Origin of the sequence: Paenibacillus sp. FSL H7-0918 (genome assembly GCF_038007025.1) — a bacterium.
In the GTDB taxonomy this organism is placed as follows: domain Bacteria; phylum Bacillota; class Bacilli; order Paenibacillales; family Paenibacillaceae; genus Paenibacillus_AQ; species Paenibacillus_AQ odorifer.
Window position 1 is genome coordinate 1 of record NZ_JBBOWJ010000001.1, and the last position, 53,266, is coordinate 53,266.

78 protein-coding genes (1 of these 78 cut by a window edge) are annotated in these 53,266 nt (G+C 43.7%); 10 read left to right on the forward strand and 68 right to left on the reverse strand.

Annotation, left to right across the window (positions count from 1 at the left end; all coding sequences use genetic code 11):
- Positions 1-129 precede the first annotated feature (129 nt).
- From MHI15_RS00005 to MHI15_RS00030, 6 genes are read right to left on the reverse strand one after another with little or no spacing between them, the layout of a single operon-like run.
- Entirely contained in the window at positions 130-342 is a 213-nt protein-coding gene (locus tag MHI15_RS00005) for a hypothetical protein (protein WP_076277319.1), read from the reverse strand.
- Positions 343-380: 38 nt separating this feature from the next.
- On the reverse strand, positions 381-851 hold the full coding sequence (locus MHI15_RS00010; protein ID WP_076277318.1) for an ArpU family phage packaging/lysis transcriptional regulator: 471 nt from the start codon (positions 849-851) through the stop codon (positions 381-383).
- Between the two features lie 56 nt (positions 852-907).
- On the reverse strand, positions 908-1,435 hold the full coding sequence (locus tag MHI15_RS00015; RefSeq protein ID WP_341163945.1) for a hypothetical protein: 528 nt from the start codon (positions 1,433-1,435) through the stop codon (positions 908-910).
- Positions 1,436-1,481: 46 nt separating this feature from the next.
- A complete protein-coding gene (locus tag MHI15_RS00020; protein ID WP_341163946.1) occupies positions 1,482-1,694 on the reverse strand; it encodes a hypothetical protein in 213 nt (70 codons plus the stop codon).
- Positions 1,691-1,954: a hypothetical protein gene (locus tag MHI15_RS00025; protein WP_341163947.1), complete on the reverse strand. Its 264-nt coding sequence runs from the start codon at positions 1,952-1,954 to the stop codon at positions 1,691-1,693. Before MHI15_RS00025 ends, MHI15_RS00020 begins: the two co-directional genes overlap by 4 nt.
- Entirely contained in the window at positions 1,951-2,316 is a 366-nt protein-coding gene (locus MHI15_RS00030) for a DUF7448 domain-containing protein (RefSeq protein WP_341163948.1), read from the reverse strand. Before MHI15_RS00030 ends, MHI15_RS00025 begins: the two co-directional genes overlap by 4 nt.
- A 269-nt stretch (positions 2,317-2,585) precedes the next feature.
- Here MHI15_RS00030 and MHI15_RS00035 point away from each other — a divergent pair, with 269 nt between their 5' ends.
- Complete coding sequence (locus MHI15_RS00035) at positions 2,586-3,398, forward strand: nucleotidyltransferase domain-containing protein (protein ID WP_076277314.1); 813 nt, start codon at positions 2,586-2,588, stop codon at positions 3,396-3,398.
- A 206-nt stretch (positions 3,399-3,604) separates the two neighbouring features.
- Here the strand turns inward: MHI15_RS00035 and MHI15_RS00040 are convergent, their stop codons facing one another.
- The 4 genes from MHI15_RS00040 to MHI15_RS00055 all read right to left on the reverse strand — a co-directional run bounded on the left by MHI15_RS00040 (position 3,605) and on the right by MHI15_RS00055 (position 5,144).
- The gene (locus MHI15_RS00040) at positions 3,605-3,772 is read right to left on the reverse strand and encodes a hypothetical protein (protein WP_179088780.1); all 168 of its coding nucleotides are present in this window, start codon (positions 3,770-3,772) and stop codon (positions 3,605-3,607) included.
- Positions 3,750-4,163, reverse strand: a complete 414-nt coding sequence (locus MHI15_RS00045; protein ID WP_341163949.1) for a hypothetical protein — start codon at positions 4,161-4,163, stop codon at positions 3,750-3,752. The genes MHI15_RS00040 and MHI15_RS00045 overlap by 23 nt, the downstream gene beginning before the upstream one ends.
- A complete protein-coding gene (locus MHI15_RS00050) occupies positions 4,160-4,768 on the reverse strand; it encodes a hypothetical protein (protein WP_341163950.1) in 609 nt (202 codons plus the stop codon). The genes MHI15_RS00045 and MHI15_RS00050 overlap by 4 nt, the downstream gene beginning before the upstream one ends.
- Positions 4,769-4,931: 163 nt before the next feature.
- Positions 4,932-5,144, reverse strand: a complete 213-nt coding sequence (locus MHI15_RS00055; RefSeq protein ID WP_341163951.1) for a hypothetical protein — start codon at positions 5,142-5,144, stop codon at positions 4,932-4,934.
- Between the two features lie 130 nt (positions 5,145-5,274).
- Between MHI15_RS00055 and MHI15_RS00060 the strand changes: the two genes are divergently transcribed.
- Positions 5,275-5,625 (forward strand): DUF3888 domain-containing protein, encoded by a 351-nt coding sequence (locus MHI15_RS00060; protein WP_341164500.1) that lies wholly within the window; start codon positions 5,275-5,277, stop codon positions 5,623-5,625.
- 52 nt (positions 5,626-5,677) lie between these two features.
- Here MHI15_RS00060 and MHI15_RS00065 read toward each other — a convergent pair whose 3' ends face one another.
- From MHI15_RS00065 to MHI15_RS00165, 22 genes are all read right to left on the reverse strand, one after another.
- A complete protein-coding gene (locus MHI15_RS00065) occupies positions 5,678-7,450 on the reverse strand; it encodes a DNA cytosine methyltransferase (protein ID WP_341163952.1) in 1,773 nt (590 codons plus the stop codon).
- The gene (locus MHI15_RS00070; RefSeq protein ID WP_179086920.1) at positions 7,447-7,611 is read right to left on the reverse strand and encodes a hypothetical protein; all 165 of its coding nucleotides are present in this window, start codon (positions 7,609-7,611) and stop codon (positions 7,447-7,449) included. The genes MHI15_RS00065 and MHI15_RS00070 overlap by 4 nt, the downstream gene beginning before the upstream one ends.
- Positions 7,612-7,622: 11 nt before the next feature.
- Positions 7,623-8,306 (reverse strand): hypothetical protein, encoded by a 684-nt coding sequence (locus MHI15_RS00075; RefSeq protein WP_076218633.1) that lies wholly within the window; start codon positions 8,304-8,306, stop codon positions 7,623-7,625.
- 208 nt (positions 8,307-8,514) lie between these two features.
- Complete coding sequence (locus tag MHI15_RS00080; RefSeq protein WP_076316016.1) at positions 8,515-8,763, reverse strand: hypothetical protein; 249 nt, start codon at positions 8,761-8,763, stop codon at positions 8,515-8,517.
- Entirely contained in the window at positions 8,735-10,087 is a 1,353-nt protein-coding gene (locus MHI15_RS00085; protein WP_341163953.1) for a replicative DNA helicase, read from the reverse strand. The genes MHI15_RS00080 and MHI15_RS00085 overlap by 29 nt, the downstream gene beginning before the upstream one ends.
- Entirely contained in the window at positions 10,077-10,463 is a 387-nt protein-coding gene (locus MHI15_RS00090) for a replicative helicase loader/inhibitor (RefSeq protein ID WP_081389398.1), read from the reverse strand. The genes MHI15_RS00085 and MHI15_RS00090 overlap by 11 nt, the downstream gene beginning before the upstream one ends.
- Complete coding sequence (locus MHI15_RS00095) at positions 10,396-11,319, reverse strand: replication protein (RefSeq protein ID WP_340976848.1); 924 nt, start codon at positions 11,317-11,319, stop codon at positions 10,396-10,398. Before MHI15_RS00095 ends, MHI15_RS00090 begins: the two co-directional genes overlap by 68 nt.
- An 18-nt stretch (positions 11,320-11,337) precedes the next feature.
- Positions 11,338-11,958: a hypothetical protein gene (locus MHI15_RS00100; protein WP_340976849.1), complete on the reverse strand. Its 621-nt coding sequence runs from the start codon at positions 11,956-11,958 to the stop codon at positions 11,338-11,340.
- 16 nt (positions 11,959-11,974) lie between these two features.
- Positions 11,975-12,163 carry a TraR/DksA C4-type zinc finger protein gene (locus MHI15_RS30735; RefSeq protein ID WP_445667992.1) on the reverse strand — a complete coding sequence of 63 codons (189 nt, stop codon included), beginning with the start codon at positions 12,161-12,163 and terminating at the stop codon, positions 11,975-11,977.
- The gene (locus MHI15_RS00105; RefSeq protein WP_076218639.1) at positions 12,153-12,482 is read right to left on the reverse strand and encodes a hypothetical protein; all 330 of its coding nucleotides are present in this window, start codon (positions 12,480-12,482) and stop codon (positions 12,153-12,155) included. Before MHI15_RS00105 ends, MHI15_RS30735 begins: the two co-directional genes overlap by 11 nt.
- Positions 12,482-13,300, reverse strand: coding sequence for a PD-(D/E)XK nuclease-like domain-containing protein (locus MHI15_RS00110; RefSeq protein WP_341163954.1), 819 nt, complete (start codon positions 13,298-13,300; stop codon positions 12,482-12,484). Before MHI15_RS00110 ends, MHI15_RS00105 begins: the two co-directional genes overlap by 1 nt.
- A complete protein-coding gene (locus tag MHI15_RS00115; protein ID WP_341163955.1) occupies positions 13,287-14,063 on the reverse strand; it encodes a RecT family recombinase in 777 nt (258 codons plus the stop codon). The genes MHI15_RS00110 and MHI15_RS00115 overlap by 14 nt, the downstream gene beginning before the upstream one ends.
- A gap of 3 nt (positions 14,064-14,066) precedes the next feature.
- Positions 14,067-15,698 carry an AAA family ATPase gene (locus tag MHI15_RS00120; protein ID WP_076277299.1) on the reverse strand — a complete coding sequence of 544 codons (1,632 nt, stop codon included), beginning with the start codon at positions 15,696-15,698 and terminating at the stop codon, positions 14,067-14,069.
- 87 nt (positions 15,699-15,785) lie between these two features.
- Positions 15,786-15,998 (reverse strand): hypothetical protein, encoded by a 213-nt coding sequence (locus MHI15_RS00125; RefSeq protein WP_076316024.1) that lies wholly within the window; start codon positions 15,996-15,998, stop codon positions 15,786-15,788.
- Positions 15,999-16,013: 15 nt separating this feature from the next.
- Positions 16,014-16,286 carry a hypothetical protein gene (locus MHI15_RS00130; RefSeq protein WP_076218644.1) on the reverse strand — a complete coding sequence of 91 codons (273 nt, stop codon included), beginning with the start codon at positions 16,284-16,286 and terminating at the stop codon, positions 16,014-16,016.
- A 108-nt stretch (positions 16,287-16,394) separates the two neighbouring features.
- Complete coding sequence (locus tag MHI15_RS00135; protein ID WP_341163956.1) at positions 16,395-16,670, reverse strand: hypothetical protein; 276 nt, start codon at positions 16,668-16,670, stop codon at positions 16,395-16,397.
- Positions 16,667-16,858 carry a hypothetical protein gene (locus MHI15_RS00140; RefSeq protein WP_076275493.1) on the reverse strand — a complete coding sequence of 64 codons (192 nt, stop codon included), beginning with the start codon at positions 16,856-16,858 and terminating at the stop codon, positions 16,667-16,669. The genes MHI15_RS00135 and MHI15_RS00140 overlap by 4 nt, the downstream gene beginning before the upstream one ends.
- A 163-nt stretch (positions 16,859-17,021) precedes the next feature.
- Positions 17,022-17,276 (reverse strand): DUF7667 family protein, encoded by a 255-nt coding sequence (locus tag MHI15_RS00145; protein ID WP_036687892.1) that lies wholly within the window; start codon positions 17,274-17,276, stop codon positions 17,022-17,024.
- Positions 17,277-17,297: 21 nt separating this feature from the next.
- Positions 17,298-17,825, reverse strand: a complete 528-nt coding sequence (locus MHI15_RS00150) for a sigma-70 family RNA polymerase sigma factor (RefSeq protein ID WP_341163957.1) — start codon at positions 17,823-17,825, stop codon at positions 17,298-17,300.
- Complete coding sequence (locus tag MHI15_RS00155; RefSeq protein WP_341163958.1) at positions 17,803-18,258, reverse strand: hypothetical protein; 456 nt, start codon at positions 18,256-18,258, stop codon at positions 17,803-17,805. Before MHI15_RS00155 ends, MHI15_RS00150 begins: the two co-directional genes overlap by 23 nt.
- Entirely contained in the window at positions 18,251-19,204 is a 954-nt protein-coding gene (locus tag MHI15_RS00160) for a ParB N-terminal domain-containing protein (RefSeq protein ID WP_341163959.1), read from the reverse strand. The genes MHI15_RS00155 and MHI15_RS00160 overlap by 8 nt, the downstream gene beginning before the upstream one ends.
- Positions 19,205-19,280: 76 nt before the next feature.
- Complete coding sequence (locus MHI15_RS00165) at positions 19,281-19,535, reverse strand: helix-turn-helix transcriptional regulator (protein WP_341163960.1); 255 nt, start codon at positions 19,533-19,535, stop codon at positions 19,281-19,283.
- Between the two features lie 168 nt (positions 19,536-19,703).
- Here MHI15_RS00165 and MHI15_RS00170 point away from each other — a divergent pair, with 168 nt between their 5' ends.
- Positions 19,704-20,351, forward strand: a complete 648-nt coding sequence (locus tag MHI15_RS00170; RefSeq protein ID WP_341163961.1) for a LexA family protein — start codon at positions 19,704-19,706, stop codon at positions 20,349-20,351.
- 287 nt (positions 20,352-20,638) lie between these two features.
- On the opposite strand, the gene MHI15_RS00175 is transcribed toward MHI15_RS00170, so the two are convergent.
- From MHI15_RS00175 to MHI15_RS00185, 3 genes are all read right to left on the reverse strand, one after another.
- Positions 20,639-21,334, reverse strand: coding sequence for a hypothetical protein (locus tag MHI15_RS00175; protein WP_341163962.1), 696 nt, complete (start codon positions 21,332-21,334; stop codon positions 20,639-20,641).
- Between the two features lie 97 nt (positions 21,335-21,431).
- Positions 21,432-21,656: a hypothetical protein gene (locus tag MHI15_RS00180; protein WP_341163963.1), complete on the reverse strand. Its 225-nt coding sequence runs from the start codon at positions 21,654-21,656 to the stop codon at positions 21,432-21,434.
- A 25-nt stretch (positions 21,657-21,681) separates the two neighbouring features.
- A complete protein-coding gene (locus tag MHI15_RS00185) occupies positions 21,682-22,353 on the reverse strand; it encodes a hypothetical protein (protein WP_341163964.1) in 672 nt (223 codons plus the stop codon).
- A gap of 256 nt (positions 22,354-22,609) precedes the next feature.
- Here MHI15_RS00185 and MHI15_RS00190 point away from each other — a divergent pair, with 256 nt between their 5' ends.
- From MHI15_RS00190 to MHI15_RS00200, 3 genes are all read left to right on the forward strand, one after another.
- Positions 22,610-22,798, forward strand: coding sequence for a type II toxin-antitoxin system HicA family toxin (locus tag MHI15_RS00190; protein ID WP_341163965.1), 189 nt, complete (start codon positions 22,610-22,612; stop codon positions 22,796-22,798).
- Positions 22,799-22,835: 37 nt separating this feature from the next.
- Positions 22,836-23,258, forward strand: a complete 423-nt coding sequence (locus MHI15_RS00195; protein WP_341163966.1) for a type II toxin-antitoxin system HicB family antitoxin — start codon at positions 22,836-22,838, stop codon at positions 23,256-23,258.
- 258 nt (positions 23,259-23,516) lie between these two features.
- A complete protein-coding gene (locus MHI15_RS00200; RefSeq protein ID WP_341163967.1) occupies positions 23,517-24,110 on the forward strand; it encodes an Ltp family lipoprotein in 594 nt (197 codons plus the stop codon).
- Between the two features lie 62 nt (positions 24,111-24,172).
- Here MHI15_RS00200 and MHI15_RS00205 read toward each other — a convergent pair whose 3' ends face one another.
- The 3 genes from MHI15_RS00205 to MHI15_RS00215 are packed head-to-tail and all read right to left on the reverse strand — an operon-like array spanning position 24,173 to position 24,937.
- On the reverse strand, positions 24,173-24,517 hold the full coding sequence (locus tag MHI15_RS00205; protein ID WP_341163968.1) for a YolD-like family protein: 345 nt from the start codon (positions 24,515-24,517) through the stop codon (positions 24,173-24,175).
- Positions 24,498-24,743 carry a LexA family protein gene (locus tag MHI15_RS00210; protein ID WP_341163969.1) on the reverse strand — a complete coding sequence of 82 codons (246 nt, stop codon included), beginning with the start codon at positions 24,741-24,743 and terminating at the stop codon, positions 24,498-24,500. The genes MHI15_RS00205 and MHI15_RS00210 overlap by 20 nt, the downstream gene beginning before the upstream one ends.
- Positions 24,740-24,937, reverse strand: coding sequence for a hypothetical protein (locus MHI15_RS00215; RefSeq protein WP_341163970.1), 198 nt, complete (start codon positions 24,935-24,937; stop codon positions 24,740-24,742). Before MHI15_RS00215 ends, MHI15_RS00210 begins: the two co-directional genes overlap by 4 nt.
- 230 nt (positions 24,938-25,167) lie before the next feature.
- On the opposite strand from MHI15_RS00215, the gene MHI15_RS00220 reads away from it, so the two are divergent.
- The 3 genes from MHI15_RS00220 (at position 25,168) to MHI15_RS00230 (ending at position 27,551) form a co-directional block, all read left to right on the forward strand.
- Positions 25,168-25,947: a hypothetical protein gene (locus MHI15_RS00220; protein ID WP_341163971.1), complete on the forward strand. Its 780-nt coding sequence runs from the start codon at positions 25,168-25,170 to the stop codon at positions 25,945-25,947.
- A 68-nt stretch (positions 25,948-26,015) separates the two neighbouring features.
- On the forward strand, positions 26,016-26,879 hold the full coding sequence (locus tag MHI15_RS00225) for an ATP-dependent DNA ligase (RefSeq protein WP_341163972.1): 864 nt from the start codon (positions 26,016-26,018) through the stop codon (positions 26,877-26,879).
- 318 nt (positions 26,880-27,197) lie between these two features.
- On the forward strand, positions 27,198-27,551 hold the full coding sequence (locus MHI15_RS00230) for a hypothetical protein (protein ID WP_341163973.1): 354 nt from the start codon (positions 27,198-27,200) through the stop codon (positions 27,549-27,551).
- Positions 27,552-27,598: 47 nt separating this feature from the next.
- Here the strand turns inward: MHI15_RS00230 and MHI15_RS00235 are convergent, their stop codons facing one another.
- Both MHI15_RS00235 and MHI15_RS00240 read right to left on the reverse strand, forming a co-directional pair.
- Entirely contained in the window at positions 27,599-27,832 is a 234-nt protein-coding gene (locus tag MHI15_RS00235; protein WP_341163974.1) for a hypothetical protein, read from the reverse strand.
- A 101-nt stretch (positions 27,833-27,933) separates the two neighbouring features.
- Entirely contained in the window at positions 27,934-28,974 is a 1,041-nt protein-coding gene (locus MHI15_RS00240; RefSeq protein ID WP_341163975.1) for a fibronectin type III domain-containing protein, read from the reverse strand.
- 283 nt (positions 28,975-29,257) lie between these two features.
- On the opposite strand from MHI15_RS00240, the gene MHI15_RS00245 reads away from it, so the two are divergent.
- Entirely contained in the window at positions 29,258-29,776 is a 519-nt protein-coding gene (locus MHI15_RS00245; RefSeq protein WP_341163976.1) for a stalk domain-containing protein, read from the forward strand.
- Here the strand turns inward: MHI15_RS00245 and MHI15_RS00250 are convergent.
- The 28 genes from MHI15_RS00250 to MHI15_RS00385 all read right to left on the reverse strand — a co-directional run.
- Complete coding sequence (locus tag MHI15_RS00250; protein ID WP_341163977.1) at positions 29,770-31,797, reverse strand: phage tail spike protein; 2,028 nt, start codon at positions 31,795-31,797, stop codon at positions 29,770-29,772. The genes MHI15_RS00245 and MHI15_RS00250 overlap by 7 nt on opposite strands.
- Positions 31,798-31,808: 11 nt before the next feature.
- Complete coding sequence (locus MHI15_RS00255; protein ID WP_341163978.1) at positions 31,809-32,327, reverse strand: phage distal tail protein; 519 nt, start codon at positions 32,325-32,327, stop codon at positions 31,809-31,811.
- Positions 32,328-32,397: 70 nt separating this feature from the next.
- Positions 32,398-32,673, reverse strand: coding sequence for a holin (locus tag MHI15_RS00260; protein ID WP_341163979.1), 276 nt, complete (start codon positions 32,671-32,673; stop codon positions 32,398-32,400).
- The gene (locus tag MHI15_RS00265; protein WP_341163980.1) at positions 32,673-33,563 is read right to left on the reverse strand and encodes a M15 family metallopeptidase; all 891 of its coding nucleotides are present in this window, start codon (positions 33,561-33,563) and stop codon (positions 32,673-32,675) included. The genes MHI15_RS00260 and MHI15_RS00265 overlap by 1 nt, the downstream gene beginning before the upstream one ends.
- On the reverse strand, positions 33,535-33,981 hold the full coding sequence (locus tag MHI15_RS00270; protein ID WP_076316032.1) for a phage holin family protein: 447 nt from the start codon (positions 33,979-33,981) through the stop codon (positions 33,535-33,537). Before MHI15_RS00270 ends, MHI15_RS00265 begins: the two co-directional genes overlap by 29 nt.
- A 146-nt stretch (positions 33,982-34,127) precedes the next feature.
- The gene (locus tag MHI15_RS00275) at positions 34,128-34,391 is read right to left on the reverse strand and encodes a hypothetical protein (RefSeq protein ID WP_341163981.1); all 264 of its coding nucleotides are present in this window, start codon (positions 34,389-34,391) and stop codon (positions 34,128-34,130) included.
- 69 nt (positions 34,392-34,460) lie between these two features.
- The gene (locus MHI15_RS00280) at positions 34,461-34,595 is read right to left on the reverse strand and encodes a hypothetical protein (RefSeq protein WP_256720307.1); all 135 of its coding nucleotides are present in this window, start codon (positions 34,593-34,595) and stop codon (positions 34,461-34,463) included.
- 47 nt (positions 34,596-34,642) lie between these two features.
- The gene (locus tag MHI15_RS00285; RefSeq protein ID WP_341163982.1) at positions 34,643-35,221 is read right to left on the reverse strand and encodes a hypothetical protein; all 579 of its coding nucleotides are present in this window, start codon (positions 35,219-35,221) and stop codon (positions 34,643-34,645) included.
- Between the two features lie 12 nt (positions 35,222-35,233).
- A complete protein-coding gene (locus MHI15_RS00290) occupies positions 35,234-38,011 on the reverse strand; it encodes a hypothetical protein (protein WP_341163983.1) in 2,778 nt (925 codons plus the stop codon).
- A gap of 13 nt (positions 38,012-38,024) precedes the next feature.
- Complete coding sequence (locus MHI15_RS00295) at positions 38,025-38,420, reverse strand: phage tail fiber protein (RefSeq protein ID WP_341163984.1); 396 nt, start codon at positions 38,418-38,420, stop codon at positions 38,025-38,027.
- A 12-nt stretch (positions 38,421-38,432) separates the two neighbouring features.
- Positions 38,433-39,026, reverse strand: coding sequence for a phage tail domain-containing protein (locus MHI15_RS00300; RefSeq protein WP_076277283.1), 594 nt, complete (start codon positions 39,024-39,026; stop codon positions 38,433-38,435).
- Complete coding sequence (locus MHI15_RS00305; RefSeq protein ID WP_341163985.1) at positions 39,023-43,507, reverse strand: phage tail tape measure protein; 4,485 nt, start codon at positions 43,505-43,507, stop codon at positions 39,023-39,025. Before MHI15_RS00305 ends, MHI15_RS00300 begins: the two co-directional genes overlap by 4 nt.
- Positions 43,504-43,776 carry a hypothetical protein gene (locus tag MHI15_RS00310; protein ID WP_076275385.1) on the reverse strand — a complete coding sequence of 91 codons (273 nt, stop codon included), beginning with the start codon at positions 43,774-43,776 and terminating at the stop codon, positions 43,504-43,506. Before MHI15_RS00310 ends, MHI15_RS00305 begins: the two co-directional genes overlap by 4 nt.
- Before the next feature lie 23 nt (positions 43,777-43,799).
- Positions 43,800-44,147 (reverse strand): hypothetical protein, encoded by a 348-nt coding sequence (locus tag MHI15_RS00315; protein ID WP_341163986.1) that lies wholly within the window; start codon positions 44,145-44,147, stop codon positions 43,800-43,802.
- A 5-nt stretch (positions 44,148-44,152) separates the two neighbouring features.
- Positions 44,153-44,947 (reverse strand): hypothetical protein, encoded by a 795-nt coding sequence (locus MHI15_RS00320; protein ID WP_341163987.1) that lies wholly within the window; start codon positions 44,945-44,947, stop codon positions 44,153-44,155.
- 5 nt (positions 44,948-44,952) lie between these two features.
- A complete protein-coding gene (gp17, locus tag MHI15_RS00325; RefSeq protein WP_341163988.1) occupies positions 44,953-45,333 on the reverse strand; it encodes a tail completion protein gp17 in 381 nt (126 codons plus the stop codon).
- Complete coding sequence (locus MHI15_RS00330; protein ID WP_076275390.1) at positions 45,333-45,758, reverse strand: HK97-gp10 family putative phage morphogenesis protein; 426 nt, start codon at positions 45,756-45,758, stop codon at positions 45,333-45,335. Before MHI15_RS00330 ends, gp17 begins: the two co-directional genes overlap by 1 nt.
- Entirely contained in the window at positions 45,758-46,087 is a 330-nt protein-coding gene (locus tag MHI15_RS00335; protein WP_341163989.1) for a phage head closure protein, read from the reverse strand. The genes MHI15_RS00330 and MHI15_RS00335 overlap by 1 nt, the downstream gene beginning before the upstream one ends.
- Positions 46,084-46,296: a hypothetical protein gene (locus tag MHI15_RS00340; RefSeq protein ID WP_076219189.1), complete on the reverse strand. Its 213-nt coding sequence runs from the start codon at positions 46,294-46,296 to the stop codon at positions 46,084-46,086. The genes MHI15_RS00335 and MHI15_RS00340 overlap by 4 nt, the downstream gene beginning before the upstream one ends.
- Positions 46,297-46,302: 6 nt before the next feature.
- On the reverse strand, positions 46,303-46,569 hold the full coding sequence (locus MHI15_RS00345) for a head-tail connector protein (protein WP_076219188.1): 267 nt from the start codon (positions 46,567-46,569) through the stop codon (positions 46,303-46,305).
- Between the two features lie 18 nt (positions 46,570-46,587).
- Positions 46,588-46,812, reverse strand: a complete 225-nt coding sequence (locus MHI15_RS00350; protein ID WP_341163990.1) for a hypothetical protein — start codon at positions 46,810-46,812, stop codon at positions 46,588-46,590.
- Between the two features lie 53 nt (positions 46,813-46,865).
- Positions 46,866-48,005 carry a phage major capsid protein gene (locus tag MHI15_RS00355; protein ID WP_341163991.1) on the reverse strand — a complete coding sequence of 380 codons (1,140 nt, stop codon included), beginning with the start codon at positions 48,003-48,005 and terminating at the stop codon, positions 46,866-46,868.
- A complete protein-coding gene (locus tag MHI15_RS00360; RefSeq protein ID WP_341163992.1) occupies positions 47,998-48,744 on the reverse strand; it encodes a head maturation protease, ClpP-related in 747 nt (248 codons plus the stop codon). The genes MHI15_RS00355 and MHI15_RS00360 overlap by 8 nt, the downstream gene beginning before the upstream one ends.
- Positions 48,737-49,954 carry a phage portal protein gene (locus MHI15_RS00365; RefSeq protein ID WP_341163993.1) on the reverse strand — a complete coding sequence of 406 codons (1,218 nt, stop codon included), beginning with the start codon at positions 49,952-49,954 and terminating at the stop codon, positions 48,737-48,739. The genes MHI15_RS00360 and MHI15_RS00365 overlap by 8 nt, the downstream gene beginning before the upstream one ends.
- Before the next feature lie 9 nt (positions 49,955-49,963).
- Positions 49,964-51,670: a terminase large subunit gene (locus MHI15_RS00370; RefSeq protein ID WP_445667993.1), complete on the reverse strand. Its 1,707-nt coding sequence runs from the start codon at positions 51,668-51,670 to the stop codon at positions 49,964-49,966.
- Complete coding sequence (locus MHI15_RS00375; RefSeq protein WP_076148440.1) at positions 51,648-52,022, reverse strand: P27 family phage terminase small subunit; 375 nt, start codon at positions 52,020-52,022, stop codon at positions 51,648-51,650. Before MHI15_RS00375 ends, MHI15_RS00370 begins: the two co-directional genes overlap by 23 nt.
- Positions 52,023-52,316: 294 nt before the next feature.
- Positions 52,317-52,676, reverse strand: a complete 360-nt coding sequence (locus MHI15_RS00380; RefSeq protein ID WP_341163994.1) for an HNH endonuclease — start codon at positions 52,674-52,676, stop codon at positions 52,317-52,319.
- A gap of 101 nt (positions 52,677-52,777) precedes the next feature.
- Positions 52,778-53,266, reverse strand: partial view of a hypothetical protein gene (locus MHI15_RS00385; protein WP_341163995.1) — the 3' portion only. 330 nt of this gene lie beyond the right edge of the window; the window shows 489 of its 819 coding nt (coding positions 331-819); its start codon lies beyond the right edge, outside the window — the gene reads right to left on this strand; its stop codon occupies positions 52,778-52,780.

Below are 53,266 nucleotides of genomic sequence, written 5' to 3' on the forward strand. Positions count from 1 at the left end.
AACGTTGATGTGCGGCTGTAATGCCGCATTACATAAGGTATTTCTAAAATTACTTTTGGCTGGGGTAAGGTATATTTAGAAATACCATATCAACGAAAGAAAGACCACCTGTTGAAGGTGGTCTTAAATCTATAAGGCCCTGTGTTTTTTTCCAGTAGTTGCCCACATTATACGAGCGAGAAGTTTGTTTCGTTCAGGCTGACTTAATTTGGTGAATGCTTCCTCCATGCTATTGAAAACGACATTCCCTTCATCATCAACAAACCTCATTGTAACAGTCAATTTTTTCTCTTCTTTTATTTTATTCACAGGCACCACCTTCCTATTAAAGGCTATGCTCAAATGGATGTCCCCCTTTACCAACAATTAAGTGTACTTGGTCATGTTTCATCATTCCTGAGTTCAATTTCCTTTTCCACAATCAAGTTTAAATGAAGAGCTAGTTTATAAAACGCCTTCCAACGAAGTTTGCCATAGGTTCTCGAACTGATCGGCGGAGCGAATTCGAGAGTGTAAACCTTCTCGTGAGTGATATAGTCATGATCGTTACTCATATATTTTGTCTCTATCAGAAACTTTTCCATCCGTGGAAGCCTATTTACAATACTTTCAATTCTCTTACAGTACTCCTTACGTGCTGCTAAGCTGTCTACGTTGTGTATTGCTATACTCGCCGTCTGATCTGATGTAGTACCTGTATCACTTCGGGGAGTTGCTGACCAAGCTGCTGTTGTAGTTGCTTCGCGTTCTTCGAAAGTAAGGAACTTATTAATGCGGTATCGTTCGAACGCCGCCTCTACAGCAGCCTGTGTCTGTTCCCGGTCTATCTCTGGTAAAAAGCTCTGTTGCACTGGGCAATCACCCCTTTGTAAAGAATCCCCCGACAGAAGCCGGGGCGTATATCATCTTAGAACGGCAGATCGTCTTTATTCTCAGGAATTACTGGACCGCCTTCTCCTTCTGCCTGTTTAGCTGCTTCTGCCTCTAATGCAGCAATCTCTTCTATAGTGAGTTGGTTCTTATCATCCAATTCAATCGTACCGTCTAGATTAACCTTGCCTCGTACGCCTTCTCTTGGCTCCTCACGATCCTCTTCATCGTCTTCACCTCGGAACTCTTCAATGCTCATTTGAGATTCAGCGATTTCCAAGACCACATCTGATCCAGCCTTCCGATAGAACTCATAGGAGTTTTCAGAGGATGTGTCACCCTTGACAATGAACTCCAGTACTGTCTTCTTCGCATCCTTCGTACTCTTACTGAACTCTGTAGTCAATGCCTGTTCTACACCGTCTATACTCAACACAACCACCGATCTCGTCATTGCGTTAAGCTCAGGCTTCTTCTCGTCATCACCCTTTACGTGGAACTGTACAAGCTCCTTTTTGGAATCCTTCGTTTGCTTATTGAAGTGCGCTGCGATTTGAATTTTCATTTATAATTGCTCCTCTCAAATTTGGGTTTTATAAGTTCAGTACAGCCTACCCTGCGAATTCCATTTGCCTCACTTGGACATTCAAGTTCTCCATTTGCTCTATTGCTTTCCCTAATCTCTCCAACTTCTCAAAGTTATTTTTCGCTTCATCGATTTGCTTGTCTCTAACTTGGTCAGCTATCAACAAACGCAAATCATTGTAGCTGTCCTTGAGATTATCCAAGGTCTCTATCACGTCTTTTAATTTCACTAAGTTCATGAGTTGCCCTCCTTGGGTGCTGGGGTATCTGGGTAAAGGGTGCGTAACAGTTCTTTAATTCGTATCTCTTCACTAAGTTCATTCGGAGTGTTGTCTTCAAGACTGGTTAGCAATTCTACTACAGCTTCTTTCAATTGTTGTTCCCGTTCCTCTGCTGCCTTTGCTACACCATAATTGTGCATGGCAAGCATTCTCCATTCGTCATGCGATTGTTTTAACTGTTCATAGGTCATCGGCGGGTGTTGTGGTGTTTGTGTCATTGGGCTTCCTCCCGCAATGCGATTTCTTTGAGATCAACGCTTTCCGAATAGTATCCGTTGGATTGTCCGTACCATCTAATCGTCACATATCCCTGAAGTGTGGCAAGTTTGTAGAACGTCCACGTTCCACTTTCGCTGGCATTATCGTCGTCTTGCGATACTTCCTCTGCCATAAGGATTGGCGAATTAATCAAGTCGGCAAGATTACCGATAATTTCTTCAATCTCAACGCATTCACAACAATCCTGGTAGTGATACATTTTGTATGCTCTGCCACAGTTAGTCTTGAATATCAGTTCGTCATTCAGAACCTGTGTTATATCAACTACTGTTTTTCCGAGTAAATCTGATATGGAGTTCACGTTTATAACCTCCTTTGGGAGAGGAGGGCTGTATACCCTCTCTGTCCCTGTATTTTCGTACTGCGCAACAATTACTATGACTCTTGATGAAAAAGCTTTATTAAGCTAGCGGGCAGAATAGATATAGTTATGGTAATAACCAAGACCAGCTGCCGCGGATCCATCTGGCAACCTTGGCTAACTAGGGCAGAAGATAGATAGATTGAAATATATGGTATTATAGTGTTTAGAAAAATCTAAAAATAAAAATTCATAATGGAGCGATCTTAATGTTGATCCAATCATTTGAAGACGAAATACTTGAGCGAACCTTGTCCATGTTTGTCGAAAATATCCGAGCCATTCTTAATAGAAAGTTGCGAAGCATTTACCTTTACGGTTCGGCCATCCACAATGATTTATCCCCGGGATACGGGGATTTGGATTTTCTCGTCGTAATTGGTGAGGACCTAAGCCAAAATGAAATCGAACTTTTAAGAAAACAAAGATCCAATTATAGATCATCCCTTCTTAGAAGATCCGTCGATAGACAGATCCCCAACCTCTATACTGATATGCTTGAGGGCGCCTTTCTCACGATTAATATGCTGAGTGGAGAAAAGGGCAGTGGCTTATGGTGGGGAACAAAGCGCGAAACCATCTGGACAGAAAATCAATTAGACCTGTTCACCCTGTACACGATCAAGGAGCAGAGTATCTTGTTGTATGGTGAGTCCCATCTAGACAATATTCCATCTTACTCGAAGGATGAGTTCATTCTCTTTTTTAAAGAATATACCAAGTGCATGCGGAAGTTTGGCAAGGGAAATAGCCTTCATTCCATTGACTGGCTCCTGTTAGCATCCAAATTTATAGCTTGGTGGCAGGAAGGTGTTATCCTGTCTAAAAGCCAAGCAGCAGATTGGGGGCTTTTACATCTTAGTGGCAGATGGAAAGATAATTTGAAGAGATGCAAGGAGCTAAGGAAGAATCCAACCATGGTATCACGTCTAGAGTATTCCGAATGGCTGAGTAATTTGGAGCCAGCCATTATTGAAGCATCACATGATCTAGACAGAGCTCTCGAAACAACTATTCACTAAAGTAGAATCTTTATATTCTTGTAAAAAACAACTTTTTTTTGCTAACGGGAAACGTTGGTTCAACAACTCAGCAGCAGTCTATGACTTTATTTTCTCGTTCAGAGATGCCTTCGTTTAAAAACCGACTCTCCCTTCTACTGCACCGTATTGTCTACTCTTTGGGAGAGGAGGGATACTCCTACTCCCTGATATCGTCGTATGGCATACTACTGAATCTGTTTTGGATACTCCAACACATCACATTCTTTTTGCGCTTCAAGTTTGCTGCCGAATTTCAAAGCTTCGTTAAGGTCGGTTGTATACTCCTCTGAAAGTGAATTGATTACTTTTTTCAGATACTCGCCTTGTAAATTAACGATAACCCACTGTTCCATTCAAATCCTCCTTGCTAATGGATAGCGTGATATATGCCGCCTCTGCCCTCTCTCGGGGGCTGGCGTTACAAAAGTCTGCCGCAAGTTCCAAGCTCACAGCATCTAAATAAAGGCATGACTTTCCGAGCATGATATAAGAAAGATTTCCGATATATAAGGTCTTATTCTTGGCACAGGCTGCTGTCTGTATCTCTTGAGAAGCAGCAGGCTCTCCAGCATAGTCAGGCACATAATCGGACCACTGATGGTCAGGTAATTCTTTGGACCATCCATCATCTGGCTTTCTAGCCCAAATTCGCTCCGTCTCTACGATTTGGATATTCGTCCACCCCATCAACTCCGCCAGCGCCCGGTTAAGCTGCTGGTCTGTCTTATCCTTTACCTGTGTCATGACTCAACCAACTCCTTACCACATACAGGGCAGAATTTTATCCTTACCCCGTATAACGAATGTGGTACACTTCCACCAATCACGCTATCCTCCAAGTAATTCGCACTATTGATAAACACACTATAATCACTTAATTGACTTTTCATTAAAGGCTTTCTATCAACTAATGGTCTGGCCGTACAATATCCGCATTTTTTTTCTTCGTTTTCATCTTCTGGGTATCCCATTGATTCACTCGCAATATCTACTGCGTTTTTATCTGTGCTGTAAGCAATAATCCCGTTTAACGCTTCTTCGTGCCGGGCTATGGTCTGCTGTGCCTCTACCAACTTGCCTTGCACCCTCTGCATTTCAGTTTCGTACTTCCCGTCTTGGAACAACACTTCTTCTCCGGCTAATTGTTTGCAAATTTCGTTTAATCGTTCCCCCTCTTGTTGTGACTCTTCTAGAGCAGCCAGCACATCATCCATGATTATTTCAGGATCTATAGATAGTGGAATTGCCCCAGGACTAGAAGCCTGAAATAACACTCTGTCACCGGTATTCATAATTACTTCTGATCCGTCCAGTAAGTTAACTCTTATCTCACGTTCTTGATCACTCATACTGGTTATGCCTCCTTATGGTATAATTATGAAAATTTCATGAGGTGATCATTGATGAATCGCAAGGTACTTATCTGGCTTGGTATAGTGACAATTGCTCTATTAATTCTGTTTTTTGTTGGACTCAACTATATGTTTTATTATTCGGGTAGGTAGAGGGTGGTTAACCCTCTACCTTCTTCAGATATTCAGTAGCAAACCCACCACTAAAACCTTCAAGCAACACTACTTCCGATCCGCACAGATCCCACGGCTCCGATTTCACCGTCCAAACCTTATCCTTATATTTTTCCTTCCGAGCTTCATAGCATGAATGCATCATTACTTGGTCTTCCGGTTTCAGCCCCGATTTCTTGAACTTAGGTTGTTTTTCCATTTCGTTTATCTCTCCTTATGGGCTATGCCCGAATGTTTTTCTTTATAGAATTAATGGTTTATCACTTTTTTGGTAAAAGTTATTAGTTGCGGAAATACTGTTACAAAAGGAGGCTGATCTTTTGAAGAAGATGATTTCTGTTGCTATATTGTTAAGTAGCCTTTTGCTGTCTCCTACAATAAGTGCTGACCCAAATGACAAGGAACTGCTTTATATGGAAGCTCTACTCACCGCATTGAGTCCCACTATCAGCAACGCAGTAAATGGATATTATGGATTTCCCCAGCAATATGGCCTCTATGACGCAGAGATAATTAAAATCGAGCGTGAACGAAATGGGGTCTTCTTGTTCAATGTAACCGTCAGAGTAAAAACTTTTACAGGCCCTCATAATCCTCCATATGGTATTGAGACAATGACTATAGCGATTGATTCGGCATTTCCTATGGTGATTGACTATAAACATCAAGATGAGAAATAGAATTACCTTTAAAAGGCGGATGCTCTAACGGTACCGGTACTGGAGGTCCTGGCTAAAGGCTAAACTCCATCTGGCCCACAGCAGACCTATAACGTTCCAAAGCCAGATGCTGCCCAGATCCTACACACATTTCTGGTAGGTTTGCTTTCACAAGTGCCTTAGCAAATGGCGGCGGTACAGCATTTCCACAACGGGCAACCTGTGCGCTCTTGGAATAACGTTTGCCATCGGCATCCACATTAATGATGTAGTTGGATGGGAACCCTTGAGCTGCGAATAGTTCATGTGGCTCAAGCATTCTCATACCGATATCTACTATCTGATATTCCACACCATAGATCGTCACTAGCCCAAATCTATCTCTAGTAACTACCGTTTGCAGGGGATCTGATAGATCCTGTCCTACGCTAGAACCGTAATAAGCAATCAGGAAGGCCCTAACCTCTCCGATATGCAACCCTCCAGCTGTCACTGTGTGAACTGGTTCATCTGTTGCATGTCCGATATTAGTTCCCCGTAACTTGACCATGTGGCTTGTAACGATAGCATTATGATCTACCGTTGTGACTGTAGAAAGCGGTTCGTCTACTGCGTTCCCTGGTCCCTTATATCCGCCACCATAGTGCTTAATCAAGCAAGCTGCGACAAGGGCAAACTTATTACCTCCAGCTGTTACGGTTCCGACTGGCTTATCGAGGTCTAGGACTCGCCGCCCTTTTGGATCTCCGTAGCCCATTTGAATCAGTGTAGGGCTAAGCAGCATGTGATGACTTCCAGTTGTTATCGTCCTGAGTGGTTCATGTGGTGGACTTCCGGGATGGCCGGTAGTATTGACCCCCAAAATCGGAGTCACAAGCAAGTGTTCTGCTTTGGTAGTGATTGTAGTTAATGGATCTTCCACTTCATATTGCAGGCGGTCACCACCAAATCCAGTCTGACCAATACGAGCAATATAGGGAGTTACTAGGCCCCAACCATTCTTTGACGTGATGGTCTTAAATGGTTCTTCGATAGAATCGCAATAATGATGATTAGATCCACTATGGTTCACTCGCACTATAAACGGATTAGCATTATTGATTACGAACTTCTGAATACCCCGAGCGATTCGACGTAAAGTGTTATCTGCCAATGGCTTCTTACGTTCAAAGATGGATGGGCAAGGAAGCGACCAATCAATAATCTCAGCAGCCGTTCTCCATGGTGCACGCTTGCCGGCTAACACTTCCTGACTATCCGGGGCTCCGTGCGTGGGTTCCGGCCAGACTATCGGGCGTCCATCGCGGCGAGCAATTAGAAACAGTCGTTTACGAATTGTTGGCGCTCCGTAATCACATGCTCTCAGTTCACGCCATTCCACGTTATATCCTTGACGGCGTAGAGCGTTGACGAAGCAATTGAACGTCCGCCCCTTTTGACCAGGATCGGGATAACCGTCTTTCATCAGCGGCCCCCATGTTTTAAACTCTTCAACATTCTCCAACATGATCACCCGAGGACGTACCGTAGCTGCCCATCTTACTGCGATCCATGCAAGCCCTCGAATGGTCTTTTCTACAGGTTTTCCACCCTTGGCTTTACTGAAGTGCTTGCAGTCGGGTGATAGCCAAACCAATCCTACTGGACGACCTGCTGCAATTTCTCGGGGATCAACGTCCCACACAGATTCACAGTAATGTTCAGTTTCTGGATGATTCGCACGGTGCATGGCTATAGCTGCTGGATCGTGGTTAATCGCTATGTCCACTGAGCGTCCAGTTGCAAGCTCAATCCCTGTGGAAGCACCTCCGCCACCTGCGAAGTTATCAACGATGATTTCTCTCATCTTGGATACACCGCCTTGATCTTGTGATTGACCTTGCTCATAGGTCTTTTACGTCTCCGCTGAATCTCAGCAAGAGCACTACTTTTGTAAATTGGTGCAGCTCCGTCATCGTTATAGGCAATCTCATAAAGCTGTCCAAGCGTTGCTTTTTTCCAGTTCACCCCGCACCTCCCTAAAATAAGAACTGTTGTTCCTTCAAATGGGTGTGACTGCCCGCCGCCGCAGGCTTCCCTGGGCGTGTGTTCGTTTTTTTGGGTTTCTTCTTTTTCGTTATTTCGTACTCCTTGTATGCCTCTGGATCAATGATGGACCAGATCACTTCATGTTGGTAAAGAGGGTATGAGTCCATTGGTCTTCCGTTCCGCACCCTATATATCGCCTCACATATCTTTGCGATAATATAGGCATCTACAATGTCATGACTGGGATTCTCGTATCCGAAGTGCTTCAGGGCTGCGACAGCCATTGCTTCCTTTTTGGCTTTGCCTTTGAGCAATACCTTCGATCCCGGTTCCCCTATCCAGCTTTGGACATCCACATATTTTTTCACCGCTAGTGGAGCTATCTCCTCAAAGGTTAACCCCTTCCGGGTAATCATCCCTTCCAGCCCACCGTGTATTTTAGCAGTGGTTATGAGCATTTGAGAGCCGTTCGCTACCCCTTCCTTCAGAATTACATCCTCGGGTTTTAGAACGTTATAAAGCTGGTTCTCAAGCGACATGCGTTGTTCTGGAGATATACCACCTTTGACATCCTTTCCTTTTCCTCGAAAGGTCACTTCAAGAACTGGATTTCCATCTTCATCAAGAGCAACAACGGCTGTTTGAGTGGCGGGGTCAATCCCTACGAATCGCATGCCCCCACTCCTTCCGACTCCAAGGAATCAAGAAACTGATGCTCATATATGTTAATCGTGCAGAATATGCGATTCGCTTTTTATAGTAAAGGTGTGTTTCTTGTTTCACTGCTTCAAAGTGTTCTTGACACAATGGCACTAGCGCCCATGTATGTGTGGCTGCTGAATTGCAATTAGGACATCTGCATTCTTCCATCTTCCATCCCCCCTATTTGAATTCTTGATACGCAACCCCTGCAGCCTTGTATAGCTTGAGGCGTCCCGGGTCCGCTAGCAGCATCTGCCCACGGTTGTACTCAAGGACACGTTGCTCTACAAAGTCATAGATTCGTTGCAGTTTGTTGCGTTCTTCCACTGCCAGCGTTAAAGGATCATCCAACAGTTCCGCCTTCTCTACCATCCATGCAAGCGTATTTTCATAGGCTGCATCATCTTCGATTCTTCCTTTGCTGCTCATGCTCTCTCACCTTCTCAGCGAGCTTGTATTTTTGATCCTTGTCCAAGTTCACAAAACGACTGATACTCGGTACGAAGGCCATATCAAATGTGCCTGTCCCAATCTTTCTGCCCTTTGCAACGATGATCTCAGCGAATCCTTTTTTAGGACTTTCCGGATAGTAATAGTCATCTCGATAGATGAATGTCACAACATCAGCATCTGATTCAATGTCCCCGGAGTCACGTAAGTCTGACATCAACGGCCGCTTATCTGGACGCTGCTCACAACTCCGCCCTACTGCCGATAAGCAGACAACGCAGACCTGTAACTGCCGTGCCATTCGCTTCAGATACTTCGTAATGTATCCAATACGTTCTTTGGTGTTTTCAAAGTTTTTTTCTGTTTGGATGAACTGTAAAAAGTCGATATGGATCACCCAGCACTTGCCGGGATGTTTCTTTTTCAATGACTTCACTTGTCGGCGAATGTACTCTACAGTCGCTCCTGAACGATCATCGATATACAACAACCGCCCGGCGATAATCTCTAAGGCATCCCCATACCGAAGCCAGTCGTTATCAGACATCTGCCCCGATGCTATGCGGTCTCTTTTTATTCCTCCGATACATGATGCAATCTGTTCAACAATCTCCATTCCACCCATCTCCAATGAGAAGACTGCATCCCCCCACCCAGATGACGTTACTGCGTCCACATCATTTGCCATGTAGAGTGTCTTTCCCATTGAAGGGCGGCCTGCCAGAATCTCCAAGTCACCAATTTGATGCCCTTTACTCAATTGGGTGAAATCTTCACTGGCTGCTTTCGCCCCGGTTATACCACCACTGTTGGCACGTTTAGCTATAACTTTTTCATGTCCTTCCAGCAACGTAGCCATATGGACAAGCCCGCCGTCACTGTCTCCTTGCTGCAACTCCTCTAACTGCTCCATCTTGGCTTTAAGCTCAGCGATGTCACCGCCACCGTTTGTTGCAATTTGCCGCCCTAACTCTGCCAATTCCTGCTGAATACGATCGGTACGGACTGCCCGCTGGTAATAAGTGAAACTGTCTGTACTAGGGACAGAATCACGTAGAGCCATGAGGCGTGTAAGCCCTCCAATCCGCTGCAGTCTTGCTCCCCATTTGGATACAAGTACAACAGGATCAAATGGGTTAGCTGCTTCGTCCGAATGTTCCTTTGCATATTGCAGAACCTTGAAAAGGAGTCGGTTATCCTCTTCCTCTTCAGTGAAGTCAGCAGGCACAAGAAAACAATCATCCATCAAGGTGTGATCCTTTAGTAGTGAACCTAGTAGCGCTCGTTCAGCATCAAGATTCATCTGTCTTCACCTTCGTTCTGTAAATAGCATCGATCTTTTTCTGAATGAAGTCCGGTGGTGGACCTACCTTTTCTGTCTCATGATACTCTTGAAGTTCCAAGACTCTCTGCTCCTGCTCCAGCCGTTGAGCCTGGTAAATGGTCATCTCTGCTTTGTGTTCAGTGCATGCGAGATAAATATCTGCTGGATCAGGAGCAAACTTAGGTCTCACCCTACAAAGATTCCTTACAGTTGCATAAGCCACTTCATTAGGAATGTCCTGAAGAATGTCCTGCCAGGTGGATATAACTGCATCTATCTCGTTGTCATTAATCACAAAGCTCCGGTATGCCGAGCGGAGATATTTCAGAATTGCTGTCACGCCGACCCGATCCAATGTTCATCAACTCCCTCTGCATAGCGCGGTCTATTACATCGCCTGTATTTTGGTTTTCTGTTACTGCTGGCTTCAGCATTCCTTCCGGATCTACCACCGGATAATCTTTATAGCGTTTCTGGTTTAGAAAGGTTGAAGGATGAGGAATGTATTTCTTATCTGTTTGAACCAGTTTACAGGTCTCAGCAAAATTGGCTGTATTGTGAATAGCAGTATCCGGATCAAAGTCCTCTATCTTGCACAACTTTTCCCATGCCTTTTTTGCAGCTTCTTTCGATATCTTTCTAGGGTAGTTATTATAGAAATCATCAAACATCGCTATATTTTCTTTAATACTTTTCTTTAAGATCTTTATTTCTTTTAATGGGGGTCGGATCTGATACCTCGAAACCTCTACTTGAGGGGTCAGATCTGATACCTCGGGGGTACTAGATCTGATACCTCGGATTTCATTATTAAGTGATTCTTGAGGGGTCAGATCTGAACCCTCGGCTGACGTAAACAAGTCATTTTCACAATCCATTTCATCACCGCTTTTCTGAATAGTCCATTGTTCATAATGTTTATTGAATGATAGCCGTCTAGGCATTACACTCGTTTCTTTTTGAGTAACAAGAATTACTTTTGATTTAATGAGCAGCCCTACCTCCCTTTTAACAGTGCTGGCAGAGAGGCAAGTGAGCTGTTGCAAGAATGTTAGTGCGAAGTCATGGTCTTTCCGGCGATAACCGTAGGTGTACCGCCAGACGATCATGATAATTCTTAGTTGTGTGGCATTGAACTTTCGTTGAGCCACCTGCTCCAATATTTCATTGGCTACACGGGTATAACCATCTTCAAGTTGCGGCCCGTCCATTACCTCACCTGCTTTACTTTAAAAGGGCAATTTGTCATCCCCGTGCCGCTGAAAGTGATCAAAGATCCATTCAGTCAAACGTTCAGCGTCGTTTCCCTCGTCTGCTACAGGAGGTGTGCCCATCCAGTACTTAATAATTTCAGTTACCTCTGTTCGGATATTCGATGGAACATCCTTCTCCGACTCTCGTTCTTCGGTGTATCCGTTGACTAAAGCTGATAGAAAAATCATTACTCTAATTTTTCCTTGCTCTGTTAGACCACGTTCGGACCAATCGATAAGTTTACTCACTCCATAACGTTCTTTGTCTGCATCACTTGCCGTGAAAAACCTACTCGCTATAGCTGCGTTTGATATCCCTTTAATGATTAATTCATCAAGTTCAGCAGCCACTTCCTTTGGTAGTTGTACTTTCTTGCAGTTACGCCAAGCCTCAAGTTCCCACTCTAGCTGCTGATTACGTTCCTTAAGCGCTCCGATATAATGCGGGGCATAATTCACTGCATACTCACCGTTACGAAGCTTTTCATTTTCTTCTTTAACTCGTTTGATCACCTTGTCCTGTTCTTGGATTGTCCGAGCAGCTTCTGCTAGACACTCAATCATCTTGTATGTTCTTGCTAGTAACTCTGTTGACATTAGCCACACCTCAATTTCATCGTTTTTTGATTCTATATTTCCGATCCTTGCGATCTCTACCGCTTGTCAGCTCACCATAGCAGCGAGGACATACCCGAGTGCGTCCAATGTATACCTCTCGTTCTGGATTAATCTCTTGACCACACACCTTGCAATCTGGACTGAGGACGTGTATCTCTACTTGTACGGCGGGTTCATTGCTCATAGAGCTGATCCCTAAAATCTACCGCCCACTGTTTTCCATCCTTCGTGTAATCAATCCAGTTGTGGCAGGTCCCAGTATTGACACTAGGACCGCAGAGCATTGCCACATCTTTCACCGTCGTTTTACCGTCGATCTGCCAGCGCCTGATAAGATGGGCACACTGTAAGCCTTTGATGCTTCCACAACGCTCACAGCGTCCACCTGATCGCTCCATAGCTGCGTTGTAGACCTCGTTGCTAATTGCTCCACGTTGTTTGGCTGTGGGCTTATTACGTTTATTCGCTGGCTTCGGCACCGGGTGGAAACCGAAGGCGCTCATTAGTACAGGCTCAATTCTTGAAAGTGTTTGATGCGACTAATCTTCTTCGTTTGACGGCAGTACTCGCACTTTTCGCAGCGTACCGGTTCTACCTTCCCTGACTTAACTTCCTTCACTCTTTCAATGTGATTTCCAACAATCCGCAAGTGAGCAGCGATTGCATCATAATCGAAATAAAGGATTTCATGATCCGGTGGGTCTTGCTTGGTTACAACAACCATGTGAGGCAGCAACCAATCCTCTTCTTTGCGTCCAGATACTTTCCGTTCAACCTCGGCATATACAGACATCTGAATGATGTAGCCGTAGTGATCAAGGAAGTTCTCATAAGCCTGAGCCTCGCGGTTCCAAAACTTCCCGTCCATCTCTTTCATGGTTTTTAAATCAGCGAATATTTTATGTTCAGGTTGGTAACTGTCCAGCATGACCTTCCAAGGGATACCGAACATTTCCGTGGTCATTATGACCTCTTTCTTTCCAGCCAATGCCTTCATTACCAAAGGATCATTCTCTAGGACCTCGATCATTTTATTGCAGTGTTGAAAGTTTGATTTAAGCTGCCCGGCTGTCGGACCACGGCTGCTGTACAACTCTGGATTTTCAGCTTTGAATTCTGCCAGAGTACCCTCATTCCACGCATGGACATAATGCCCTTCCATAAAAGCTGTGACAGAAGGTTGTACATATTCGCCGCTGATCTTTGCCATTGCCTGAGCCTCACAACCCCCATAGGAGGGAAGGAAGCTCTTGAACTGGCTCACGCTCATATAGTGACGGTTGGCTTCTTGGCTGAAATAGTTTGATTTATTCAGTTCCATCAGTCGCGCCCTCCCCGACCTCTGTAAACTCTGCGTCGATCACAGTTGATTTAGGATTCAGTGGGCTTTCCTGTGCTGGGCGTGTTTCTTTGTTGTAATCAAAGTCACCGCCATCTTCGAAGGCTTGTTTTGCTTCGATGGTATCAAAGTCGAGTTGAATGTTTTTGCAGAGCCTCCGGAGTACAGTCTTTTTCTGCATCTCCCCAGGACTCTTTGTCCATGACGGACCATTAGCTTGCTTAGAATAGTTCTTTCTGGTTGCTTCAATCTCGTCCACACTCATGGAGTCGCAATCCATCCCACCATCTTTATACAAGACAACAGCATAAGCCCCGATTACCTTTCCATTATTGAATCCCTCTGGAGGACGATGCTGGATAGTACGCTGACCGTCTTTAACTTCTTTGAGGAAAAAATCCCCTTCACGTACAAGTTCAGCATAGATGTTCAAAACTGGACGAACGCTGTATTTCTGAGCAAGCTTAATTTCGCCTTTATAGTCCGTTTGAAATGTGCATTTCCCGCCGTAAATGATGGGATAGCACTCTTTGTTCATGAAATCCAACCCAAGGAAGGCACCCTTCAGTAAGGTTCTTGCAACACTGCTGGCATCGCATTTGTCAATGTTGTCAGTGTCCTGAAGAACAGCCATGCTGTTTTGAATAAAGCGAGTCTTATTGAAATTTTTGGGCATTGCATCTTGTTTGTCCTCGATCATTTTTATTAGCTTGTCATTAATCGCAAGTAACTGAGTGTTTGACATTCCTTATCCCTCCACAATTTCGATATTCAGATCTTTGCCCTCAACTGTGGAGAGCAAGAAGTATTGGTAATCATCGTGTTGAGCGTTCTCCAAAATCGATTGTTGCTTGCTTCCAAGGTTTTGATAACCATCAATGCAGATTACCTTTAGCGGACCTGACTGAGCCTTAGCAAGCTTAAATGCGAAGTCCAGCGCCTCCCCTTCAGATAATCCATCGATAAGTGTGCCATCAATCCGGATACGTCCTTTATCATCTACAGTCAATCCATCCACTGGCAGCGCAGCTGTCTTAAGCAATTCTTTCGGCAGCTCGCGCGCCTTCTCAATCTTTGAAGTTAGGTCAGCGGACCGCGCTTCTTTCGGAGACAACTTTTCACGAATGATATCGCTCATCCGTTCCCACTCTCGAAGATACTCTTTCATCTCAGCCGCTTTATGAGCAGCAGCTTGTAACGGCTCTGGGTCAATCCATTCAACATCTGCAATCACTTGCTCAGCATCGCCTGACTTCGCTTTCTCTGCCGAAATTAGGCTGGCTTCGTGATCTTTGATCTTCTCCAGATCCTTGCGCTCATGCTCCGCGATATTATTAAGTGAAGAAGACTTTTCTGCGATCAATTGGCGGTGCTCGCTGACATATCCCTTATTCAGTTCAACCTCACGTTGGACATCTTCCCGGACGTTGAGTTTTTTCTGTTGATATTGAAGTTTGAGGCGTTCAATCGCCTGCTCCATTTCGTTGTCCAATTGCAGGGACGCATCTGCGATTCGGCGGTCAGCATCGTCAATGATCTTTTGATCCTGCTCGATACGCTCCTCTAACCGCTTGATGCTGTCTTGCAGTGTGTCGCGTTGTCTCCGATAACCTAGAACCTTTTCTTCTGTAGCGTTAGCAGAGCGCTGCTTTATGTCCTCTATTCGCAACGTCAATCCATCAATTAATGTCTTCGCCTCTTCCAACTTCTTATTGGATTCCTGAGCATCGGACAGTTTGCGGTAAAGCTTCTGCAGGTCAACCCCACGCCACTCTTCGCCATCATAGTTCGGCGGAAGGTCTCGCTTAATCCCTTCGATGTTTGCTCGTAATAGATTGATCTCACGGTTAATGCTGGAACGTTCTTCGAAATATGCTGATTCGATCTGCTGCAGGATTTGCAGGATATGAAGCTGATAGTCCGCCTCAGGTAGTTCTCCAAACCATGATTTGATATCTTCAACTGTCCAATCAATTTGCAGCATGTTGAGAATAATTTTGGTCTGCTCTTTAGCATCTTTCTGTACAAACTCAATCGGTCGGAAAATATCACCATTAATCAGCTTGCGTAGGAAAGCTTCTGTGCTGCTAACTGCCTTGCTATCATGCTTAACCTTGAGATAGTCCGCCTTTTCCGATCTAACCTTGCGGGTGATCTGGAGACCGTCCGTCAGCTCTACAAACAATTCAGCCTCTTCATGTCCGTGGCTGATAACTTCTGTACGCCGACTATTATTGGTCAGTGCCTTTTCCAGCGCCTCTATCAAACTTGTTTTTCCGGCGCCTGAGTCACCATCAACTTTATTTATTTTGCCGGGAGATACTTCTAGTTCGCTGATCCCTAGCCAATCCGTGATTTTAATCCGTTTGATATGCAGCATCTTTACAGCCTCCTGATTTTTGTGTTATAGTGACCGTGAATTTTTGAATAAGTGTTTGACTAACGTCCCCGGTTGCAGCCAGGGGCGTTATTTGTTATTTTCACCGTTGAGACCACCCAGAACGCCTTGCGTGGCAACGATGTGAAGTGCCTGCGACTCCGAAAAGCCTGATTTAACAAGTTCCAAGAAGTACGCTCTGTGAGCTTTTGCTACTGCTCCATATGCGCCTAGTAATGCTGGTAAAGCCTTCGTCAGCGAATCAGCAGCCAATTCGAACTCCATTCTTTCATGTGGTTTCATTTAACAAGTTCCTCCTTATAGGGCAGCCAGTTCTTCCTCAAGCTGCTGGATTTCTTCGTTGATTGCTTCGACCGCGAATGTTTTGATATTCGCAACCACTCTGGCTGATGCACGGCGACCACTGTACCCCACAGAATCCAAGGTCACTCCGTTATCTCTCCACGAGAATTTGATCTCTTCGGCATTAATCAGTCGCTCAGCTTGCTTGCTTAATTCATCGATCTTGTTGACAATTACAGTGGCTTTCTTAGTGCGATCGGTCATGTACTCCAGTGTTTTTCTGTCCATCGTTTTGCCCCGCTTTCTCCTGTTTTTGGGCTCAAAACCCCATTTTTGGCAAAAAAATAATAGGCCTTGGAGATTTCGCCGTTTTTTAGACCTGCCGATTAACCTTGTTCACCTCCCTTTACGTCTACTTGATCTCCTGTCTTTCGCAATTGTAGAATCACTAGGGTAACCTATATTCACCTTCTGAACTGGCACATGTCCCTCTAGATTCTTATTGGCTGCTTGAGGATCGTATCCGATACTTTGCGGCTTGCCGTATTTCCCAAACAACTCTTTGCGCTCCATGTTATGAGCCGTGCGACAATGATTTACTGTGATTACATCACCTGTATGACCGCAATTGGGATAAGGACATCTGACTGTGCTGCAAATGATTACTGTCATACGCACACCGCCAGTTGTTCCACAGGCGTTGCCCATAAAGTTAGTACAGCATCACGATGTTTGCGGCGTTCCTTGATAGCAAACTGTTCAGTTTCAGCATCGCCTCGCCATTGAGCGTCTTTCTGAACACTTAGCCAGTAAGCCATTTCTTGGCGGTGAAATCTGAGAGCGTCTTTTTTCTCATTCATGCCATTCCCCCCAGTTCTAATTGCAATGACTCAACCGCCACTAACATTCCTGCATTCCCAGACCAATATCTCCGTGCTCTGTCGATAAAACCCTGCATTTGCTCTCTAGTTCATCCCCGTCGTTTGCAATCCTGTAAAACATTTGATAAATCAGTTGATGCGCTCATTTCAGTTGTGCCTCCCATTCAATCAATTTATCAGTGAAGTGCTGCGCCAGATCCATGTTTCCTGTACAATGCGCCGCTAATGTCGCTTCTTTAATGCCGTCCACTTGCTGGACGATGTTCAAGTTATCCATGAGTAAGGGCATAATCAGTGCTAGTTCTGCTTCTCCGATGATAAGCTCGCCTTTAATGTTGCTATTCATGTAAGTAATGCGAGCTAAAGCGCGATGTGTAGGATGGATGAATACTGCCATTTGCAGGACCTCCATTCGTACTCAGATTAAATTCAACTTTGAGTTGTTCTCGTAATAGGCACGAGCTTTAGACAGTATCCGTGAAATATATGAGGGAGTGTACCCCATCTCTTCAACAGCTTCCCGCTGTGAAAAACCTCTAAACAGAAGTGATACCAATTGTCTTTGTTTGGCTGGCATTTGCTCCAAAACTACTGAATCGATCTCCAGATAAGATGTATCAGGTTCCCAGTGACCAACCAAATTCCACCAGTCAGGGATTGCATCCAAGCTCAGATACCGACTACTAATGCGCCGAGTTTTACGAAGATAACCCAACATTTCATTGGTGATGCAATGGCTGGCGTAAGTTGCAAATTTATATCCTTTGGTTTCGTCGAAGGAACGAGCTGCCTTGATAAGACCAATAGATCCTTCCTGAAAGAGTTCCAGATACTCCACACCTGTTGTCTTGTTGATTTTATGAGCGATTGATCCAACCAGTCCCATGTTGTTTTGAATCAATTCGTCCGCCGTCAGTTGTCGTTCAGGTATTGCGGTTGCGCTCATTGGGATGCCCCTCCTCCAGTTCTTCGAAATCAAAGGTCAAAGCTTCGTCTGATTGATTCACAATTTTTTCAATACGATCCGCTGCCTTTTTAATCAACTTATCCGATCCGTCCCGATTCTTGGACATGTTACGTATTTGTTTCTCGAGAACTTCGACATCGTTACAGATATCAATCATCTGATAAACCATCCGGCGCTGTTCACCCTCGGGTGAATCGTTATAAGCAGCTAGCCGCCGGACACCTTCACTGTCCTTAAAACTGCGAAGTAATTGACGTCCCTTATCGTTCCAGGCATCATCAATTGCCTTCTTTTCATCCAGTACAATCCGTTCTTTCAGAAAGGCTACCGCATCAGCAAGAGTTATTTTTTTGTGAAGATGCCCCAAAACGAAATCCGTCCGATCCTCCCGAACCAATCTGTACTTAGCCACGACCTTTCACCACCTTTCGAGGACCCTTCAGTGCATCTTTCATTTTGGAATGAAGCCGCTGAAGTTCTTCAATACCGCGCTGAACTTGACTTGCCGAAACATCAATAACGATTCGGTCAGTTTGTAACTCTATCCACGATAGCCAACGCTCCTCCGTTACTGCACCCGACATTCTTCCAGCGGCATCAATGATGTTGTCCACAACCCGTTTTTGTTTGTACTGCTCATCAATCAGTTGCTGGTGGAGTGCCGAACGTTTCTCTTCAGCAGCGATGTTCTCCAGCGTTTTCTGAGCGACTTCAGGCGGTGCGCTCCGTAACTTCTCAGCTCCTTGAATAACCACATCTGCTGGAAGCTTTGCCTCCCCAAGGATTGGAAACTCATTCACTGCCTTCTGGTAAAGCTCTACCTTGTCTGGGTTTTTAGCGGTTTTAATGGCTTCCTTTTTTCCTAGAGATTCAAGTGCCGGGAATTGTTCGACAGCTGCAACATGGCTTCTTGCTTGACTGAGTGTAGGCTGTGGTACGCCTATAAGTTCAGCAACCTTTTCCTCAGAATCCGGCTTTTGTGGTCTGCCCATCGACTTTTCATTACTGAGCAATGAAAAGTCGTCTTTTAAGACTTCCTTTGCGGCATCCGCGAGTTCAACGAGATTTTTCGAAGCCTCGAACTCCGTTAGTGCCTTGCGCTTCGTGTTCTCCTCCAACTCAATCAACCGCTTTTCTTTGTCAGTAAGATCAGATATTGTCTTGGTCTCAACTTCCTCCCGACCCAGCAACTTGTGAGCTTCCAAGCGGCGATGTCCAGCAATCAGGTTGCCTGACTCATCAATAACTATGGGATGCAATAAACCGCGAGCTCGAATACTCTCTGCCAGCCCCGCTATGTCTCCCATATCCTCCCGAATGCGACTACCAATGTTGATTTTGTGTATTGGCGTAATCATGTGTTCGTCATCCTTTCTTACTAAATCGTATGAACATATATTGTGTGTACTGTGTGCTGTACGATGTTACTACGAATTATTGGGTGTTTTTTTGATTTTCTAGCGGGATGCCAGCATTATATCGTGTCTCCTGGAGACACCCCGCCTCATAAAAATTTTCGATTGGAATCTGAAAGAGTTGACTCAATTTAAAAACCTCATCAACATAGAATCGCACATGACCATTTTCTTTTCTCGAATATGTGGTTATCGATAGACCTAACTCTTTCGCAGCTTCTTTAGCTTGAATTCCTGAGTTCACCCTTGCTGCCTTAACGCTGATCTTAAGCATTCGTTCACCTCCTATTTCAGTACATCGTGTCTTCTGAAGACACCCCTAGATTAGCACCTGTTTTAGACATCGTCAACCCCTAAAAGACACATAAATATATTTTACTTGTATAAAGTGTCTTTTAAAGGTTATACTAAAAATCAAACAATAGATGAAGGAGATTTTCAAATGACTGGTGTAGAAGATAAAAAAAATTTTTATATCGTAGTTGGTAAAAACATCAAAAAATACCGAGACATTAGAAATTACAGCCTTCAGATATTAGCTGAAAAAGTTGGGATTACCAAAAAGACTGTCCAACGCTATGAGCACGGTGAACATAAATTTGATATGGACCGCCTTAAAGCTTTAGCGCTAGCTCTTGATGTAACTGTTAATCAACTGACAGAGGGCGCCTATACATATATGGGGGAAGAACAAACTGAACCAGAAAACATAAATTTGCCAATTGTAGGTAAAATCTCTTGCGGAAATGGAGTTTTAGCGTATGAATCCATAGAGGGATATGAAACAACACCTCGTTCTTGGATCAACGGTGGTGAATACTTTTACTTAAGAGCTCGGGGAAACAGCATGAACGGAGCCCGAATTTTTGAAGGTGATCTACTATTAATCAGAAAACAAGAGGAAGTTGAAGATGGAGAAATAGCAGCCGTCCTTATTGATGACGAAGCAGTATTAAAGAAAGTGTATAGACAAGGAAATACACTTGTGTTGCAATCGGCTAACCCAGACTATCCACCTATTATTTGTGGCGATTCAGGTTCTAATATTCGTATAATCGGGAAACTTAAAAAAGTTGTTATTAATTTTTAATTGTAATAATAAAAGAACATTCCTTCTAATAATGGCGGGATGTTCTTTTATTCGTCCAGATGAGTTATTTTAATAATTATAATAAACATGCAAACATTGTAGAGATTCATAGTGACTATTTCCTTATTCTATTAGACTTACCTTTTAAATTATTATTAAACATAGGGTGATCACAAAGCTCAAGTAGTCTATGAACTAATAACATTTTGGGGTGCAGTTCATTTTATATAGTACCAAATAAAAAAAACCGCACCTCTTATTGGATCGCGGACCTTCTTACTTTTCATCTATTTTATGAACTTATGCTTAAAAAAGATCGCACATTGATCTGCTGTTATATTAGTACCTCCTTCCTGAAAATACATTAAGTTATCTGGATTCTTGTTGTGCCCCTTATCATTTGGAGCTGGATCTGGATCACTAAAATTACTTAGAATATGACCAACTTCATGAGCCAAAGTATACGGACCTGCTTTTTCTGTAATTAGAACCAGTGCACATGGATTTTCTCCATTATCTACAAAAGATTTTCCTATTCGTTTACTATTCGAATCTTCATTTAATGAAATGTAATCACCTCTAAGATACCAAACCAAAATATCTGTTTCAGGAAAATAAGCCTTTTCTTTATTCCTCTCATCCAAAATTGTTTTGGCCTTAGTTAAGTCTAATGGAATTTCCTCCGCTTTCAAAAATTTCGTACTGGATGTCCCTACCATATTCCAGCTACTCCAAACCATTCTGAGTTTAAGCCTCTTTCCACATTGTGAAGCGAATAACGATTCAAATGCATTTAAATGATCTATAACTCTTTTTTTTATTTCCTCTGGTAAATTGCTCGGATCAGGAAATGGTTTGGGGTCAGGATGGGAAGCTAATAAAAATACATTTATGTACTTACAATCAGGTATTGGAGACCTAGGGTGCCTGCCATTAACAACCTGCGGTTTTACTTGAGGTAAACTAAATCCTATATCACTCATATTTTTCAACTCCCTTTTTTTTGTTATGATTACCTAACTACATAAATTCTATGCAAAAACAAGCCCACCGACCGTTAAGGTTAGTGAGCTTGTTTTGTTACTTGGACATAGAAATATGTGTCCTAAATTCATGCGCTGTCCGAGTATAGTATGTATCAGCAATCTTAACAAAATCAGGCGTATACTTTTGTATTACTCCTCCGTAATCTATGATGCTATCAGGGGCGTCCTCGCCAACTTGCACAACATAAACCCTCACTTGCGCCAATGCTGCAGCAAGTAAGTCTGCATCGCTGGTAATAACCTTATATTTAGCACTCAAACGATCACTCCTACAAAAAAAGCATCTAAAAATTATCCACCTTATGTTTCTCCATCAATTTATTTATCGTTAGATATTTTTCGTCTAATACTTTTCTTTCCTCTATATTTCTATGGAATAAATCTTTAAAGACAAAATTTTGGACATTAGTATTTACGTCCATTAAACATGCAAAAAAATCTAGAAGTCGATCATGTGTAATTGCAATAGAATTAACAAGTCCCGCCCGCTGTTCCTCTTTAAATTCTATCCCTTCATTTAGGGAATAATGGAATGCATTGTATCCCATATAGCAATTATTAATAATCATGATCATTTCTTTAAATTCTTCCTGTAGAGCATATCTTTGTTTTACAAGTGGAATAAATACAATTTCATATTGTTCCCATGCATAAGAAAACTCTAAGTACGAACTACTCGCAATGTTTTTAAGGTTTTCAAACTCTCTCTCCTTATATGATCTTAGTAAATAGTTCATATCAGCTTGGTATAATATTGATTCCACTTGTAAGCTTTCTAGATGTCTCCTCGTAATATCAAGATACGTACAAAAATCAGAATTTTTTCTAATAGCATTATAAAGTGGATCCTTTATGAAATTGAAGGCACTAATATATGTAGTGATTCGCTTATCTCTAATTACATTTTTCTGACCCAATTTATATACATAAATCCAACCAGTTACTGTTACGGTCATTGGTATAATAACTCCTAATAACCATTTAATATTATCTCCAGTTATATACCCCAGCATCTCTGTATTCCCAACCTTCCCTAATGCAGATTATTCATTTGTATAATCTGAATATAATAGTTATGGAACATTCTGTAAACGGTAAAAAACAAACGCTCTAAGTCATGGGCTTTTTGCTCCCTCACTAAATAGTACGTGTTTTTTATACGTTGACACGTATTATAAATACGTATATAATATAAGTATAAGGAGGGTTGAGATGAAGTCATATAGTTCAAGGGAAATCATTAAAATTCTCGAAGTAGATGGATGGTACATAGTAGGAGTACATGGCAGCCACCATTACTTCAAACATCCAAGCAAGCCGGGGAAAATAACAGTACCACATCCTAGAGCAAGCTTTCCTCCCAAAACACAAAAGAGTATCCTAAAATCAGCAGGGTTGTAGGGGCGCAAGCCCCTCTCCCCCAAGGAGGTTAATATAAATGAGTAAGAAAGATGTTTATCGCTACTGGGCGCTGCTAGACACAGCAGACGAAGGAATCTCTGTTCGTTTTCCCGATCTGCCCGGATGTCTGACTTCCAGTGATACAGCTGAAGAAGCACACGCCGCAGCACGTGAAGCTCTTGAGGGGTTTATGTATGTGATGGAGCAAGACAATGACCCTATTCCTTCACCATCTGTACTCGGTGATATCTTGAAGCAAGCAGATCCGACAGAGGCCGCCTGTGAAGTTCAGGTCTATATGCCAATTGTTAGGGATGCAATGGAAGCTAAAGCTGTAAAAAAAACACTGACGGTGCCGAAGTGGTTAAACGATGAGGCTGAAAAACAGCATCTGAACTTTAGCCAAGTATTGCAAGAGGGATTGAAACGAAGTCTTGGAATCGAAAAGCAACGCATTTAATTAGATACCTCCTTGCACATATTCCTATAATATAGGATATAGGATGATTCGCAGGACTACCTAATACACCGCCTGATGATGACCGGATGGGCATCGGTCGAAACCATTTTGCGCTACGGCGCAGGATGGTCGCGGGAACCCAACTGGCTTCGCAAAGTTCTTCTTCACATATATTGATCTTTGTAAATTACATAGATTACCATCCCTTTATCTGGTAAACTGTTTTTGTCATTTATTATCAAAATTAGGGGGAACATCATGAAGAAGCCGATTTATAAGAAATGGTGGTTTTGGTTAGTACTGATCCTTGTAATTGGATGGATAGGAAGCTTGGGTGGAGATAAAGAACCTACTACTCTTGCAGACCCTGAACCTACCGTCCAAGCCGAAACTGTTATCACCAAAGAAACAGAAAAACCAGCTGCGACACCAACCGAAGAAGATAAAAAAGTTAAAGAAGCTGCTGAAAAAGCAGATGCCGAGAAAAAGGCTAAGGAAGAAGCAGCAGCTAAAGCTGAGGCTGAAGCCAAGGCAAAAGAGGAAAGTGTCCCTAGAGAATATAAAGCGGCATTAAAAAAAGCAGGATCATATGCAGAAACTTTGAATATGTCAAAGGCAGGCATTTACGATCAGTTGACTTCTGAATATGGAGCAAATTTTCCTCCAGAAGCCGCTCAATATGCCATCGACAACATTGTAGTTGACTGGAAAGAAAATGCATTGAAATCTGCACAATCATACGCAGAAACGTTGGATATGTCAGATTCCGCCATTTATGATCAATTGATTTCAGACTATGGTGCGCAATTCACTGCGGAAGAAGCGCAATACGCGATAGATAATTTAAAATAAACAAAGCCCTACCGACCATATATAGGTTAGTAGGGCTTTGTTATAATTCATTTGGGGTTTCACTATATATTTGCGCTGACAACATCCTCTAAATTAATCCAATCCCAATCATCACCTTGACGAAACTTTATCTGATTAAGCTGCTGATCTACTCTCATAACTATTCCATGTATCTGCATATCCTCATACTCTTTAAACACCGTTAACGTGATCGGGCTACAATCTTCTAATGATTGAGCTAACACCTGAGAAATCTCAACCATCGCCTGAGGATCTAAATCGGGCTTTTTACGGGTCTCCTCATTCAACGCATCGTCCAGAATCCTGATTTTATGCTCAGGCATAATCATCCGACTTCCCTCCCAAAGTCCATTACCTTCAAGTTTCTTACGCTGTTGTGGTTTCATTGTCATCGTCGACTCCCTTAATAACTCTCAACGCTCGTGGCATGTTCTTACCTCTCTGTATGTACCCCTTAATCTCTAGGCGTTCCATGTGCGCATGTATTACCGCTGTAGATGACAATCCTACCTCCTTAGCGAGTTCACGTAACGTTGGTGGATAGTGATTGATTTCGATCATCTTAATTAATGATCTGAGTATTTCTTTTTCTTTATCCGTTAATGGCTTCATGCAATTGCTCCTTTATCACTTGCCTGCCAAGCTAATATACTTTCCGCTAGAAATACTCTTGGCGCTCCTGTATTTAAGCATGTTGCGCGAATCTTCCCGTCCTTTATGCCTTTAATATCAATTTTACGCTGAGTAATCTTGCCGACTTTATCTAAGTAAACAATTTCAATGGTTTGACCAATCTGCATATGCATGTTATATCTCCAAAAAAAGAACGTATGTTTGCATTATAACTAAATGTGTCTTCAATATGCAATTAGTAAATTAGTACAAATTACGCTTAACGTAATCTTTTAAAATAAACAAGTAGTTCGGAAGTTAAGATTAGGTTTATAACACATAATTCAATATATAGTAATTATTGTTTAGATTTTCCTTTTCGAGTTCTGTATGCTAGAGAAAATAATATAAAGGGGATTTAATTGTGAAAAAAATATGTGTTATTTTTAGTTTTTTGTTAGTTTTTATGACTTTACAAGCTTCACTGGTATCAGCCTCGGTCATTCCATCTGGAGGTACCGCAATATCGAGTAGTAATGCTCCAGGTACAAACCCTGAGTATGCTTTTGACGGAAAGTTCATAGATGAAGCCAATCAGAGCGTTCCATTTTGGCAATCCTCTCCTAATATTAGTACCAAGGGTATTGCCTATGTAGGCTATGATTTTGGTTCAGGTAAAGAGGTAACTGTAAGTACAATTACAGTTCAACAGCATCCGAGAGTAGGCTTTTCAGTTTCAAGCGTCATTGTTCAAAAACTAAATAATGGGGTTTGGGAGGATGTTGGTGCATATGACGTAAAAATGTATGAAACCTCAATCATTGAATTACCTCAGCAAATTACAACTCAAGGATTGAGACTTATGGCCAATTCAAATGTTTCGAGAGAATGGGCTGTTGTCGAAATAGATCTTGGGCTACCAGATATTACAAACCCAACTGAACCTTCGTCACCAGAACCAAGTGACAGAGCTATATTAGTCGTAACGATGACTAATGGACTTGAGAAGGAATATGATCTCCCTATGTCCGAAGTGGAAGCATTCATAAATTGGTACGATGCTCGTGATGCAGGAAGAGGCCCGGGTTTATATGGAATAGATAAGCATACAAACAATAAAGGTCCGTTCAGCAAACGTAAAGACTACTTTGTATTCGATAAAATACTTACATTTGAAGTAAGTGAGTACACCTTAACAAAATAGTTTTTCCCATCACTTACCTCCTCTATCCTTTGTAGCTACGAGCTATAATTGGATGAAGGAGGCTCTATATGTTTATATCACCTATGTTATTACAAACTGCTACTGGACCATTTAGTCACAGCGATTTCATATATGAACCAAAGATAGATGGACATCGTCTTATTTATTCTCAAGAGTTCGGTAAGGTCCGGTTATATACACGGCACGATAATGATTGCACTCGGCAGTATCCTGAATTACACCTTCCATTTGCGGACGATGTTGTTTTGGATGGTGAAATAGCCTGTGTTGATCCTACAACCGGAGTATCAGATTTCGAATCTGTTATGAGTCGTTTTCAGACAAGACGAGCAGAGAAAATAGTAAAACTCACCGGGACGCTCCCAGCATATTATGCCATCTTTGATATATTGATGTACAAAGGCAAGGACCTGCGCGGGTTGCCCTTGATGAGCCGTAAGGATATACTGGCGGGGTTAACTCTGCCATCTAATAGCTTTGGAGTAGTACCTCATGTGGAAGGTGCTGGAGAGGCGTTATTTGAACAGATCGAAACTCGTGGTATGGAAGGCGTAGTGGGTAAACGTAGAAATAGCGTATACGAGACTGGCCGCCGCTCTCAGGCATGGCAAAAGGTCATCAACTGGACTTATGCTGATGTTTTTATAACCGGATATCGTAAACAGGAATTTGGTTGGCTGGCTGCTGTTCCATCCGGTACATCTGGGAAATTACGTCCAGCCGGGATTATAGAACTCGGCGCGTCACCGATCCATAAGCAGGCATTTAGAGGCGTTGCCCAGCAGCTTGTAAAAGGCGAGGATAAGGATTTTGTACATCTTGAACCAAGATTACGAGCAAAGGTAAGAATGAGGAATTGGACCAAATCAGGCATGCTTCGAAGCCCAGTATTTACGGAATTTATCGTATAAACAAAAATAGACCCGTCAGGCATAAGCCCGGTGGGTTATTTTATTTCTGCTCTAAATTCAAATCGCTCCCGAACAAAATGAGAGCAAGCAAGTTTAATAGAATCCGGTGTATACCCCTATGTAGCACTCAAATAATCAACTCCCTAAACAATACTTTATGTCATACAATAAGACAATTCCACGAAAAACAAACCAATTAATTGTTATATATTCCAAATTCCTATTTAATATTATATTAATCTACTAAATATGTTTACATTTATATATATGTATTACATAATTGGAATGTATTCCAAATATAGGAAGGAAGGTTGAATTATGAAAAAGAAAATCTTAGCTGGTCTTTTAACCGTCTCTGCATGCTTCACTTTAGGGTCTACGTCATTCGCAGCCAGTGCTCCAACTACCACTCCTGACTCTACACCAGTATCAAATGTAGCAACTTCCCAAGAAATAACTGCAAAAGGTACTTATACAGAAGTTAATATTGAAATGCAATCGGGCACCTGGAGATATATTCCTGGTAACCTTCAACTAGTTTCAAATGATGGAGCCATTGAATTGTATGAAGACGGATGGGTTCGTGCTGTGAAATATGGTTGGGCTTGTGTATTTTCTTATGATCAATACGGAAACATTCTTGCATATGGAATCTTCGTAGACAGACCTTAATAATTGCGAAAGAATTATAATATAATCAAAAACACCCCGCTGACCAATTAAGGTTGACGGGGTGTTTTTATGTCTGTTCTAAATTCAAATCGCGTTCGAACGAAATGGGCACCAGCAATCTTAATTGAGTCTGAGGTATACCCCTCTACAATCCCACCATAATCCATAAGATGACCTATTGGATCTGGGTCCAGCCTAAACCATACGGATACTTTGGATTGTGTCAGTGCCGCTGTCAGAAACTCAGAATCTGTCACCAATAGTTTATATGTAGCGCTCAAAAAATCACTCCCTAAACAACAAAATACCCCACCAGTTATGGCAGGGTACGGTGCTTCCGTTACAGTTATTTTAACGTCACTGGAACAATGTGTAAATAATTTTATTTTGCTGAATATTCATCTATGCTGAAGGTAAGGATCTTGTCAAAAATCACATATTCTTTTCGGCTTGTGAATGGACCCTTATTATTCTCATGCTTATTGATTGCATATGAGGCTGTGCCTGTACCAGATTGTTTATTCTCGTACCAATCGATGAAGGCATTGACTTCGGTCATGGATAGATCGAATTCCTTTTCTGCACCGTTGATTAGGTAAATTGTAAATATTGCACGACCACCTACAGGTTCCGGTTTTACATCTCCTTGAGGCGTAGCCGTTGCCTCATTAGAACTCCCAGTATCATTAGTTCCCACCAACGCATGCACTGTGAAATAATAAGGTGTTCCATTTTGCAAATTTCCAATTGTATATCCCTGATAAACGTCTTTGGAGACAGTCACAGAATCGGTGTATATTCCTGGTTGGGTACCATATTTAATCAAATAGCCCGTTGCTTCAGGTACAGCATCCCATTTTAAAGTTACGTTAGTATCCCCTGCTGTTGCAGTAAGATCACTTGCTTTATACCAATCTACTATATAACCTGAACTGTCTATATCGAAGGCATCAAGTGAAGTAACCTTTGCTTCTGTGCATGTAATAACTACTTCATGAACCGCAGGCTCTAAATCAACTTTTTCAAAAACAAGATATTGGTAACCTTCGTTTGTATAATTGATATGAAAATTCGCTTTAACACCATCGATTTGAATTTCAGCTTTTGATGTATGTGTCGCGCTATTTGATGAGTCTGAAATAATGCGAATTTTTGTACCATAAAATCTAAACATTGCTTTAGAACCGACAGTTGCAGTTGACTTAATTGAGCCACCATAATAACCGGGGAGCGCTGGTGTAACCCAGTTCCCCGTATAGTAAACACCTTTAACATTATCGTTATATCTCGTCCATCCCGCTTCTGGTGCAGAAAGCTTACTACCTACACCTGCTGCATATATACTTGATTGAAATGAGAAGAACAATACCCCCGCAAATATAACCATTAATAATTTCGATAACCTACCATTCCAACTCTTCACAAACCTTCATCTCCTTTAATATATATGCTACAAGCCTACAACAATAAAGGGCGAACAAAAAGTCTGTTTTTCGACAAATATTAACAATATAATTAAGAGTTAAATGGAAATATGTGGTTTATCCCTTTGATAAAACTTTTCTACATCATAAGAAAAATAGCCTTACCGACCCTTCAGTTAAGTAAGGCTATAACAAAAAAAAATTATAATGGCATCAGATATAAAACCTCTCCCATCATTTACCGTAATGTATGGTAATATGAAATTAAAGGAGCTGAGTATCTTGAAGAAAGCAATCATCGGATTAGTGGCCGGCATGTTAATCGGTTCGGCAGGAATGGCCGCAGCTGCGACCACTCAGACTGTTCAGGCTGCCCTTGCAAAATTCACGTTTTCAGTCGATGGTCAGAAGCAAACACTTAAGAATGATCCACTTGTATATAAAGGCACTACATATCTACCAGTTCGCGAAGTAGCTGAAATAACAGGCTATGGTCTGGAGTATGACAACACGAAGAAGTCCATTGATCTTAAGTCGAAAGGAGGAAATACAGTGAGCACTCAAACGTGGACGCCTGCACGTGATGTTAATCAAGAGTATGGCGTTTCAGTCACAATTGATAAAACAACAATTGTTACTTATGGGGATATGACAGTGGAATTCCCACTTTCAATGTATGATCAATCCACCAATGATGAACGCATCATCAAAAATACAGAGAAAACCGCCTCACTAATGGTAAGAAACGGTTCTCTATATTTTGGGGCTGATACTTTGAAAGTATTAGGTATAGGTCAATAGTTGCCTCCACCACGGCTTTGTACGAATAACTGAGTTACTACATTAGCTACGATCCGCCCCAAACTATTTGGGGCTATTTTTATTTCATGGAACTGCCCCCGCTGCACTCTCCCGCTACCATCTTTACTGAGGTAAGGAACGATATCAATATCCTCTCCACTCGTTTCGATAAACGGAACAAGATTCCCATCCACTTCAATTACTAAAGCAGTTGGCGTCGGTCCTGAATATATCCCGTATTCAATGCCATGTGTATGATTAGGAATATTAATTACATGCTGATGATTTGGCAAGTTAATGCTGTGGGAATGATTCGGTAAGTCTATCCCGTGAGTGTGGTTCGGCAAATCCACTGTATGGTCATGTCCTGGTATTGTTACTGAGTGATTGTGTCCCGGTATGGTCACGTTGTGGCGATGGTCAGAAGTTAATATATGAGAATGTCCGCCTGAAGGCCAGAACGATACGGTCCCTCCGCCTTGAGTCATAAGGATGGTCCCTGATGGTATTCCGTGGTTATGATCCCCAACGACATTAACAGCATCTGGCACTGTTATTGCAAACTGCTGCCATGAGTTCGATGTGGTTGCTGACTCCACCGATGTTGCTTTCGTCGTAGTTGTGGGAGCTTGTTCAGGAGTCGATGATGTTGTTTGAACACTAGAACCTCCACTAGAAGTTGTAGTTGCCAATCCTCCACCTGATGCTGTAGTGGTTGCCAGCGCACCACCTGCTGCCGTGGAAGTCGTAACGGCTCCCCCGCCCTCTATTGCCTTACTATAAGCCCGAAACGCCTCCACCTGAAACGACAACATAACCTTGTTAATCCGCGCCGTTTCCTCTGGCACATAGAATTTTAGAATAGCTGGATGCGCAGGATCCGCATTATCTGCAAAGTCGCGTGTATCAAGATTTGTAGCCCCTTGAGCATAAGAATCGTTTATGTGCTGCCTGTTCTGTAAGTCCGCAATGCTTCCAGCTATATCCTCTGTTCGGTTGGCGATCTCGATCTGAACATCACCGGGAGCTCCGATCATATCCCCTTTACCAACATTAACAACCCGAGCAATAAAGTCCTCTCCAAGCTCGTCATCCTTCACTCTGATTCTCGCACCGGTCTTAAACTTATATATTTGCTGTCCAGTAAGTCGGTAGATTTCAGAAGCGCCAACACCATAGGAGATACGCGGAACCTTGAGCTCATTAAGCAGCGTCTGACATCGTGCAAGTAGTGTCTCCGCATATTCAAAGCGTCTATCTACAAAGATGGATGAAAGTATACCGTGCTCAGCTTGAGCTGCTGCATCTTCTATATAAGGTAACCCGCCGTTGATATCTGCGAATGTCAGTTGATTAACACCCTCCCCGAATCCAAGACCATAAAGCCGAGTGCAGAGGTTCGTAGGATCCACTACTTTTTCAATCTCGGTCATATTGACCCCATAACGAATATAATCCGTAACCTCTTCGTTGGGCTCCACAAGGTTTAGAGTCCACGGAAATGATGTGGTGTCCCAAGTCCATTGATATTCAGAGTCGAAAGGCTTCGGCACTGAGAACAAAGCCCCGAGCAGTGTATCGTTTTCCCAATTGTATTCAAACTGCCGACCGAACCCGACTGTTCCAAGTTTCCAGCGTGTTACGACTTGCTTCGATAAAATGTACTGAATTACTTGATTTGTGTATACGCCAAGGTTGCCGACTGTATGAGATTGAAATAATACGTCATTCAGCAAGGTAGCAAGCACATGCTCACACTCATATTTGATAACTGGACCACTTTGATTCCTATTCATGGTATTCGGTACAATGCGGAATAACTCAACTCGCTCGTTATTATCATATAGTTCTACGAAGTAAAACGGCTTACACTCTGCGTTCTTGGGATCGTCTCCCGGCAAGCTGAAAGCCGCTGTCCATAACGAGTTAAGTGGCATGCTGTATTCGATGTTAAACGCATTCTCAAGCAAAGCCACACGCCGCATTTGTGCATCATAAATTGTTACTGGTGCTTTAGGCATCTAGATTCCCCCTATATGAATTTATCCCGGTGTGTAATCCGGATTAATATCTCACGGCCAGTTGCTGGGTCTGTGTAGACAATGTTGTTATTGCCAAGGTTAAGGTCGAAGAAATCTCCGTCCATCATGTGCAGGGCGTTCTGTCCGTTTTTGGTAAACGTGAGATTTTTAGAATCAATAACTATGCGATCACCAGGAGCAAATGATCCTGTGAATATGATCTCGTCCATGTGGTACCGGCTCCCGTTTGCGGTTAGCGTACCAATACCGTGCATGATGGCTTGGTGTAGACGTTCCCGGATAAACGTAGCTTTCATGCCGCCCTCTCCGGTCATCTTGGCAGCGAAACTAATCTCCCGTACAAATGTCGCTTTCAATCCTCCCTCACCATGTAGAGCCGCTGATCCGGTTGCAACGATGTTTGCTCCAGCTTTCAGATTGCCATCACCACGCAAGACAGCACTTCCGAACACAAATACTGAAAATTCACGGTTAAAGGCAATGCGGTTAAATGATCCTCTATTAAACATAGACACGCTCCTTTCCCTGAAAATAAAATAAGCCCCACCATTCAGGCAGGGCGTACTAATTGCTAAGTCATTATTTAGTCGTTCCATCCCTCTTACTAAACGCTAGTTCAAACAACCCAGTAGCTGACAATCCCGCTAGGCCGCCCGCCCATAATCTAAGCACTAAGCCTAGCTCTGTAAATGGATAAGCAGCTGCGCCGATCAACAGGCCGATAACTAATCCAATCAAGGGCAATATATTTTTAGGCACGTTAAACGAAGTCTTTACAAACTGCACTCCTGCCAACACAAAAACGGCGATCACCGAAGCGAACGCCAGTACATTAGTTAGGTTTTGATTGTCCATTACTTATCCTCCAATCTCGTAATCAAAAGTCCAGCGCGGGCAAGTACCGTTATTACTCGGTAGAAGTCCAAACTGCCACCAGTTGGTGTATCAATCAATCCTGCATCAAAAGCAGATTGTACAGCATCATTTGCCCAAGCAGGTATTTCAGTTAGATTCGCCTTACCCTCCAACTTATCCACCCTAGATAAAACTTTAGCGATACTCAGCCCTTGCTCTGTTGCAGCTTGTTTAAGTACATCTTTGCTATTGGTCAAGCCTGTTACGACTTTCGATAGTTCCTTCACTTGTTCTTCAAGTTCTGCAACCCTACTCATATCTTCTTCCTCCCCTTTTAGTCGATCTATAATAGCCGTCGCTTTTGCCATAGCGATCTCTGACGGCTTAGCACCCGCACGTAGTTGTGAGGTTGTCATTCCAAAAGTGATTTGAAAATGTGGTGCATCCTTAATCGAGACAAAATCACCACCCCATTCAAAACCAAGAGCTTTAGCCTCCTGAACTACCTCCGTCCAATCAGCTACCTTGTCACCATCACCGTCACGTTTTAAATCCCATGATACCTGTTTCCCATCTGGTAGTAACAATGCGAAGTCGATAGCTAGTCCAAAATTATGATAACTGGTCCCGCCCTTAGCGTTGGTGACCTTTAGTTTATCAGGCTGTGCCTTAACGCTAGATAATCCAACTGCATTAAGCTCTGCTTGCGTCCGTCCCTGAGCAAATAGTCCATTCTGCTCAGCAATTGTCCGCAACCCCTGAGTTATCAAAATAGGCACTCCCCGAGCGTAACAGCGTTCAATTAAAACTGTCGCAGCTGCTAAAACTATGGGATGTAAACCAATCAATCTCGTAGATGATTTACTCTTTACTTGATCCAGCGTCAACATCGTTCTTCCCCTCCTTCTTTCCACCAGATTTAGACTCCAAGACTGCAACAGCATCCCGCAGGATTGGTGGCATAGGTAAGCCCATTTTCCCCGCGTTCTCAATAATGCTCAAAAGCTCGTTTGCCAAATAAAAAAACACTACTGCATCCCGCAAGTAGTGCATGTCACCGAGTACAACGTCTATGAAATGAGCGACCACAACAAACATAAAAATGGATACTTTTTTCGCCACACCAATGTAACCCTTCATACTTCTCAATTCTCCGTTTATCCAGGCGGCGATCCATCCTGTTACAAAATCCACGCAAACTAACACAAGAAGTGCTTGTAACATAACAGTCCATCCTCCCCAAATGTATCCAACAACAACGCCTGCTGCTGTTGATACAGCTTTTATAATTTGAGCCTTGTCATCCATACGCCCCCGCCCCTTCTATCTCTGATTTTAAAAATAGCCCCCGGGGATCCGAGGGCAAAATAAAAACACGCTCCATATGAACGTGTTCTAAGTGCTGATCAGTTAAGTCATTTTGATGAACCAACTTCTTGTTGCATTGTTGCGCCTTAATTAACAATTGCCGCTAGTAGTATTTTCATTGCATCGAGATTACCCGCAACAATTGTTATATTGTTGTTTCTAGATAAGGCGTATGTTGCCCCTCCCACACTTCTATTGCTTAGGGAACTCGCTTTTTGGTATTGTTCTGGAGTTAACTCGATATAAAGAGTTAACTTGCTACCGTGGCCTACAATTTCAAATTCATGAGAGATACTTTTAAAATTGTACTTTTTCTTTAAATCTTCTAACGTTTCCTCAAACGGACTCATAATAACCCTCCCAATTTGCTGTTATACCAGTTGTTATACGGCAAACAACTTATTAGGTGGCAACTTTATTTATTCTTCTTCTGTAAGGAATTCAAGTCCGCTATCAACCAAAATTTCTTTTACTCCTGGTCTCAAAGTAGATGGAACCTCAATATATTTGGTCTTACCTAAGATTACGCGTTGTGCGAAAAACATAGCCATCATGATGTCACCTCCTTTCATCTTTGACATGATCCAATACGCCAGAGCAATCATTGGTATATCTGCATTGCCATTTCAGCAATGATATCCTCAATGAAATCGGCGCGTTCAGTTATTGCGTTGTTCTGTGCTTTTAAGAGCATATTTTCCTTTTTCAAAATCTCAATTTCTGAGAGCTCCCCCGGCTTCGTCAACTCCGCAATCACTTCTGGCGTTAAGCCCTCTTTCCATAGGTTATCTGGTATCGTAGGTGGTGTATAAATAGGCTGCTCGTCTTGTTCTTCGCCTTCTGTATGACTCTCCCGCCAATCATGTAGCTCGTCGGCATAATCGCTCTGTGCCTCTAGTACAGCGTCCTGATATGCATCCCATGCTAACAGATCGAAACGCGGATGATACAATCCGGTCGGCAACGGAATACCTGCGAGATACCCGATGATTTCTCGCGGCTGTTCTGGTTCTTCGGATACGTCCGGCTCATCTTTGATCTCTTCGTCTTCTGGCAGCGCTGGCGCTTCTTCTGGCTCTGGCTGGGCATAAATAGGGACGACCCCAGTCAAGGAATCGTCCTGTATTATATCCTCTATATACAGGCCATCCAACCCGATTGTAGGTACTGCTTTGCTCATGATATCCCTCCTTTATTCGACTCTGAACGTTGGCAGCCCATCCAGAAAAATAGCATCGCCACCCATACCGCTTAATACGTACACTTCGCCCGTTGGCATAATCTCCAGACCGCCAAATACACGATTCGCGCCACTTCCTGATAAAACACCAAAGTCCAGTTGATCCTTTGGTCTGTACCCTTCTGGCAACCGAAATATAACAAGGTTGGCATTAACCGTTGACGAGGTGAATTTTAACGCTCCTGTAAACTCTACAACTCCGTTAACTTTACGATAGGATGGGACTCGCGAACTGAATAGCGCAGTAAATCCGTTAAGTAATGTTGGAGCAATCCATCCTGGCGCGTCCTTCTCCGCTTTCTTCGCAGCTAACGCACTAACGGTTGAACTTATCTCTGTCACTGCGTCTGTTAAATCATGAAGTTGCATCTTCTCAGTGGCTGCATAGAAGCCCGTAACAACTGGTACTGGTGATTTATCCAGTTTGATGTAAGAGGCGCTATATGGTGCGTTCAGATTATAATTGATCCCTTCAATATGGGCATCTTGCAGTCCAAACGCTACAGACTCGTTTTTAAGGACAACGCCGCGTGCTGGCAAATTAGCCTCGTAAATCCCGAGTATTTTCTGCACGGGATATCGAAATTTGCTCGCAGAAACGGTAGGTTCTGCGTTGTTAAAATGGTAAAATGAGGAACCTCCTACGATTGTCATTACAGGATTAGCACGTTCTCGGCTAACATATCCGCTACCCACCTCGATAAAGTTATCACCCTCTATGAGAGATAAAGCACCGTCTTCTTGTACTGTCTCAATAACAGTATTTGCAAGGCGGTATAGAAGTTGATACGGCTGCCATCCTGCATAGCCTGGATTAAGTGTTGTAGGCAAGGTGCTCGTTCCTGTAGAGGTATCTCCCATTACAAATCGCCATGCTTTTGTACCACTGATATACGGAGTAGTAAACGTCGCCCCTGACACACTACCCATCTGATACCCATTAAAATAAGCCTTTATCTCGTCAGCACTCGGTGTATAGGAATCTCCCCAACCGGAGTCAGTAGAGGAAACAGTGACTGTTGTATTTCCGGATGCTGAGGTACGATAAACGTCTGCTGCTGCCGAAGATGGAACATCACTGAAAGTTTGAGTTAACACCTTCCCATCAAATTTCACTAACGCCGATATAGAAGAATCCGAAAGTGTTGGCGCTATCCCCAATGATCTTAAGCGTTTATATCCAGTATGTGTGCTGAGCACTGTCCAATCTTGCAATCCTGATAGCGTGATCTCACGCCATAACTTCGTTGCCTCATACCGTCCGTTAACCTCACGAAGTATATCCGGTTCGCTGCCATCCGTTGGGTTAGCGTGTAACTCTACTCCACCAAAGGCGATAAGGCTGTCTTCACGGGGCTGAAATGTTTCCGCCGTGCTCCCAATTTTCAGGAACCAATCCTTGAATGTAAAAGTCCCAGCAACCGTCCCGAACAGATTAAACCTCAAAGCAACACATGAGGCAGGAGTATTAAAGGTTCTGCTGAGGACTGCATTGTTTACTTCGGCTACATAAGTCATCGCTCCATTAGCATCCACTGAAAAGATATTTAACGTTGCTGCCCCGGTGGAGGCAGTAAACGCTCCGGATATGAAATACACTGTGTTTGGCTGGGCTGGCATTGTGATAAGGGACGATTGAGAATTAGCTGTAGCAACCAACGTCATATCATACGGACCATTCATCTTGGCATTGGCATGTAATGTATCCGGTACACTAGGTAGTAAATTCTTCCCATACCGTCTTACCCATAACCCATCTACTCCATTAATACCAGGAGGTACATAAGGTAAGAGACGGTCTATAGCTTCGTTGTTAATCGTAGTTCCTATAGCTGCATAGTCTGCTGCGGATACGGCGTAAAGGCGGATCTCGTCAATGTATATTACAGCATCCATAGCGGACGTATATCCAGCAAACAGTCGGAATCCTGACCCCACGAGAGTGTTATTTGTCGGCACTTTTAAATACACGAATTGCCAACTACCTACTGTTGTATTCACTGCACTTGCAACATACTTAGCGTTTGAAGTCCCAACATCTCTCAGATAAAATACAGGCATACTGGAACCTGACACTGTCGTGGACTCAATATATACCCAAGCACCAAGAATATACTGCTTGTTCGCATCCAATGGGGTATAGAAATCCTTTGTCATGGCACATGACGCGGTGTTTGTGGGCGCGAACCTAAAGGAAGATGCTCCCGAGCGTTTGATACTAGTTGATAGTGTTGCCGGAACAGCCCCTTGCGCCCATCCCGTTAAACTCTCTCCACTCCCAGCCCCACCAAGTAAATCTATTAACGTCCTACCCTGTACCTTTAATCCTTGTAGTCTAGCGTTCTTGGTGGCATTTAGAATTTGCTGTCCCGCAGCTAGGATGACATCGGTTGTAGATTCCGAAGTTACTCCGGAAAGATCCGTTAAGTTTTTGCGAAATGCTTCGTGATCGTAGGCGGTGTAGTAACGGGCAACCTTCGAGCCGATAGCCCAAGCCTTTGGCGTCGTTCCATCAAATCCCCGCGTACACCCTGTTAGAGAATTCCCTGACTTTCCCGTATAAAGAATAGTCTCTGAACTCTCATCAGTGCCGATTGTAAACACGTTTGGGGCTGCTGGTAGCTTTGTTGCATCTACCACAGCTATTGTTGTAGCTGCTGTCGTGAGTGCCACTGATAGCTCAGTTCCCGGCGAATTGGCTATCGCTGGATACATAGTTTGTTGTGCCAATAGATTGCCCTCCTTAGCTTAAATCAATTGAGACTTGACCAACCGAAAATTTAAAAATATCGTTTGTTAAAATACTTTTAGGATCAGTTAAGGCTCCGTAATACAATAAGTTTCCACCTGTTACCGCATCACGAATTCCTAAATGCGTGAGTTGCCCCCATGTAGCGGTTGCCACTGGATACGGAATTTCTGCACTATTCTTAATTGTATACACCCCATTAACAGCAGCAGGAGGTGTAAACACCACTGCCTGTCGAGCGTAAGCACCACCGGTTACCTCTTGCCCGGTATCTGCTGCAGTTGGGTTGCTGGTATAGAGAGCAATATATAAGGTTGTCGGGCGTGTGTAATTCGTATTTCTAAACACCTGATTCAACAGTGCAATTGCTAAATAATTTGATACGTTCAAATCTTTCGCCTCCTATTCGAGTTTGTATTCATTTGTGATTCTGAAATTCGATAAAGTATTAGACCCATTATTGGTCAAGATAATAACTGCTTCTGAATGGATATTACCGCCTGATTGAATGACCAGAGTTGTTGGTGAACTGGTGATTACTTGCTCGGTGATATGCTCTTGAACCGAATAAGCGAAAGGATCAAAAGCAACCAATTCCAATTCGAACATACCAATGCTGTTATATATCAACCTCTCCAATGAAGCCGATCCAGCATATCTGACCAGATAGAACTTATCCGGTTCAAAAGCACGTCTTAGTTCCATTGTTCTGGGTCTACCATTAGCATCAGTCAGATGCCTTGCAAGAGCCCTTACCCGTTGCTGCAAACCTGCTGCACTTGGCAAATCGTAATTAGTACCATCCGCAACAAAAGCACAAGAAAAAGAAAAGACGCGTTCCGTTAGGTCCGCGCCAAAGTCATATTGCCCGTGTTTACCAGCTATTTCTACATTCATATCTCGTGTGCTAGGGAGTAAGGGATCTTTGGTCTCTTCAAGCACTCGAAACCCTAGATCTACGTCCCGAATACCTCCGAGAGTGATACTACTTGTCATGTTAATCCTAGCCCCCTTGTTGCCCGAGTGAGCGAACTCATTTGACGGCGGGATACATTGGTCTCAATCTGTTTGCCGTCCAGATAGATGTTATTGTGCAAGACCATATCTCTGTCACCCAGCAAACCGCCTTGCGTTCCACCGGAAGCTCTAGCATCATTCGCTAAAGGTTGAATACGGTTGTCAATTGCACTGAGGCTTGGCGAGCTGAGATCCATAGCGGCGGCATCTGCCATGTCCTGCGCAGCACCTTCGACCGCTGACATCTGCCGTTCCATACCTAGCGCTAATCCTTTGCCGATAAACTCACCAATAGCTATCATTACGCGACTTGGAGACTTGATCTTTAGCGTGCCCTTTATGCCATCTGTTGCCGCTTGAGCCGTGGCTGCTGCCGCGTTGTTGATTGCCGCGGTGCCTGACTGCATGCCTTTAATAACACCATTGACGATCTGTAGACCGTAATCTTTGGCTTGAGCTTCCGCCCATTTCTTTTGTGCGGCCGTACCGTTAGCCAACAAGCTATTAAGATAGGCTACCTCATTAGACATGTTCGTCGATGATGTTGCCGCCTTTGCTGTTTTCCCCACCGTAGCGAGGATCTCATCCACCGCTGCCTTAATGCTATTCTTGGTGCTGTTAAGACCACTCAATAAGCTCTCTCCGAAGGATTGCCCAGCATCCTGCCATTTCGGATTATATTCCGCTAGTAGGTCGATCAGCTCCTGATTGTTACTGTCGAGCATCAAACGCCGTACCTCAGCTTGTAAAGCCTCTTCGGTGTTGAGCGCAGTGTAATGAGTCTTAGTAGAATCCATCTGAGCAGTAAGGCTGTCAGTGGTCGCTTGAGCCTTCTTCTCTTCTGTGCTCTTCTTAGTCTCATACTCCTGTTTCAGCAGTTCAGCCTTTTGTTCACCCTGTGTCTTAATCCGAGTCATTTCAGATTTCAGATCATCAATCTGAACCTGGCGCTGTTCCAGAAGGTGTTTCCGCTCCCGCTCGGCGAGCATGTCATTAAGCTCTTCCTGTATCTTCGCTCTTGATTCAGCAGTATCGGCATCAGTTAATTCTTTCTGTTTGTCAGCCAGTTTCTTTTGATACGCTGCCTCTTCAGCTGCTTTGTCCTCAGCTTTAGTCAGACCCTCGATGCTGTCGATCTGATCTTGCAAGCCCAGTAACTGTGCCTGAGTCTGAGCGTCAAGTGTCTTAATCATCGCTTGATATTCAGCGTCATATCCAGCAATGATGGCGTCTGATGCTGCCTTGTGCTGGTCAATGCGCTTTTGCAAGGCCTCTGTAGCGACCTTTTCCTCTGCTGAATACCGAGCCTTTAGAGCAGTTACGGCAGCTGTGCTAAGCGTTTCAATTGATTTGACCTGCTCGTCATATAGCTTCTTTGCTTCTGCCGCTGCTTCTTTGGCAAGATCAGTCCGGATCTTATTGACCTGCTTATCAATAGCAATGCGCTCAGTGGTGCCGACCTTATAGCGAGTTTGAAGCTTCTCCCATGCCGCAAGCTCCTGCTCAATGGATATCTCATTAGCCTGTTTCTTAGCCTCGATGTACGTCTTGGAGGCTTCAAACTGCTTTTTGGCCTCAGCAGCAGCTTCCTTGGCGATCTGGTCATTTGCCTTTTTGATTGCAAGATTAATTGTCTGAATTTGGGCGCTGGTCTTGGCGTATGCAGATTTGACCTTTTCGAGTGAGGCGATATAAGCCGTTTCATCAAACTCACCCATTTTGTACTTATATTGAGCCGTATCTAAGGCCGCATTGAATGCTTTGTTTGCTTCCGCTGCTGCTTTAGTCGCTGCCGCCGCTGCTGCTTTCTGCGCTTTGGTTGCAGCTGCCGCAGCAGCCTTTTGAGCTTTTTCAGAAGCTTTATTTGCGTCCTTAGTTACTTTCTCCGCGGCTTTGGCAGCTGCTGCTCCAGTCTCACCAGTTAGCTGTTCGATTGCCGCTTTAGCCTTGCCCTTAGAATTGTTTATCCCTACAGCAAGTCCCTCAGATATGTTCTCCCCGTAGCCGGTTGTTAGCCTAGAAGGCGAATGAATACCAAAGAAGTTTTTAATCGAATCACTGATCTTGGTGGCTACTTCTTTGGTTTTATCAACCACAGCGCTCGCCATACTGCCGATACCATTGACCAGCCCTTGCATGATTTGTTTACCGATTTTAGCAAGGTCGATACCTTTAAAGAATGACATGACCTTGCCCCAGATACTCTCAATGACACCTTGAATCGTGCTGAAGATATTTTTAACGCTACTGAGCATTCCTTGAAAGTTAGCAGTTATGCTATTCCATATGCCCTTTGCAACTCCAACAACCGCTTGGGATAACGACTCCCATATAGATGCACCCAATGTTCGGAGTCTGGTAAAAATACCAATTCCCTCAGTGAACATATTTTTAAAGAAATTGATAACTCCACTGACCATTTTAGAAATTAGGCTATTCGCTGATGACTGTAATCCCTTGAAAGCATTAACTATACCTTCGCCCATGCTCTTCATTAAGCCAACACCGGATTTTAATAGATTGGTAAAGAGCGTCTTCAGTCCACCAAGAAAGTTAAGAGTCATTAAACCTACGATGAAATCAATCGCGCCACCGAGCAGCTGCTTAATACCTTCCCACATCTTGCTCCAGTCCCCTGTAAAGAGTCCGGTGAAAATCTTAATGAGACCCATTATGATGTCTAAAGCACCGCTGATAACATTCTTGATGGCTGTCCATGCCATGTCGATGATGAACAAGATGGCTGGCATAATGAATTCGATAACTTTTTTTATTGCATTAAAAGCGTTTGTCACTGCTTGCAGAATCTGTGTGCCGTTTTCGTCCCAGAACTTTTTTATCTTATCAATCTGACCCATGATAAACTCACTGATTACTCCCCATACAGAAAGGGCTACACTTTTAATCGATTCCCACGCCGAATTTATAGCATTTCGCACGGTTTCGTTTGTGTTATAAAGATAAGTGAGTCCAGCCGCCAACCCTGCGACGCCTGCGATTATCAGCCCGACCGGACCCGTTAATGCGGCAAACACTGGCATTAAAGCAGAAACTGAACTAACAACATGTCCTAGAATTACCAGCAACGGACCGATTGCAGCAGCGATTGCCGCTATCGTGATAATCAACTTTTGCGATTCTGGACTAAGCGAACCGAATTTCTCAGCAATACTAGCAATTTTGTCGATCAGTGGTTGCATGGAATTGACTGCTTCTAGCACCACAGGCATGATAGCATCCCCGATAGTTATAGCGATATCGCTCAGTTTGTTCTTAAGAATCTGCATTTGACTGGCAAATGTTTTATAACGTTGTTCTGCTTCATGGGTTAGCGCCGAATTTTCATCCCATGCTTTATTTGATAGATCAACAGCCCCTGCGAACAACTCGCTAGCATTACCTGCACGCAGTAAGCTGTCCCGAAGGCGGATTTCAGAGATGCCCATTTCCTCCAGCATGTTAATAGCGGAGGTTCCTGCCGAATCTGCGTCACCTAGTCCGTTAATAAATGCACCAAGAGCACCGACAGCATCATCTTTGAATGCTTTACTGAATTGCTCTGATGTCATTCCCGCAATCTTACCGAAGTTCTGTAAATCAACTCCACTGTCAACGATGTTACCCATTTGAGTTTGAGTCATGCCTAAAGCATCCGCCAAGGCTTTAAATTCCTTGCTGTTGTTGTCTGCAAGTAATTGCAAATCTCGGAGTGACATGCCTGTCGCTTGTGTGAGAGCATCCATTTTGTTCATTCCTGATGCAGCTACTTGCATACGGACCATAACCCGAGAGATTGCCGAACCACCCATTTCCGCCTCAATACCTACGGATGATAGAGCAGCTGCTAAACCTAAGATATCAGCCTCAGACATACCAACCTGCGAGCCGGCACCAGCCAGCCGTAAAGCCATATCTGTGATTTCAGATTCTGTAGTAGCGAAGTTATTACCTAACGCAACTATTGAGCTGCCCAGTCGGTCAAATTGATCTTGCGGCATCTTAGTGATGTTCGCCAACCGCGCCAAGGCACTGGCAGCTTCGTCACTGGTCATATTAGTTGCAACACCTAAGTCAACCATCGTCTTAGTAAATCCGAGGATTGCGCTAGTTTTGATACCCAACTGTCCAGCTGCTTCGGCTACTCGGGCAATATCTGATGCAGATTGTGGCATCTCTTTCGCCATGTTGCGGACCCCATCACGCAACTGAGCAAACTCAGCCTCCGTAGCATCAACTGTCTTTCTCACGCCTGCAAAGGCAGATTCAAAGTCGGATGCAACCTTAAGTGAAGCACCGCCGACCGCAACGAGAGGAACCGTCACGAGTGACGTCAAAGATTTACCTACATCAGCCATACCCTTGCCGAACTTATCTACTGACTTCTGCGCTTGTTTCATCGCATCATCTAAGCCAGTGTTATTCCCCAAGATGTTAATGACTAGATTACCAAGTAAACTCATGATTCCCCTCCTTCCGGCCGCTTGATGCGGTTACCATATTTCTCACGGAATGCCGCTCGATCTGGCGTTTGATTGCCATCTCCTCGAACTCGGCGTTCCTTCTTCGGCTGTTCTTTCGCACCAAAAAGGCCGACCCCAATGCGGCCGACCAAGATGTTCGATTTATTCTCTTCATGCTCCATCCCGTAATCGTAGTACATCATGATCTGGGGAAAGGACATGTGATCTAACATATATTCAGGTGTTGCCCAGGAGTACATTGCGCCCATTCGCGCAAAAATACGCCCCAGCTCTATAGGCTGGGGCTCCCCTCGTTTTTTCCTGATTCGTCGCCTGCCCGATCTTTAAGCGGAGCTAGGACGAACTCGATCAATTGCATCAACTGATCGAAATCAACGTTATCTCCAAGCCACTCCTCTGTAATATCCGGGAATGAAGGCTTGCAGATACTGATGACTTGCTTAAGAATTTCTGAGAAACTGTCATCACCACCGCCTTTTAACTTGTCTTGGTTCTTAGTAATGTTGAGCATTACACGGGAGGGAATGCGGGAAACGTCAATATGCTTTCCGCCAAGAATTACAATACGTTCGGCAGGGACAACTTCGTCTAAGTTAAGAATTGTTGGTTGTTTTGACATTTTCATTACACTCCCTGTTCATCGTAGATTTCGAATAGTTGTTCACCCACAGCGCGATTTGCATCTAAGGTACCGTTCATGCGAATTGGTGTAATTGCTGGATCCTCTGCATCGGCTTCTGGGAAGGTGATATTTAGACCACTTTCCGGTGTAGCTTTGTAAATAGTAATTTGAAATCTTTTTCCTTGGTCATCATAGTTCGTGATACGTGCAACTCTTGGCTGGAAGGTACCAATACCTCCGGATAGGAACCGTTTTGCTGACAAGGGAGTATAGGTGTAGTTGACCGTTACAGCGTCACCTGACGTAATACCGCCGCCCTCTACCCTAGCAATGACAGAAAAACCCGCGCTATCTACGGCTAAGATGTAATCTGTTCCAGCCACCAATGTAGTTGCACCCTTCTTTACAGTGACGGCCGTAACGACTGTACCAGCTCCGTTCTTATTCAAAAGACGCTTCTGTGTTTGTCCGGTTAAGGTCAACGCCTCATTAGTCACGGTTTTTGGGGTGCCAGCAATGTTCTCAATCTTATCGATGCCGCCACGGATTGTAGCCAGAGTAGCGAGATTGATTTCCATCAGATCCCCCTCAATGCCAGCGACGTGATTGCTCATTCCTGTCTTGATTACCCCGGCGTTGTCGCTAGTCACGGTCATTTCATCCCACGTTTCCTCGAATACGATACTGTTCATCGCTCCGAGGTCAATAAGACTGTTAATATCTGGCCCAACCTCGAATTTTGCAGAGCCAAACCGGATAGTATTCCCTGCTTGCACTGTCGTCATATTACGTCCCATATTTGTTATTCCTCCCTGTAAATGATTTTGAAATCTGTTGCTATGTGATAGAGTTTTGTGTCACTCTCGTACATGTCCCTGCTGCCTTCCCATACGCCTTGCAACACCCTAACCCCGCCCATGTTCCCCTTGTAACGTTGGAGGGCACTTCGTATCTCCTCTGCTAATTCCTTCGCCTCACTATATTTTGTTGAGAATACAGAGAATTGAAATCTGGGATAAGCTACCGGGATATTATGATGGGCTACTCCCGATATTTGGAGATAAGCGATGGCTGGATAAGTTGGTTTCTCAGGCAGCCAGCCGGGATAAATTCTATTGCCGACAACCGATTGAATCTCTTTGATGGACAGCAAGTAATCTCTCAATTTTGTTTCTATAGCCATTAAGCACCTACTCTCTCAACCACAGCCTTGACGCCCTCTATGAGCAGCTTTCGAACCTTTGCCCTGCTCTTATCCAATGAGGGTCTCATAAACGGGCGTGGTGGCTGGTGACTGCTTCCATACTCGTAAAAGGTAACGTAAAAAGGGGCAGACGCAGAGATATCTCCATTGCGTGCCCCTACAGATACATTTGCGTAATAGTTACCTTTTTTCGATATCCCTATGTTCATCTGCAGCGAGAAGCGAGTTTTGCCAGTCTCACCGATTGGAACTCTTGAATCAGCCTCACGAAATACTATCTCAGCCGCCTTTGATATAAGGTCTCGAATCTCTTTTGTGATCTCAGCATTAGCTCGCTTGAGCTGCCGAATCACTTCATCTGCACCATCCACACGAATATTTGACCTTGAACTCCGACGTACCATCACTGACGCTCCTTACACATGAGTTGTAGTTCTTGCATATTGAAAGATGGATGGATGATGTAAAGGATCTCGAACTCAATGCTTTTGTAGCGAACAACCATCGTCCGATCAATTCCTTCACGGTACCTTACACGGATGCGGGTAGTAACATCAGCGGTAACCTGTGCTGCAGCAGCTCGGTCCTGCCCTCTAAGAGGTTCTATGCCAGCCCATAGCTTTGCTACTTCAATCCAATTGTCTGTTGGTTGCCCCCAGTCATCTACATCTTCTGCACCAGGAGGGCGAAAGATGGCCACTCGCTTATCAAGTCGATTGACTAGGACGGTCATGCTTCATCATTTCCCTTGTCATTCTTCTCAGGGGATCGCGAAGTGTTACGGGCAGTACGCTTAGTGGATTTTTCATCATCGTTTTTACCGATAAATCCACGCCTCTGTAAATCAGCAGCTCTGTCAGCTTCTGCTTCGTACTTCGATCCAACCTCATAAATATCACCTGAACCCTTATCCCTAAACTTCTTCAATACGGGATATTCCATGCCATATCACCCCGTTTTCAGTTGTAAAATCAAGCTTTCCAGCGAGAAATTGAATTTCTCAATCTTCTCAGATGGATCTCGATGTTCGTAGTTAATTGAACAGTAGAGCATCACGGCCAGTTTATATCTGGCCGTTTCATGCTTGTCCTCTGGTACACCAGCTTCAGCGAGATATTCCTTTGCTGCTGCAACAAAAAGAGCGAGGGTAACATCCTCCTCGCTCCCATCTATTCGCAAATATTCCTTCAATTCATCAAGCTGTAACTCAAGCATAACGGGCTCCTTTCCGCCCTATACGGTCGGCACCCAATCCAAAACGGCAGTATACACCGTTCCAGCGGTTGTTTTTACTTCGAAATTGTACTGTCCAGCTACATTATCATCACTGAACCACAACGTCTCTTGATCATCCGGAGTTAGATTCACTCCATTTTTCTTAATGTAAGAGACCGCCCCGGATTTGAGGGAAATCCTCACTCCATCACCATCCAACAGTTCGAACTCGGTATGATTCACACCTTCATGTTCACCCTCTTGGCCTGTTGGCTTAAATGTTGCTGGTGAAGGAGTTAAGACTTTTTTGCGATGCGGAATGCGGATTTCAGTTTGATCTGGTGGTCAATCCATGCGGTCAGGACAAAATCCCAAATACCAGTGCGGACGTTTTTATCACGGTCATAAATGATCTCAGGATCATAGTTAAAGTGAGAATACCGGTAATCGCCGACTACTGGATTTTCAGCAAGATCACAGAATTCAACTGGTTTACCCAATACTTGTTCTGGCTGAGCCTGATACAATGTCGCATTACCATTTGCTAAATCTTCGATGATATCCATGTAATCTGCATACCGCATGGTGATTTTGGCATTCTCACGGAAGTCTTCTGGAAGATCAGCAATAGCTGATTTGATTGCTTTGAATAACGTAGTGCCTGCAACTTCTTTAATGACAGAGACCGCTCCATTTTTCTGGTAGAAACTCATATGTTCTTCTCCCGGTTTCGGAGTTTTCGCATAAGCGACCTTCTTCTCTTTAGCTGCTAAACCAGACTGCAAAGCTCCATCAACTGTCTGTACCAAGTTGGTATCCGTTGCCGCGAGGATAGTTTCCGACACTGGAGCAAACACTTTAAATTTATAGCGGCTGAAACTAACAACATCTCCGGTAGCTTTCAACTCTTTAGCCAATTCTGTATCATCAATGAAATCATCATCATCCAATTGGAATTCGATCTTTGGAATTTCAAGATTTCTAACGCTCGTGAACGTAGAAATCTCCCGCAATGGATTTTTCACAAACGGCTCATGAAGCAATTCGGTTGTCATGGTCGAAGGAAGAATCTTTTCTCCGCCTGTACTGTTTTTATCTCCTAGAGCAGCTTTTACATCAGGAGAAACATCATGCCCCTTAACGGTAGCTCTAATTAATGCGGCTTTTGCTGATTGAATTTGATTTTTAGGATCGACGTTGAAAGTTGGCTCTTTCGTTTGTAGTGACGCTCTTTGCTGAGCTTCCATCGAATCGTGTTCTTTTTGCAAGATATCAAACCGAGCTTGTAATCCTGTCTCTTTCGTTTCCAATGCCTTAATGTCTTCCATCTTTGCTTCTGGTTCAGAAGCCTTGACCAATTTTTCTTGTTTTGCAGCTGCCAGTGCAGCACCAATCGTCACCAAATCATTTTTAATATCAAACAGTGTTTTAGCCATTAATAATACCTCCCAGATATGATTGCAAATTTTGTAATTCTAGACTTGCATTTCTTGCGATTTCTTTTCGTTTCTCCTCAGACAGCCCGTTTTCAGGCGTGGGAGGTTCTTCTTTTTGATTCATAGCAGCAGGAACGTTACGGTATTTTGCAAACAGATCGCTATTAACACAAGCTGCTATCTGCTTAGTCTCACCAACCACATCACAGAGCCCATAGTCAAACGCCTCCTGAGCAGTAAGCCATGTCTCAGCCTCCATAAGAGTGATCAGATCGTCCTCGCTGAGCTTGTCTCCAGCTTTAGTAAGATAAGATTGCCTAATGGATGTATCTACCTTGTCCAACATGTCAGCAGCTTCTCTAAGATCCTTGGAGTTTCCAGCGGTGTACATCCAAGCGTTATGGATCATCAACATAGTACCTGACGGCATAATAAGTTCATCACAGTTCATCGCAATTACTGATGCAATTGAAGCTGCTAGTCCATCAACATGGCCCTTCACATAAGCTTTGTGCCGTTTAATCATATTGCCGATCGCTATACCTTCGTACACATCACCGCCAGGAGAGTTAAAATAAACATTGAGAGTGGAAATATCACCTAGCGCATCCAACTCACTCTTGAAACTCTTAGCAGAGTGCGCCATGTACCCACCACCCCATGATGCAATCTCCTGATATAGATATAGATCAGCTTCATCGTTAGCTTGGTTCTTAAACTCCCAAAACTTGTTACTCATTCTTTGTACTCACCCCCTTTCTTTGCTCAACTGGCGTATCTATTGGATAGAGATCGCCGCTGATATAGAGCTTGTCTCCACCATCTTCTGGTGGTAGTTCCTCCCAAGCACGTGCTTCGTTTGGCTTAAACACGCCTGACCGGATCATCTTGAAGTAGAACTCTCCTCTGGTCGTCATATCTCCACGCAAAAGAGCGCCGACAGTGAACTTGAAGTACAGTCCCTGTTGACGCTGCTGTGCTGTAAGCAGCTTTCTATTAAATTCTTGCTCATATTGACGGACAATAGGCAGTAACGTGTAAGTAACAAATTCAAGACTCATTTGCTCCATGCTGCTGTAACTAGCACCATCAGTTTCACCGAGCATAGTCACTGGCATGTTAAGAACAGTGGCGACCCGAGAACGGGTGATCTTCTCGACTTCGAATACCTTGGAGTCGATAAAATTTCTGTTAATCTCCTTGATTTCCACTCCAGGTTCCTGGATGATCACGCCACCATTCTCTTGATAGAACTTTGCAAAATTCGCCCAAATCTCTTTTTTCTTTTCTTCCCCGACATGAGCAGCCAATTTCAGGATGAATGACGCTTTAATTGATGTATCCAGTTGGTCAAGAGTGAACTTCCTGACTGCACCATCAAAATCAATTGTGTTTCTCAGAACGTCTATCGGGCTTATGCCTTTGTAACCGTTTTGTGTGGTCTGAATATGACTTACATGCACCATGTCCATGTTATGGACGTAGTACGTTCCTTTGTCACCTCTGACCATGTACCACAGTTCATTAGTGTCTTGTTCAACAACAGGATCAACGCTTGTCGGATCAAGAACAACAAGTGACTCGACGTTGTAGAATCGGTCATACATCTTAAGAGCATAGCCGTTACCGTACACATTTCGATGTGTCTCCAGAAGACGAATAAAACCAAACGATGTCATGTTTCTGTTTGGAGCATTCGCCACCAAGTCGTTCAAATCAGAATAAACCGGGTCAAACTCTTGATATAGTTTGATAGGTAGCACTGCTAAAGAATTAGATAACCGTGATACTCCCGAAAAAATTGTTTCGTTGTTGGCAAGCTCTCCCCCAGCTTTCCCACGGAAGATTGATAAGCCATTGCGGAACCAGTTTGAAAAGTTCTCAGTCCCAGTCGGTGCCTTGTTTCTAACCACGTTCCAAGCCAGCTTCATTCTTTGCCCTAAGTTCATTTTTTATCATCACCCCCTTAACAGCTCACTGATTGAAACAAAGGATACTTCACCAGTTGGTGGAGCTACGGCAAGCTGTTTCATTACCTCTACATGGGCATTCAAAAAGGCCGCAAACCCGTCAATTTTACGGTAGCGACCTTGTTTAGTAGGTATTTTATTCCGGTTTCTATCCTCAACCAGTTTGACGTTGTTGATATACCATCTGAATAATCGGTTGTTGTTGTAAATTACTTTTCCGTCAATAAACAGTTCCTTCAAATCATCCATAGCCGGTCCTAATGTAAGGTGTCCTTGTCGGACAACTTCACATTCGAATCCATAGGCTTTCAGCGCCTCTACAAGCCCAAACGCTTTTGCTGGGTCATACATGATCTTTTCAATTCCAAAGCGCTTAGATTGTTCTACAAACCAATCAAAAATGTACTCTTTTTTTACGTATTCGCCCGGAATAATCGTTAAAAGATCCATTTCTTCGTATTCTTTGTACGGTAAATCCTCATTAGCTTGCTTCACTTTATCAGCTGGAATCCACGAATGTGAGATAGTAAACACCTCGCCCGTCTCCGGGATCGGAAACTCCAGACAAGCACTAGTAAAATCTTCGCTGTCCGAAAGATCGAAGCCCCCGATACAGCCCTTGCCTTCGAATTGCTTCGGGTCACGTTCCTGGTTGTTCCGCTTCAGCACTTCGAATGAAAGGAACGATTCCTCGTCCGCTTTGACAAAGATGTTCAAACGCTTGGTGATAAAGTCATTACGTTCAGCAGGAATATGTTTACGATCATCCCATTCCTTTAGCATGTCCTCCATTTTTATGGTAACACCCAAGTTAGGGTTAGCCTTCCCCCAGTTATCAGGATTTTCAATGTCATCCCCTGGGTCAAGCTCCGCCATAAAGTAAAAGGCATGCTCAGCAGGAATTACTCCCTCTAGAACATCCGCAGCCTTATCATAATAATCCATCAGCGGACCATCCAACTGATAACCAGCTGTTGTAATGTACAAGATCATCGGCTGTGTACGGGCACCCGTTGAGTTCTTTATGACATTGATTAGCTTGTACGTTTTGTACTCATGGATCTCATCAAAAGCACCCATACTGCAGTTCTTACCATCAAGCTTTTTACTATCAGTTGCCAACGGTAGAATCTTGGACATTGTCTTCCGGAAACGAATCTCATGTAGCGTCTCATCAAAGTGTTTTCTGAGTAACGGGGACGCCTTGATCATAGCCTTACATTCATCGAACATATCTCTAGCTTGTTCTTTGGAGTTTGCCAGCTGATAGACCCGAGCTCCGTTCTCTCCGTCCTTTGAGGCACCGTAAAGAGATAGACCAGACACCATAGAGGTCTTACCGTTCTTTCTGCCCATAAAAATAAGCCCCTCGCGAAAGCGACGAAGCCCGGTATCTTTATGCACCCACCCATAGAGTGAGCCGATTATGAAATGTTGCCAAGGTTGCAGCTCCAGTCGATCAAAGTCACCCATTGAGGGCTTACAGAACTTTTCAATATAACCAACTGGACGGTATCCCTTTTCCTCATCAAAAACAAACGGAAATTCACGAGTTTCTTGCCTTTTTAGATCATTTAAATGGCGTTTACAGGCTTGATAAACCTTCTTCGACGTAATAATAAGGTGCGCTGTGACCGCAGTTGCATATTGTGTGGTTTGAAGTTTAGAAGCTTCAATAGCCAGTAAATTCGTCACCTTTATCGCCACCTTCCGGATCAACTACACCGGAGACCTTTCTGTCTGAGGCAGGGGTCAATTTCAACTCGGCTTGCAGCTTCCGCTGGTGTTCAATAATTTTGATTACCATGTCCACAGACTTGTTCTGTCTGTACATTTGCTGTGACCCATTGACAAAAAGCTCGACCACACCACGAGCCTTTATGTCCGCCAAATGCTGCTGTTTTAACTGCTCAAGCAAAGCCAAGTTATCTGTTATCATGATGGTCCGATCAGAAAGATTATCATCAATCTCTAATTCTCGTATCACGATATCAAATAGTTTCTTAGCTGCTCTATCTTTGATCTCCCGTTTTGGTTTGTGTTCCATGACACCCCCCCCTCATATATGAAATGGTCATACGCCGAAAACGAAACTGGGGGCGCGGTCCCTTGTGCCTCTCGTTTTAACTTTTAAGGCAGGGGGGGCTGGTCTTATTTTGTCCCATTTTTTCACCCCATTCATTTTCACATCTATTTATGGATACATCGTCACAGCTTCTCAGAGGCTCACAGAGACGTTATACCATTCACACAAATACTCGTTAAAGTTTTACCAGAATACTCCTGTAATACCACCTCAATTAGCTGTGGTGTCTTGTCTACCTCTTTCATTCTATCATCATCAAAATACCTCATTATTCCCTCTAGACACAATGAACCTCGCCCTACGGGTTGCTACTGATGTCTCTACCTTCTCCCCTCTACCCCCATGCTCTTTGTTATGGCAGCTGTTACAGAGACTTAATAGGTTCTCTAGTACCAATGCAAGATCAGGGTACTCACTGAGAGGCTTGATATGATGGACCATATCAGCAGGAGTTAGTCGCTTACGCTTTATGCAGTGCTGACATAGATGATTGTCCCTGATGAGTGCCTGCTCTCTTGCTCTCTCCCATGCTGTAGACCTATAGAATGCCTTTGATCCCTTGTCTCGCTTAAAGCGGTCATAGTAGCGGTTCTGGTCACGCCTGCTGCTTGTCATACTTATCAGCCTTTCATCTTAGCGCAATTATCGGCACTGCTATGCCAATGACAATCCCTACCCATGCTGCGCGACTATGGAAGTAATACTGAAGTATCTCTTTAATGGTTCTCATCCTTCCCTAACTCCTTAATCTCCAGGTCTTCCTGAACACTATTGAGCACTAAGCGCGTCCGTCCGATCAAATCCATGTGCAAGTTGCCTTGACCGACTTCATGCGCTAAGGCGATGAGTCTATCCAAGTACGCAAGCTTATCGTCTACACCGCTGTTTCTCTCAAGACCGGCCAGCCCATCAGATAGTTTTTCAACGCCCTTCAGTGCTTCTTGCACCTCTGATGTGTCGATGTTCAGCTTGACCTTGATGTCACCTACAGCAGTAGGCACTCCACTCTGATGTTCTGCCTGTTCACCATCAAACATGAAGATATCCGGTCCAGTATCTTCATGGTCATAAAAGACTGGAGAAATTGCTCCTTCAATAATGGAAGCTCTTTCCTCATCCGATAGTGTGCTGACGTCGTCTACCTCCAGTACACGCTCGATGTAATGCTCTCCCATACTTACTGTGGTCTGTACTCTTAACATTGC

Excerpts from the sequence above, each read along its gene's own strand:
- MHI15_RS00260 (WP_341163979.1), bottom strand. The coding sequence starts at position 32,673 with ATGGACAATCAAAACCTAACTAATGTACTGGCGTTCGCTTCGGTGATC.
- MHI15_RS00205 (WP_341163968.1), bottom strand. The coding sequence starts at position 24,517 with ATGAAACCACAACAGCGTAAGAAACTTGAAGGTAATGGACTTTGGGAG.
- MHI15_RS00195 (WP_341163966.1), top strand. The coding sequence starts at position 22,836 with ATGAGTAAGAAAGATGTTTATCGCTACTGGGCGCTGCTAGACACAGCA.
- MHI15_RS00150 (WP_341163957.1), bottom strand. The coding sequence starts at position 17,825 with ATGAGCGCAACCGCAATACCTGAACGACAACTGACGGCGGACGAATTG.
- MHI15_RS00265 (WP_341163980.1), bottom strand. The coding sequence starts at position 33,563 with ATGTTGACGCTGGATCAAGTAAAGAGTAAATCATCTACGAGATTGATT.
- MHI15_RS00060 (WP_341164500.1), top strand. The coding sequence starts at position 5,275 with ATGATTTCTGTTGCTATATTGTTAAGTAGCCTTTTGCTGTCTCCTACA.
- MHI15_RS00035 (WP_076277314.1), top strand. The coding sequence starts at position 2,586 with ATGTTGATCCAATCATTTGAAGACGAAATACTTGAGCGAACCTTGTCC.
- MHI15_RS00190 (WP_341163965.1), top strand. The coding sequence starts at position 22,610 with ATGAAGTCATATAGTTCAAGGGAAATCATTAAAATTCTCGAAGTAGAT.
- MHI15_RS00085 (WP_341163953.1), bottom strand. The coding sequence starts at position 10,087 with ATGAATCTTGATGCTGAACGAGCGCTACTAGGTTCACTACTAAAGGAT.
- MHI15_RS00165 (WP_341163960.1), bottom strand. The coding sequence starts at position 19,535 with ATGCTTAAGATCAGCGTTAAGGCAGCAAGGGTGAACTCAGGAATTCAA.
- MHI15_RS00185 (WP_341163964.1), bottom strand. The coding sequence starts at position 22,353 with ATGACCGTAACAGTAACTGGTTGGATTTATGTATATAAATTGGGTCAG.
- MHI15_RS00275 (WP_341163981.1), bottom strand. The coding sequence starts at position 34,391 with ATGAGTCCGTTTGAGGAAACGTTAGAAGATTTAAAGAAAAAGTACAAT.
- MHI15_RS00125 (WP_076316024.1), bottom strand. The coding sequence starts at position 15,998 with ATGAAACCACATGAAAGAATGGAGTTCGAATTGGCTGCTGATTCGCTG.
- MHI15_RS00380 (WP_341163994.1), bottom strand. The coding sequence starts at position 52,676 with ATGACAAGCAGCAGGCGTGACCAGAACCGCTACTATGACCGCTTTAAG.
- MHI15_RS00320 (WP_341163987.1), bottom strand. The coding sequence starts at position 44,947 with ATGGGACGTAATATGACGACAGTGCAAGCAGGGAATACTATCCGGTTT.
- MHI15_RS00365 (WP_341163993.1), bottom strand. The coding sequence starts at position 49,954 with ATGAACTTAGGGCAAAGAATGAAGCTGGCTTGGAACGTGGTTAGAAAC.
- MHI15_RS00080 (WP_076316016.1), bottom strand. The coding sequence starts at position 8,763 with ATGAGCAGCAAAGGAAGAATCGAAGATGATGCAGCCTATGAAAATACG.
- MHI15_RS00050 (WP_341163950.1), bottom strand. The coding sequence starts at position 4,768 with ATGAGTGATCAAGAACGTGAGATAAGAGTTAACTTACTGGACGGATCA.
- MHI15_RS00225 (WP_341163972.1), top strand. The coding sequence starts at position 26,016 with ATGTTTATATCACCTATGTTATTACAAACTGCTACTGGACCATTTAGT.
- MHI15_RS00250 (WP_341163977.1), bottom strand. The coding sequence starts at position 31,797 with ATGCCTAAAGCACCAGTAACAATTTATGATGCACAAATGCGGCGTGTG.
- MHI15_RS00345 (WP_076219188.1), bottom strand. The coding sequence starts at position 46,569 with ATGCTTGAGTTACAGCTTGATGAATTGAAGGAATATTTGCGAATAGAT.
- MHI15_RS00145 (WP_036687892.1), bottom strand. The coding sequence starts at position 17,276 with ATGGCAGTATTCATCCATCCTACACATCGCGCTTTAGCTCGCATTACT.
- MHI15_RS00355 (WP_341163991.1), bottom strand. The coding sequence starts at position 48,005 with ATGGCTAAAACACTGTTTGATATTAAAAATGATTTGGTGACGATTGGT.
- MHI15_RS00015 (WP_341163945.1), bottom strand. The coding sequence starts at position 1,435 with ATGAAAATTCAAATCGCAGCGCACTTCAATAAGCAAACGAAGGATTCC.
- MHI15_RS00210 (WP_341163969.1), bottom strand. The coding sequence starts at position 24,743 with ATGAAGCCATTAACGGATAAAGAAAAAGAAATACTCAGATCATTAATT.
- MHI15_RS00230 (WP_341163973.1), top strand. The coding sequence starts at position 27,198 with ATGAAAAAGAAAATCTTAGCTGGTCTTTTAACCGTCTCTGCATGCTTC.
- MHI15_RS00375 (WP_076148440.1), bottom strand. The coding sequence starts at position 52,022 with ATGGAACACAAACCAAAACGGGAGATCAAAGATAGAGCAGCTAAGAAA.
- MHI15_RS00045 (WP_341163949.1), bottom strand. The coding sequence starts at position 4,163 with ATGACACAGGTAAAGGATAAGACAGACCAGCAGCTTAACCGGGCGCTG.
- MHI15_RS00300 (WP_076277283.1), bottom strand. The coding sequence starts at position 39,026 with ATGACAAGTAGTATCACTCTCGGAGGTATTCGGGACGTAGATCTAGGG.
- MHI15_RS00340 (WP_076219189.1), bottom strand. The coding sequence starts at position 46,296 with ATGGAATATCCCGTATTGAAGAAGTTTAGGGATAAGGGTTCAGGTGAT.
- MHI15_RS00075 (WP_076218633.1), bottom strand. The coding sequence starts at position 8,306 with ATGCGATTCGTAGGGATTGACCCCGCCACTCAAACAGCCGTTGTTGCT.
- gp17 (WP_341163988.1), bottom strand. The coding sequence starts at position 45,333 with ATGGCTATAGAAACAAAATTGAGAGATTACTTGCTGTCCATCAAAGAG.
- MHI15_RS00105 (WP_076218639.1), bottom strand. The coding sequence starts at position 12,482 with ATGAGCGCCTTCGGTTTCCACCCGGTGCCGAAGCCAGCGAATAAACGT.
- MHI15_RS00120 (WP_076277299.1), bottom strand. The coding sequence starts at position 15,698 with ATGCTGCATATCAAACGGATTAAAATCACGGATTGGCTAGGGATCAGC.
- MHI15_RS00160 (WP_341163959.1), bottom strand. The coding sequence starts at position 19,204 with ATGATTACGCCAATACACAAAATCAACATTGGTAGTCGCATTCGGGAG.
- MHI15_RS00170 (WP_341163961.1), top strand. The coding sequence starts at position 19,704 with ATGACTGGTGTAGAAGATAAAAAAAATTTTTATATCGTAGTTGGTAAA.
- MHI15_RS00055 (WP_341163951.1), bottom strand. The coding sequence starts at position 5,144 with ATGGAAAAACAACCTAAGTTCAAGAAATCGGGGCTGAAACCGGAAGAC.
- MHI15_RS00040 (WP_179088780.1), bottom strand. The coding sequence starts at position 3,772 with ATGGAACAGTGGGTTATCGTTAATTTACAAGGCGAGTATCTGAAAAAA.
- MHI15_RS00095 (WP_340976848.1), bottom strand. The coding sequence starts at position 11,319 with ATGGACGGGCCGCAACTTGAAGATGGTTATACCCGTGTAGCCAATGAA.
- MHI15_RS00335 (WP_341163989.1), bottom strand. The coding sequence starts at position 46,087 with ATGACCGTCCTAGTCAATCGACTTGATAAGCGAGTGGCCATCTTTCGC.
- MHI15_RS00135 (WP_341163956.1), bottom strand. The coding sequence starts at position 16,670 with ATGACAGTAATCATTTGCAGCACAGTCAGATGTCCTTATCCCAATTGC.
- MHI15_RS00270 (WP_076316032.1), bottom strand. The coding sequence starts at position 33,981 with ATGGATGACAAGGCTCAAATTATAAAAGCTGTATCAACAGCAGCAGGC.
- MHI15_RS00310 (WP_076275385.1), bottom strand. The coding sequence starts at position 43,776 with ATGGGCGCAATGTACTCCTGGGCAACACCTGAATATATGTTAGATCAC.
- MHI15_RS00255 (WP_341163978.1), bottom strand. The coding sequence starts at position 32,327 with ATGTTTAATAGAGGATCATTTAACCGCATTGCCTTTAACCGTGAATTT.
- MHI15_RS30735 (WP_445667992.1), bottom strand. The coding sequence starts at position 12,163 with ATGAGCAATGAACCCGCCGTACAAGTAGAGATACACGTCCTCAGTCCA.
- MHI15_RS00315 (WP_341163986.1), bottom strand. The coding sequence starts at position 44,147 with ATGTCAAAACAACCAACAATTCTTAACTTAGACGAAGTTGTCCCTGCC.
- MHI15_RS00065 (WP_341163952.1), bottom strand. The coding sequence starts at position 7,450 with ATGAGAGAAATCATCGTTGATAACTTCGCAGGTGGCGGAGGTGCTTCC.
- MHI15_RS00215 (WP_341163970.1), bottom strand. The coding sequence starts at position 24,937 with ATGCATATGCAGATTGGTCAAACCATTGAAATTGTTTACTTAGATAAA.
- MHI15_RS00020 (WP_341163946.1), bottom strand. The coding sequence starts at position 1,694 with ATGAACTTAGTGAAATTAAAAGACGTGATAGAGACCTTGGATAATCTC.
- MHI15_RS00115 (WP_341163955.1), bottom strand. The coding sequence starts at position 14,063 with ATGTCAAACACTCAGTTACTTGCGATTAATGACAAGCTAATAAAAATG.
- MHI15_RS00140 (WP_076275493.1), bottom strand. The coding sequence starts at position 16,858 with ATGAATGAGAAAAAAGACGCTCTCAGATTTCACCGCCAAGAAATGGCT.
- MHI15_RS00200 (WP_341163967.1), top strand. The coding sequence starts at position 23,517 with ATGAAGAAGCCGATTTATAAGAAATGGTGGTTTTGGTTAGTACTGATC.
- MHI15_RS00025 (WP_341163947.1), bottom strand. The coding sequence starts at position 1,954 with ATGACACAAACACCACAACACCCGCCGATGACCTATGAACAGTTAAAA.
- MHI15_RS00330 (WP_076275390.1), bottom strand. The coding sequence starts at position 45,758 with ATGGTACGTCGGAGTTCAAGGTCAAATATTCGTGTGGATGGTGCAGAT.
- MHI15_RS00305 (WP_341163985.1), bottom strand. The coding sequence starts at position 43,507 with ATGAGTTTACTTGGTAATCTAGTCATTAACATCTTGGGGAATAACACT.
- MHI15_RS00110 (WP_341163954.1), bottom strand. The coding sequence starts at position 13,300 with ATGGAACTGAATAAATCAAACTATTTCAGCCAAGAAGCCAACCGTCAC.
- MHI15_RS00130 (WP_076218644.1), bottom strand. The coding sequence starts at position 16,286 with ATGGACAGAAAAACACTGGAGTACATGACCGATCGCACTAAGAAAGCC.
- MHI15_RS00100 (WP_340976849.1), bottom strand. The coding sequence starts at position 11,958 with ATGTCAACAGAGTTACTAGCAAGAACATACAAGATGATTGAGTGTCTA.
- MHI15_RS00360 (WP_341163992.1), bottom strand. The coding sequence starts at position 48,744 with ATGAGTAACAAGTTTTGGGAGTTTAAGAACCAAGCTAACGATGAAGCT.
- MHI15_RS00280 (WP_256720307.1), bottom strand. The coding sequence starts at position 34,595 with ATGATGGCTATGTTTTTCGCACAACGCGTAATCTTAGGTAAGACCAAA.
- MHI15_RS00285 (WP_341163982.1), bottom strand. The coding sequence starts at position 35,221 with ATGAGCAAAGCAGTACCTACAATCGGGTTGGATGGCCTGTATATAGAG.
- MHI15_RS00175 (WP_341163962.1), bottom strand. The coding sequence starts at position 21,334 with ATGAGTGATATAGGATTTAGTTTACCTCAAGTAAAACCGCAGGTTGTT.